Source organism: Facilibium subflavum, assembly GCF_003574485.1.
GTDB lineage: Bacteria > Pseudomonadota > Gammaproteobacteria > Francisellales > Francisellaceae > Facilibium > Facilibium subflavum.
The window spans coordinates 1-42,243 of sequence record NZ_QLIT01000007.1; the positions used below are offsets into that span (position 1 = coordinate 1).

29 protein-coding genes and 3 pseudogenes are annotated in these 42,243 nt (G+C 39.0%); 14 read left to right on the top strand and 18 right to left on the bottom strand.

Going from position 1 to position 42,243, the window contains the following annotated elements:
* The 6 genes and pseudogenes from DNK84_RS01005 to DNK84_RS01025 form a co-directional block, all read right to left on the bottom strand.
* Window positions 1–362 (bottom strand): annotated as a pseudogene (locus DNK84_RS01005) (IS982 family transposase); the annotation flags it as partial.
* A 426-nt stretch (window positions 363–788) separates the two neighbouring features.
* Window positions 789–2,204 (bottom strand): dihydrolipoyl dehydrogenase, encoded by a 1,416-nt coding sequence (gene lpdA / locus DNK84_RS01010; protein WP_119342716.1) that lies wholly within the window; start codon window positions 2,202–2,204, stop codon window positions 789–791.
* A gap of 75 nt (window positions 2,205–2,279) precedes the next feature.
* Window positions 2,280–3,686 carry a dihydrolipoyllysine-residue acetyltransferase gene (gene aceF / locus DNK84_RS01015; RefSeq protein WP_407920602.1) on the bottom strand — a complete coding sequence of 469 codons (1,407 nt, stop codon included), beginning with the start codon at window positions 3,684–3,686 and terminating at the stop codon, window positions 2,280–2,282.
* Window positions 3,686–3,899, bottom strand: a pseudogene (locus DNK84_RS14965) (biotin/lipoyl-containing protein); the annotation flags it as partial. The gene aceF and the pseudogene DNK84_RS14965, both read right to left, overlap by 1 nt.
* A 30-nt stretch (window positions 3,900–3,929) precedes the next feature.
* Entirely contained in the window at window positions 3,930–6,611 is a 2,682-nt protein-coding gene (aceE, locus tag DNK84_RS01020) for a pyruvate dehydrogenase (acetyl-transferring), homodimeric type (protein WP_119342718.1), read from the bottom strand.
* 177 nt (window positions 6,612–6,788) lie between these two features.
* The gene (locus DNK84_RS01025) at window positions 6,789–8,300 is read right to left on the bottom strand and encodes a DUF2235 domain-containing protein (RefSeq protein WP_119342719.1); all 1,512 of its coding nucleotides are present in this window, start codon (window positions 8,298–8,300) and stop codon (window positions 6,789–6,791) included.
* Window positions 8,301–8,554: 254 nt separating this feature from the next.
* Here DNK84_RS01025 and DNK84_RS01030 point away from each other — a divergent pair, with 254 nt between their 5' ends.
* Window positions 8,555–10,330, top strand: coding sequence for an autotransporter assembly complex protein TamA (locus DNK84_RS01030; protein WP_208123224.1), 1,776 nt, complete (start codon window positions 8,555–8,557; stop codon window positions 10,328–10,330).
* Complete coding sequence (locus DNK84_RS01035) at window positions 10,327–13,596, top strand: translocation/assembly module TamB domain-containing protein (protein WP_119342721.1); 3,270 nt, start codon at window positions 10,327–10,329, stop codon at window positions 13,594–13,596. The genes DNK84_RS01030 and DNK84_RS01035 overlap by 4 nt, the downstream gene beginning before the upstream one ends.
* A gap of 178 nt (window positions 13,597–13,774) precedes the next feature.
* On the opposite strand, the gene DNK84_RS01040 is transcribed toward DNK84_RS01035, so the two are convergent.
* The 4 genes from DNK84_RS01040 to DNK84_RS01055 form a co-directional block, all read right to left on the bottom strand.
* Window positions 13,775–14,011 carry a hypothetical protein gene (locus DNK84_RS01040; protein WP_119342722.1) on the bottom strand — a complete coding sequence of 79 codons (237 nt, stop codon included), beginning with the start codon at window positions 14,009–14,011 and terminating at the stop codon, window positions 13,775–13,777.
* Between the two features lie 258 nt (window positions 14,012–14,269).
* The gene (locus DNK84_RS01045) at window positions 14,270–14,563 is read right to left on the bottom strand and encodes a hypothetical protein (protein WP_119342723.1); all 294 of its coding nucleotides are present in this window, start codon (window positions 14,561–14,563) and stop codon (window positions 14,270–14,272) included.
* A 213-nt stretch (window positions 14,564–14,776) separates the two neighbouring features.
* Window positions 14,777–18,259, bottom strand: coding sequence for a DNA polymerase III subunit alpha (dnaE, locus tag DNK84_RS01050; protein ID WP_235826789.1), 3,483 nt, complete (start codon window positions 18,257–18,259; stop codon window positions 14,777–14,779).
* Between the two features lie 473 nt (window positions 18,260–18,732).
* Window positions 18,733–19,752, bottom strand: coding sequence for an aminoglycoside phosphotransferase family protein (locus DNK84_RS01055; RefSeq protein WP_119342724.1), 1,020 nt, complete (start codon window positions 19,750–19,752; stop codon window positions 18,733–18,735).
* 115 nt (window positions 19,753–19,867) lie between these two features.
* On the opposite strand from DNK84_RS01055, the gene DNK84_RS01060 reads away from it, so the two are divergent.
* The 9 genes from DNK84_RS01060 (at window position 19,868) to dusB (ending at window position 29,904) form a co-directional block, all read left to right on the top strand.
* Complete coding sequence (locus DNK84_RS01060; RefSeq protein ID WP_119342725.1) at window positions 19,868–22,486, top strand: LPS-assembly protein LptD; 2,619 nt, start codon at window positions 19,868–19,870, stop codon at window positions 22,484–22,486.
* 90 nt (window positions 22,487–22,576) lie between these two features.
* Complete coding sequence (locus DNK84_RS01065; RefSeq protein WP_162902139.1) at window positions 22,577–23,983, top strand: peptidylprolyl isomerase; 1,407 nt, start codon at window positions 22,577–22,579, stop codon at window positions 23,981–23,983.
* Window positions 23,980–24,768: a 16S rRNA (adenine(1518)-N(6)/adenine(1519)-N(6))-dimethyltransferase RsmA gene (gene rsmA, locus DNK84_RS01070; protein WP_235826790.1), complete on the top strand. Its 789-nt coding sequence runs from the start codon at window positions 23,980–23,982 to the stop codon at window positions 24,766–24,768. Before DNK84_RS01065 ends, rsmA begins: the two co-directional genes overlap by 4 nt.
* Before the next feature lies 1 nt (window position 24,769).
* Window positions 24,770–25,588, top strand: a complete 819-nt coding sequence (locus DNK84_RS01075) for a symmetrical bis(5'-nucleosyl)-tetraphosphatase (RefSeq protein ID WP_119342727.1) — start codon at window positions 24,770–24,772, stop codon at window positions 25,586–25,588.
* Between the two features lie 7 nt (window positions 25,589–25,595).
* Window positions 25,596–26,042 (top strand): type II 3-dehydroquinate dehydratase, encoded by a 447-nt coding sequence (gene aroQ / locus DNK84_RS01080; RefSeq protein WP_119342728.1) that lies wholly within the window; start codon window positions 25,596–25,598, stop codon window positions 26,040–26,042.
* Between the two features lie 133 nt (window positions 26,043–26,175).
* Window positions 26,176–26,646 (top strand): acetyl-CoA carboxylase biotin carboxyl carrier protein, encoded by a 471-nt coding sequence (gene accB, locus DNK84_RS01085; protein WP_119342729.1) that lies wholly within the window; start codon window positions 26,176–26,178, stop codon window positions 26,644–26,646.
* Between the two features lie 21 nt (window positions 26,647–26,667).
* Window positions 26,668–28,017, top strand: a complete 1,350-nt coding sequence (gene accC, locus DNK84_RS01090; protein ID WP_119342730.1) for an acetyl-CoA carboxylase biotin carboxylase subunit — start codon at window positions 26,668–26,670, stop codon at window positions 28,015–28,017.
* Between the two features lie 31 nt (window positions 28,018–28,048).
* Window positions 28,049–28,936: a 50S ribosomal protein L11 methyltransferase gene (gene prmA, locus DNK84_RS01095; protein ID WP_119342731.1), complete on the top strand. Its 888-nt coding sequence runs from the start codon at window positions 28,049–28,051 to the stop codon at window positions 28,934–28,936.
* Window positions 28,933–29,904 carry a tRNA dihydrouridine synthase DusB gene (dusB, locus tag DNK84_RS01100; RefSeq protein ID WP_119342732.1) on the top strand — a complete coding sequence of 324 codons (972 nt, stop codon included), beginning with the start codon at window positions 28,933–28,935 and terminating at the stop codon, window positions 29,902–29,904. The genes prmA and dusB overlap by 4 nt, the downstream gene beginning before the upstream one ends.
* Window positions 29,905–29,909: 5 nt before the next feature.
* On the opposite strand, the gene acs is transcribed toward dusB, so the two are convergent.
* The gene (gene acs / locus DNK84_RS01105; protein WP_119342733.1) at window positions 29,910–31,823 is read right to left on the bottom strand and encodes an acetate--CoA ligase; all 1,914 of its coding nucleotides are present in this window, start codon (window positions 31,821–31,823) and stop codon (window positions 29,910–29,912) included.
* Window positions 31,824–32,135: 312 nt separating this feature from the next.
* Between acs and DNK84_RS01110 the strand changes: the two genes are divergently transcribed.
* Window positions 32,136–33,227, top strand: coding sequence for a DSD1 family PLP-dependent enzyme (locus tag DNK84_RS01110; RefSeq protein WP_119342734.1), 1,092 nt, complete (start codon window positions 32,136–32,138; stop codon window positions 33,225–33,227).
* A 2-nt stretch (window positions 33,228–33,229) separates the two neighbouring features.
* On the opposite strand, the gene ftsZ is transcribed toward DNK84_RS01110, so the two are convergent.
* The 5 genes from ftsZ to tadA form a co-directional block, all read right to left on the bottom strand.
* Window positions 33,230–34,441 carry a cell division protein FtsZ gene (ftsZ, locus tag DNK84_RS01115; protein ID WP_119342735.1) on the bottom strand — a complete coding sequence of 404 codons (1,212 nt, stop codon included), beginning with the start codon at window positions 34,439–34,441 and terminating at the stop codon, window positions 33,230–33,232.
* 43 nt (window positions 34,442–34,484) lie between these two features.
* Window positions 34,485–35,720 (bottom strand): cell division protein FtsA, encoded by a 1,236-nt coding sequence (gene ftsA, locus DNK84_RS01120; RefSeq protein ID WP_119342736.1) that lies wholly within the window; start codon window positions 35,718–35,720, stop codon window positions 34,485–34,487.
* A gap of 177 nt (window positions 35,721–35,897) precedes the next feature.
* Window positions 35,898–36,545, bottom strand: coding sequence for a cell division protein FtsQ/DivIB (locus DNK84_RS01125; protein ID WP_162902140.1), 648 nt, complete (start codon window positions 36,543–36,545; stop codon window positions 35,898–35,900).
* A 56-nt stretch (window positions 36,546–36,601) separates the two neighbouring features.
* Complete coding sequence (locus DNK84_RS01130; RefSeq protein WP_208123225.1) at window positions 36,602–37,501, bottom strand: D-alanine--D-alanine ligase; 900 nt, start codon at window positions 37,499–37,501, stop codon at window positions 36,602–36,604.
* Window positions 37,502–37,560: 59 nt separating this feature from the next.
* Entirely contained in the window at window positions 37,561–38,028 is a 468-nt protein-coding gene (gene tadA / locus DNK84_RS01135) for a tRNA adenosine(34) deaminase TadA (protein ID WP_119342739.1), read from the bottom strand.
* A gap of 90 nt (window positions 38,029–38,118) precedes the next feature.
* Between tadA and ygfZ the strand changes: the two genes are divergently transcribed.
* Both ygfZ and DNK84_RS01145 read left to right on the top strand, forming a co-directional pair.
* Entirely contained in the window at window positions 38,119–38,946 is an 828-nt protein-coding gene (gene ygfZ, locus DNK84_RS01140; protein ID WP_119342740.1) for a CAF17-like 4Fe-4S cluster assembly/insertion protein YgfZ, read from the top strand.
* A 1-nt stretch (window position 38,947) separates the two neighbouring features.
* Entirely contained in the window at window positions 38,948–40,966 is a 2,019-nt protein-coding gene (locus DNK84_RS01145) for a UvrD-helicase domain-containing protein (RefSeq protein ID WP_119342741.1), read from the top strand.
* A gap of 132 nt (window positions 40,967–41,098) precedes the next feature.
* Here the strand turns inward: DNK84_RS01145 and DNK84_RS01150 are convergent, their stop codons facing one another.
* Together DNK84_RS01150 and DNK84_RS01155 are read right to left on the bottom strand one after the other, a co-directional pair.
* Window positions 41,099–41,614, bottom strand: a complete 516-nt coding sequence (locus DNK84_RS01150) for an FUSC family protein (protein ID WP_119342742.1) — start codon at window positions 41,612–41,614, stop codon at window positions 41,099–41,101.
* A 334-nt stretch (window positions 41,615–41,948) separates the two neighbouring features.
* Window positions 41,949–42,243, bottom strand: a pseudogene (locus tag DNK84_RS01155) (hypothetical protein); the annotation flags it as partial.

Genomic DNA, 42,243 nt, shown 5'->3' on the forward strand with positions numbered 1-42,243 from the left:
TATATGACAGACTTTAATGGGTGTGGAATCAATAAAATAAATACCTGTTTTTCACCTTGAAGAAGATGCATCATAAAACACAAGGGAACAAGCATAGACTTCTGTAGCTCAACAAAGCGGTTGTAGCTGACTGTGTTAGGGAAGCTGTCTTTCATATGTACACAAACATGATCCAGATAAAAATGCTTGAAATTGCGATAGTGACTTTGGTGGAATAATATCATAATTGTCATCACTTCGCTGTCGCTCATAGTTGTTTTACGGTAGCGCTTACGCTGCTGTGTTTCAATTAAGTTTTGTTGCCAGGCTGGCATAAATTCTTTGCAAAAATCATCGACAAAACAAAAGATAAGTTCTAGCATAATACTCCATGAGGTTGGTTTTTTTGTTTTCAGCTCCAGAAATACCTTTTGGAGAAAAAAATTTCAACCTCATCACAGTATATTTATGCATGCTTTTTAATCTTTTATATCGAACTCACGTTATGTTAAATTCATTATTCTAAAGCAATTTGTATGCTTTAGAACCAATAAGAATGGTAACTTATATTTTGATGCAATGAGGTCATTGAAAATCAGAACCTTGGTAACCGTTTCTTTTGATTCAACACGTATATTGATCAATGAGCAATCTTGTGTTTGCATGAAGAGTCTATAACGATAATTAAAAGGTAATATAATTATTCGATATGTAAAAGGTTAAAATTAACTTGAGAAACCATTAATTTTCATTTGGAAGCGGGAGTTGGATCTCACACAAACAGACAGAGCCGCTGTTTTATTTAGATTTTATTTCTTCTTCGGCGCGTAAATATCCGTAGCCGTACCTTCATAGACTTCTGTGGCTAATGCCAATGTTTCTGATAGCGTTGGGTGCGGATGAATGGTTAATGAGACATCTTCTGCATCACAACCCATTTCAATGGCAAGTGAGGCCTCTGCAATTAATTCACCTGCATTTGGCCCAACGATACCTGCACCGATAATAATATGGTTTTCATCATATAAAACCTTCGTCATGCCTTCATTGCGGCCAATACTCAATGAACGGCCACTTGCCGCCCATGGGAACACGCCTTTTTCATATTTAATGCCTTTTTCTTTGGCTTCCTTTTCAGTAACCCCTGTCCAAGCAACTTCAGGGTCTGTATAAGCAACTGCTGGTATACATTTTGGCTCAAAGTAATGTTTATGCCCTGCAATGACTTCAGCAGCGACACGCCCTTCTGGAACAGCCTTGTGTGCAAGCATTGGCTGGCCGATGACATCACCGATTGCAAAGATGTTATCAACATTGGTGCGAAGCTGTTTATCAACTGGGATAAAGCCTTTTTCATCAACTTTAACACCCGCCTTTTCTGCATCAATAAGCTTACCATTTGGTGCACGCCCTACAGCCAATAAAATACGATCAAATTTTTCTGGTTTGTCTGTTGCCTTATCACCTTCCATTGTCACATAAAGACCATCTTTTTTCGCCTCAACATTAGTTACCTTCGTTTTCAAGCGAATATCATAGCCTTTTTTGGCAACCATTTTCTCATATGGTTTCACGATATCTTTATCAGCAGCACCCATTAATTGATCCATAAACTCAACCACCGTAATCTCTGAGCCAAGCTCACTATAGACTTGCGCCATTTCAAGACCAATAATACCACCACCGATCACAAGCATTTTCTTAGGCACTTCTTTCATTTCTAAAGCACCGGTTGAATCGATAATTCTTGGGTCATCCGGAATAAATGGCAGCTTAATAGAGTGAGAGCCCACCGCAATAATTGCCTGTTCAAAACCAACTGTTTTAACACCATCTTTAGTTTCAACTGCAATTTCATTTTTTGAGGTGAACTTACCAAAGCCTTCAACGATTTCTACTTTACGTTGTTTGGCCATGCCTTTTAAGCCCATTGTTAATTGCTTAACAATTTTATCTTTATAATCCAAAATCTTTTCTTTGTCATAAGAAAAATTATCAAACGCAACCAGGCCATCTTTTTGCAAATGGCGCGCTTCATCAATGACTTTAGCCACATGCAAAAGTGCTTTAGATGGGATACAACCTACATTCAGGCAAACCCCACCAATGTTCTCATAACGCTCAATTAAAACAACTTTTTTACCCAAATCTGCAGCGCGAAATGCCGCACTGTATCCGCCAGGGCCACTACCTAGTACAACGACTTCAGTCTGAATGTCACTCACTTTTCTATCCTCTTTTTGCTTTGTGGCTGATCATAACATATCAGCACGCTGACTTGTATTTTTTTGCACAACAACTTACAGCAATATCTCGCGCAAGTCTGATAATATTGCACAATATTTAGTTAAAAATTGTGCCGCTAATGCGCCATCAATCACCCGATGATCTGTAGATAATGATAATGGTAACATCGTTCTTGGCACAAAATTTTGGCCATCCCACACAGGCTTGATTGCAGCTTTTGATACACCCATAATTGCCACTTCAGGCATATTAATAATTGGTGTAAATGCTGTGGTTCCCAAGATACCTAAACTTGAAATGGTAAAAGTTGCACCTTTCATATCATCCGGCTTTAATTTGCCTTCACGCGCTTTTTTCGCCAACGCCATTATCTCTTTAGAGATCTCTAAAATACCTTTTTTATCAGCATCTTTAACAACTGGAACCATAAGCCCTTTTGGTGTATCTGTTGCAAAACCGATATGGTAATACTTTTTCATCACCAAAGACTCACCATCTGTACTTAACGAGCTGTTAAAGCGCGGATACGCTTGAAGTGCCGTTGCTGCTGCCTTAATTAAGAAAGAAAGCGGGGTAATTTTAATGCCCATTTTCTCGGCTGCTGCTTTTTTTGCTTTCCTAAAATCTTCCAGATCCGTAATATCTGCATCATCATAAAACGTAACATGTGGAATTTTCACCCAGTTACGTGCAAGGTTTTTTGCACTTAATTTATTAATGCGTGATAACGCTTCAACTTCAATCTCACCAAATTTAGCAAAGTCAACTTGTGGATCAGGTAATAATTCCAAACCAGCACCTGAACTAACTTGCCCTGTTTGCACTTTTGTTACCGCGTTTTTAATATAGGCCTCACAATCTTCTTTGGTGATGCGCCCTTTTCTGCCTGTTGGTGTAACGCGTGACAAATCAACGCCAAGTATGCGCGCTAAACGACGAACTGCAGGAGAGGCAGGAGCTTTACTGTTATCGATTTCATCAGCAGCAATTTTTTGTGTTTGTGGCGCTTGTTGTGATTGTGTTTTTTCTACTGATGGCTTTTCATCCGTTGAGGCTTTTGTTGATGATTGATTTTGTGCTGATGACTTGGCATCTTTGGCTTCTAATACCAAAACCAAATCACCTTCTGATACTTTATCGCCGACATTAATCTTGATATCAACAACCTTTCCAGATGCAGGTGATGGGATTTCCATCGAGGCTTTGTCAGTCTCAAGCGTTGCCAATGAGTCTTCTTCTTTTATTTCATCTCCAACGCTGACGTTGACTTCAATCACATCAACCTCTTTATAATCACCAATATCCGGCACGGTAACATCGATTGTTGTACGACCAGATGCCTCATCTTGTTCTGATTCATCCTGCTTTGATTTATCTTGTAACGCATCTTTACCTGACTTTTCGCCTTCATCAGGCTGATCAGCCTTATTTTTTTGATCCGTTTCAACGCTTAAAATCACCGCGCCTTCAGAAACCTTATCACCCTCTTTAACCATAATTTCTTTGACAACACCAGCAAAAGGCGCTGGCACTTCCATTGAGGCTTTATCCGTTTCCAAGGTAATTAACGAATCCTCTTCTTGTATTTTATCGCCGACTTTAACGTTGACTTCAATTACATCAACATCCTTATAATCACCGATATCTGGAACTTTGACTTGTTCTAATGCCATTGTCTACTTTCCTCTTTTATGCTCGTTTGCTTAATGGTATGCAGGATCATTTTTATTTGCATCAATACCATACTTTTCCATTGCTTTTTCCACAACATCAAGGTTGATGGCGCCCTCTTTTAATAAGCCATTTAATGCAGCTATGGCAACATAATAACGATCCACCTCAAAAAAGCTTCTTAAATTTTCACGCGAATCAGATCGCCCATAACCATCTGTGCCAAGTGCCGTATAGTTTTGTGGCATAAACTCACGCAATTGCTCAGTATAAAGCTTAATATAATCGGTTGATGCAACCACAGGTCCATGATGCCCTTTTAAACATTTTTCAATATGGCTTTCTTGAGGTTTTTTGCCAGGGTTTAGCATGTTATAACGCGCCACTTTTCGCCCATCACGATAAAGCTCGTTGGCACTTGTCATACTCCAAATATCACAGGTAACACCGAAGTCTTTTTCTAACAACTCAGCCGCAGCCTCAACTTCACGTAAAATCGTGCCTGAGCCCATTAACTGAACATGTTTTTTAGTCGCGGGTTTTTTCGCTGATTTTAATAAATATAATCCTTTGATGATATCTTCTTTCACCCCTTCTGGCATCGCACCATGCGGATAATTTTCATTCATCAATGTAATATAATAAAAGACTTCCTCACCTTTAACATACATCCGATGCATGCCATCACCTAAAATAACAGCCAGCTCGTAAGCATAGGTTGGGTCATAAGAAATACAACTTGGAATAAGCCCAGCTTGAATATGACTATGGCCATCTTCGTGCTGAAGCCCTTCGCCATTTAGCGTCGTTCTACCTGCTGTGCCACCTAATAAAAATCCCTTTGCATGTGAGTCCCCCGCTGCCCAGGCCAAATCACCAATACGTTGAAAACCAAACATAGAATAATAAATATAAAACGGAATCATTGGTATACGATGCACACTGTAGGAGGTTGCCGCAGCAAGCCATGAACAAAAACCACCGGCCTCATTAATACCATCTTGAATAATCTGCCCATCGACAGACTCCTTATAATACATTACCTGTTTTTTATCTTCAGGTGTATACTGCTGGCCACGTGGATTATAAATCCCTAACTGACGAAACAACCCTTCCATACCAAAAGTACGTGATTCATCTACAGTTACAGGCACCAAGTGATCTTTAAGATCCTTTTGTCGTGTTAAATTAACAAACATACGCACAAAAGCAGTCGTTGTTGAGAACTCGCGATCACCGCTTGTTTCTAAAAACAACTTACCGAAATCTTTATAATCTGGAATTGGTAAAGCGTCATTATTTTCAAAACGCGCTGGCGCATATCCCCCTAAATCTTGGCGCTTTTTATGCAGATATTTATCCTCTTTGGATCCCTTTTCAAACTTTAGAAAGTCCATATTTTCAATCTGCGCATCTGATGCCGGCACATTAAAACGATCACGAATATAGGTTAAAGCCTTTGTATCTAATTTTTTGACATTGTGCGCAATATTTTTTGATTCTCCCCACTCACCAAGACCATAGCCTTTCACTGTCATTGGCAAAATAAGCGTGGGTTTACCTGTATCATTATTGGTTGCACGCTGATAAGCCGCATAGACTTTTACCGGATCGTGCCCACCACGCATTAAATTTTGTAAATCTTCATCGGTATAATCTGCCGCCATCGCCTCTAAATCAGGATCACCACCAAAAAGGATCTTACGCAAATCTTCACCACCATGCGCACTGGCAAATTGCATTTGTCCGTCATTAAGTGCTGCCAAACGTTTTTGTAGTTTGCCATTTTTATCCTGTGCAAATAAAGGCTCCCAGTTGCTTCCCCAAAGTACCTTAATTACATTCCAACCAGCACCTTCAAAGATTTGGGCAAATTCTTCTACAACCTTGCCATTACCATCAACCAAGCCATCAAGACGTTGAAGGTTGCAATTGATCACAAAGATTAAATTATCCAAGCCCTCACGTGCAGCACGATTAATCGCACCTAATGACTCTGGCTCATCCATTTCACCATCACCACAAAAAGCCCAGACTTTACGGTTAGCCGTATCAGCAAGTTTGCGCGCGTGCAAATATTTCATAAAACGCGCCTGATAAATGGCTTGTAATGGCCCAAGTCCCATGGAAACGGTTGGAAATTGCCAATAATCTGGCTGTAGATAAGGATGTGGATAGGAAGACAAACCTTTATCACCTTTAAATGCCTGTTGGCGGAAATTACTTAACTGCTCTTGGCTTAAACGTCCTTCCAAATAAGATCGTGCATAAATAACCGGTGTTGTGTGGCCTTGATAAAAAACCAAATCACCAGCCTGGTCTTTACTTGGTGCCTGAAAAAAATGGTTAAACCCTACTTCATATAAGGTCATGATTGATGCACCTGAACCAATATGACCACCTAATGTGCCATCTTTTTTATTGGCTTTAGCGACCATTACAGCGGCATTCCAACGGTTTAAATTCTCAATTTTTCTTTCGATTTCCAAATCACCTGGATATTCTGGCTGCTCACTGACTGAAATCGTGTTGGCAAAAGTGACTTGTTTTGGTGAACCATAGGCATTTGACAGCCCAATTTCACCGGCTTTATTTAATAGTTGATTCATTAAGAATACCGCGCGATCCTTGCCTTCACGCTCAATAACATCACCAAATGCTTCCAGCCACTCGTTGGTTTCTGTCACATCAATATCTTGAAGAAATTCAGACACAATTGCCTCCCATAAATTTTCACTGCCTCTGATACTTTGTACTGTTATAAAGCCATGCTTATTAAAACAATAACAACAAATAGAGGTATTTTAATTTGGCACAATTATAAACGCTCAAGCAACGAAAATATAGGAGTATTAGCACTTTTACGCTATATGCTTTTGATATGCATATCATCACCTTGCAAGCATTCGACCATTATAAAGCGTTTCTTTTGCATCCTTATCTGCAAGCACAGAAAGATCGGTATTGGTAAAAGTTAAAAGGTCATGATAAGCAATATGCTTATTTGAGATATAAAGCTCACACTTAATTATTTTTTTAAATTTGTTATATCTTGCACCACCATTGATCAAATTAAGTAAATTCCTCCCTGTCCTTGTTATAGGATTTCCCCCTCTTACTACCAATGCAACCGTAATAATCCTCATCAAGTAATGCCTACTAAACGCATAAGAGTCTATAATTTCTGGATCTTCCTGAGCATCAAAGCAAATATCTGCTTTTATCTGCTTTAGCCATTTTGATTTCCGATCAGTACGAAAAGGCGTTTTTGAATACCACCCTGTTGGCATAATATTATCAACCAGCGCAATAAGATCGCTATTTTTTACATTTTTAGCTATAGGAAAAGCACTTTGTCTTTGTATCCTATCCAAAATTTCAAGATCATGGACATAGTTTGCTCTATACTTTGAAGAGTAGTAGCTTCCTCCTGAATAACGCCATAACCTACTAATTGTTCTTGGTAAATAAGTGAGAGATTTACTGACTGGATCTGGCTCATAATATTCATCACGCTGCCTTGACAGCGCGAATAAGTATGGAGACTGATCAAAAACTTTTCTTGAAGCAATAATATTACAGACGTCTATGGCTGCTTGGCAGATTCTTTTTTCATGGCGCCTTTCCACATAAGCAATTTGTTTATGATCGCCATTGATAAAGTGCAGGTAACAGTTTACCTGATCGTCAATTAAAAGTGGCTTGCTTTGCAGATCTTTCCTGATATATTTCACTGGTAGCTGTGGAGAAAACTCAGCTCTTCTTTCAGTACATGCATAAAAAATATCGCATAACGCCACATTGGAATTAATTTTATAGGGCAAAATTCTATTACCTTGATATGCCTCAAGGTTAAATTTCTCAACACTCCCTACCGTCCCACCAGCAACAGGGTCAACAAGAGCAAGATAAGCAACAGAGATATTAGCACCAGCCATCCGTGCAGCAAGCGAAATTGCTGTAATTGCACCACGAGAATAACCTAGAATATAAAAAACAGTATCATTGTCTTCATCATTCAGAAATTGCACCAGCTGAAATGCACAGTGAATATTATACAGCCACCCATTCCCAAATAGTTGATTAATTGTATTTAATGACCAGATGTCTTCTGAAAATATTTTTTTATCCCCGCCCCCTGGTGTTTTATATGTATACCCTTCCCACTGACAGCTCTCTGCACCAGGCCCTGGAAAATATGCCTTAACATCACTCATGCCAGCAAGTTCATTTCTCTGCGCGGGCAATGCATTAATATTTAATAAATTCAAACCTAAGGGCTTTATATCTTCAGCCTGGCAGTGTATAAAAAGCTCTGCAATAATATCCCTGCCAATTTTTTGTTCTTGTTGCGAGTTAATATTGCTGCCGGTCCCATCAAAAAAAATATAACAACGCTTCATACCCTATATCCATTATATGGTTTAAAATCATCTACAAAGAGTGTCTCTATAGTACCACCAACAGGTTAACAAAAAAACAAAATTGTGAAAAAAAACAACAAAAAACACCCATTATTTGCCAATTAGAAAAATTATATTGGTCCCATTTTCTAGCCATATTCACTGTCAAATAAATAGCTGACAGTATATAATTTTCACTAAGAGCAATAAAAAATTCTGGCTTGTTTATAGTGCAATATTTTGCAATATCCCGCTTGAGCGTTATTGTACAGGTTCTGGTTGCATTTATGCTTACCCTGTCAATGGTATGGTGTGCTTATGCACAAACAAGTAAATCATCATTAATTATTCAGATAAATGGCATCAAAGACAAATCTCTGCAAAAAGAGCTTTCAAGCAACCTCACCATTTCACGCTTTAAAGATTACGCCAGTGAACATCCTAATCAAATCCCGATTCTCATGCAAAAAAGCAAAAGCGAGATAATCACCTTACTTCAGCCTTATGGTTATTATCAGCCTGATATTGATACAAAATTAACACAAGCGAACAACCAATGGCTTGTTACTTTTAATATTCAATTGAATCAACCGCTTAAAATCAATCAACTGCAAATTGAAATCAAAGGCGCTGGAAAGTCACTTAAATCATTCCAAGATCTTCTGGATAATTTTCCACTTAAACAAGGCAATGTTTTAACACAACAAGCTTATGAAAAAGCTAAGACAGCGCTAACAAATACAGCATTTGATGAAGGCTTTTTAGACGCGCAACTCATTGCGCATCAAATTCGCATTGACCTTAACAGCTATCATGCACAAGTGATTTTAACACTTGACACAGGATCTCGTTATCGCATTGGAAAAATCACAATCAATCAAAAACGATTTAATTATGATGAAAACCTTATCAACCGCTTGATCAGGCTAAATGAAAATGATCTTTTTACGCAACATAAAATCACTCAGGCAAATAAGCGACTACAGGACAGCGGCTATTTCAGCGGCGCACAGATTGTGCCGCAAATCTCAAAAAGAGACACGACAAATTACCTTGTTCCGGTCAATGTACAATTAACAGCAGGATACGCCCGAGTGTACAGCTTTGGTGTGGGTTACGGCTCTTTCACAGGCCCAAGGGTCAGCTTTGGCACATTATTTCGCCATGTAACAGACTCAGGCCAGCAGTTTTCCTTTAATACACAGGCTTCGCCCGCTAACACAAGCTTTAGTACTGTTTATACGATTCCAGGAAAAGACCCATTGCATGATAACTGGCAGATCAACGCACAACAGGATTATATTCAAACAGATACGTATAATGAAAGACAGACAAATTTTGGCTTTTCACGCACCCATAAATATGGGCATTGGCACTTATCTTTTGGCATCCAGCAATATTTCACGAACTACGATACCAGCGCTCAGCCAAATGATGAATATGGCAAATACTTTGTGCCAACCTTTTCACTACGATTTGATAATATGCGTGAATATGGCTTTTGGAAAGCAGGTTTGATGGTCAACAACATCTTCCAAACCGCGGTAAAAAGCTTATCTGATCAACATTTTGTAAGAAACGCAACCAGTGCAACATTGAGCATTCCTTTGATGAAAGAATACAATCGCATCGTGCTTGATGGCAACTTTGGTGCAATGGATGTAAGTAATATCCAAAGTATTGCGCCTAACTTTCGCTTTTATGCCGGTGGCATTGGAAATTTACTTGGATACCCCTACCTAAGCCAAGGGCCTGCTATTAATGGGAATATTACCGGCGGAAAATACCTGGCAACCGCGTTTGCAGGTGTTGAGCAACGCATCTATGGCAATTTCAGCATGATGCTTTATTACAATACGGGGAATGCATCAAATAAAATCGATTTTAGTGATGTTGAGATATTAAGAGCAGCTGGTATTGGATTAAGCTATAAAACGCCACTTGGCCCATTTATGCTTTTTCTCAGCAGAACCTTAAACCCAGGTGATGAGCATTGGCGCGCTGATATCAGCATAGGAATTACGTTATGAAGAAATGGTCTAAACGTATTGCTGTGATCATATCTTTTCTGTTACTGCTTATTGCAGCAATCCTAAGCTTTTTACTATTTACCACCCAAGGCTTAAAAATCAGTCAGCGCATTGCCAATGCCATATTACATCAACAAGGAGTTTACCTGTCAGGTGATATCTCTGGCACAATAACCAACCTGCATCTTCAAAAGCTTATCATTAAACAAGATGACGTTGATATTGAAATTGATGATATTACCATTGACTGGTCTTTAACGGATCTTTTACTCAATCAGCACCTTACGGTTAATACCTTAATCGCTCAAAATGCTCGCGTTAACGTAAAGCTTGACACGCAAAAGACCAACATGCCTTCTACTGAGCCTTTTGTGATGCCATTAAACCTTTATGCCAAAAACATACAGGTACAGAATATCAGCTATCTTATGGACAACAAGCCAATCATTAAAGCACAAAAAACACATATAACAAAGCTTACGATTATTGGCGATAAACTAACCCTTTATCAGACCTCACTTAACATTCCTCAATACCAAAGCAACCTTAACCTTAGCGGTTATATTCACTTAAATGACCCATTTAACACAAATCTTACTTTAAATCAGCTTAATGCAACCTATCAAAAATATTCACTTAAAAGCACACAAACACATATCTACGGAAGCTTTGCCAAACAGTTTTTCATTACAAGCCAAGGCAAAATAGTTGAAAACAAAACGACACACCTCTACCAGCTAAAAAGCACTTTTAACCCTGGTGAGATCAATACTGTATTAGAAATCCCTAAGACACTGAAGCTGACAACTGATTTTATCTTTCATGATAAGATCGACTGGCAAATGCAATTGCAATCACTGAAGCAAAATCTGCCTGCACATCTGAACATTGGTGGCACAATAAGCACAAAAGAAAATCACTTCACACTTACCACACATTTTTGCGATGCTTTGATGTATCAGCAAAAACTACACTGCCAGTTAATGCTCTCACAGCGTGATAATGGCATTGAGGTTGCACCTTTTATCGTTACCAACGAAAATAATAATGACAAAATAAGTGCAGACTTTTCGCTTAAAAACGGTATTTTATCTGCCAACTGGCAAGCGCATATTTTGGATTTAAAGCGCTATCTATCAACACTGCAAGGCAGTATTAAAACAAATGGCGCAATTAAAGTAGATCAAAAACAAGCGCAATCACTTAAGCTTGATTTTGATTTATCTGATATCCGTTATGGGCACAACTTATCACTTTCATCACTTACTTTATCTATAGATGAGAATAAGCTTGATCTTCAAGCACAAGCACCCAGTGCCGATATTGATCTGCAAAGTGATCTTAAGCGCTTATCTTTACAAGGCATTGTACTGCAACTGACCAAACTTCAGATTAAAGATAAGCTTTCCCATCAGCTTTGGCAACTAAAAGCCCCAACAGCGATTTCATTGACAAAAGAAAATGGCGTACAAGTAGATGATTTGCATTTAACAAATGCTATTGGGGATTATGTGGATCTAAATGCAAATGCCACATCAAACATCACACAGTTTCAAGCAAAAGCGCTTTTAACCCCTGGTCAATTCTTCCCAGAAGGCCCTTTGCGTGAAGGTGATCTAAAGCTTTTAATTGACGCAAACTTTAATCAAGCTGCAAACCAAACACCCATTGCAAGTCTAAATATACATGGCAGTGGTCAACTCATTCAGATAACACCGAATATCTTCACAAAACTCAATCTTACAAACCCAATACAACAGGCACTTGATATTTCTTCTTTATCATTTAAAGCCAGCTTAAAAGACAAAAAAGTCGATGCCAAATTAAAGGCAAGCTTCCCAGGAAACAAAGTGAATGCTAAGGCAGATATACAAAACGTTGAACTTGCAGATCTTACCAATGCTCGTATTAATGCATCAGTTAATGTACTTGCGAGCAATCTTGCCTGGCTTAGCAGCTTTTTCCCACAATTTCCAACGAAAATCACAAAAGGAGATATCACGGCAAATCTTCACTTTAGTAAAAAACTAATGCAACCCGAAATAAGCGGCAATATTTTATTAAAAAACGGTGAAATAACGTTGTTGCCGCTTAATAGTGAAATTAATCAGTTAAAAGCCTCTATCGATATCACACCGCCGCTTAAGATGAATATCAATGCATCTGGGGCGATTAAAAATCAGCCATTTAGCATCACCGGAACCAGTGAGCTTATCAATGGTCATGTAAATACAAAACTATTTATAAACGGCAAAAAACTCAACTTAATCAATACACCAGAGCGCTCACTTACCTTATCACCAGATCTTGTTTTCACTAAAAATGGCAGCATGTCGCTAAGTGGGAATTTGTTTATCGATGCACTGATGGTTAACCTTCAAGCATTAAAAAGCACTAATCTTCAGAATACGATTCAAAATGATGTTATCTATGTCAACAAGGCAAACCAGCCTCTTGAAGACAAGCAAGAAGCCAATCCTTTTGATCTTAATATTAAAGTGGATCTTGGGGATAATGCGCACTTATCAGGGCTTGGTATTCAAACACAAATCAAAGGTAGTATTAACATCACAAGCAAGCCCAACCAGCCTGTTTTAGGCGTTGGGATTATCATACCAAAAGATGGCGTTTTTAATGCTTATGGAAAAACTTTCACGCTTAGCAGTGACTCAAAGATTATGTTTAACAGCACACCCATTGGTAACCCACTGTTATCGATTACGGCTTACTATCACATTCCAAGCTCAGTGCAATTAACACAACAAGATGCACCCGATGAAATCGGTATTGAAATTACAGGCACGGCAAATAATCCCAATATTCGCCTTTTTTCCAAACCCATGTTAAAGCAATCCGACATTCTCTCATATATTTTATTTGGTCGAACGCTTGATGATGACAGCAGTTCACAAAACGCATCTGACGCCTTATCACAAGCTGCTTTACTCTTAGCAATCAATGAAGGCGGCAGTGGTATTATCGATGAATTAAAAGACAGACTTGCACTAACAGAGTTTTCTCTTGGCAGCCTAAATAGCACTCAAACGACTACGACCAATACAACAAGTCAACAAAATAACACGGCTGTATTTATTGGAAAGCAACTGACACCAAGACTTTATCTGAGCTATGGTGTCGGTGTATTTACAGGAGAGCAGCAAGGTATTGCTACTTTTGCCTTAACACCAAACTGGAAGCTTAAAGGTGATATTACAAGCTTTGATCGCGGTGCAGATATCTTATATCAAACACATTCAAGCGACTAAAGTCTATACCCATCGTAAATCATTTTGTACATTTCTTGCTGCACATTATTGTTGACCCTAATGCGATAAATTATGGGGTACCATTAAGGCCAACAATAATATGCGCTATATCGTTTTAGCGCAGAAATGATAAGGCCTAGCCTATAGATAATAAGGCCAATAGTATTCTACCTGATAATTAGTTTTCAGGCGCTAGATCTGAGTTATTTGCATACATTTCCATATGAAAAAAAGCGTTTATCTGCTCTTCATATAACTCAGGATCAGCCTGCGCTAAACGCCAATCAACCCCTTGATTTTCTGAGGGAAGGCTACCCACAAAATGGCCATCTCCTAAGTAACCATCAGCACCTGGTACTGGTATTTCACGGCTATTTGGGATGTCAATTGGCTGACTACGGTTTATTTTAGGCATCTTCTTTCTCCTAGTATTCATTTATCTTTAATGTAAATTTACCAGATGCTTAAATACATCCAGCACCATGTCATAAGACAGACAGAATATAACGAATATTTAGGCTAAAAGCGATACCGCAAGGTCACTTCGGACAAGCTGACTGTATTGAGAAAGTATTTTTGATCAAGTGGAAATAAAACAGATTTAGCAATAGAAACGCTCGAAGATAGCTTCACCGCCCCCTGGCTTTAACCATATAGACAATTTGCTTATGGTTTAGTGATAGACAACCCATTTACGGCTAAAGATATTGTATTTATTTACTTTTGATTCATGAATTTTGGCTAACACATCACATTGGCCTGCGGCGTGTTTGTAGTCTTTTTTTGCCAAAGAAATCCCATAACGTCGACACCAGCGCTTCACTGTCCAAACTTTATAGCCTGTCATATCTGATGCTTCAATATAAGAAATGCCCTTTTCATAAAAATCCTGTAAAACCTCATTGGCAGACTTGCCATATTTTTTAGCCATATTGATTTCAAAATTATCACTGTATTGATTTGGCATATACGCTCCTTTTCACAGTATGATTAAAAGCTAACATACCACTCATAAACCCTTTCACAACCTTTATTACTTTGTCTTTTGCGAGTGGTATATGTGCCACAAAGTGTATCATGCAGCACTTGCTTTAAATGGTAAAGATATTGTGGCACAGAAAGCACAGATCTACTAATAAATAAAATTAATTATATATATAACGAAAAGGTATACCGGTAATCAATGAATTAAAGAAAGATGAAAAGATTTTACAGGCTCATCATGACATAATGAAACAAGTTTGTATATCGAGCATGGCACAGTTTCACTTAATAGATCCACCTCATAGCCAGGCATCTCAAACTTAATCCTGATGGTTTTTTCATTATGATTTTTTTGCGTACAATCTGATAACAACCGATACACTGTTGAGGCTTTTTCCAATGGTAGTTTAAAACACAATCCTTTAATATGTGTGTCGATATATTGCTGGATTGCTTGAATCTCTAATGCGTTAATCCTCAACTGATCATTATAAGCATCAATACTTGCCTCACCTTCAACAATAATCGTCTCATCAACCTTTAAAAGTGGTTTAACACGATCAAATAACTCACTAAAAACAACCAGCTCTAAACGCTCATTGCCATCATCAATCTGAAGCACCCCCATTAAGTTACCTGATTTTGTTTTGCGCTGAGTGATTGATACCACAATCCCAGCAAGCACAATTGACTCCTTTCGTCGGGTGGGTGTAATTTGATTCAAAGGGGTTATATTTAGTTTTTTTAACCAAAAACGATCTTCATCAATCAAGTGCCCAGACAAAGATAAGCCCAAGACAGATTTTTCATAAATAAGTTTTTGCTTATTCGACCACTTCTGGATGCTTTCTAATGGCAATGGTGCCGGTTTATGCGCAACACTATCACCGAACCCAAATAAGTCCATCTGGCCACTGTTTTGCATTTTCTCAACCTGTTCAGCTGATTTCATTGCATCATCCAGCTGCGCGATCAGGCTTTCTCTTTCCTGATTAAACCCGTCCATTGCACCTGAGAAAACAAGTGCTTCACAAACACGCTTATTCACCTTACGTAAATCAACACGTGCACAAAAATCATAAAGGTCTTGAAACGCACCATTTTGCTGTCTTTCCAATAAAATCATATCAATTGCTGAATGCCCTACACCCTTAATGGCACCAAGCCCATAAACAATTTGTGCTTCTTTATTCACTGTAAAATCATATTGACTGGTGTTGATATCTGGCAACAGCAAGACAACGCCAATTTTTTTACACTCGTTAATAAAATTAACGACCTTATCGGTATTATCCATATCCGAAGATAAAACAGCCGCCATAAATGCTTCTGGGTAATGTGCCTTCAAATAGGCAGTTTGATATGATACCAAAGCATAAGCAGCCGAATGTGATTTATTAAAACCATACTTGGCAAACTCTTCCATTAAATCAAAAATTGAGCTTGCTAATTTCACATCAATGCCATTCTCAGAAGCACCTTTTTCAAAGCTCTCACGCTGTTTTGCCATCTCCTCAGGGATTTTCTTACCCATTGCACGGCGCAATAAATCAGCCTGCCCCAATGAATAATTTGCCAAAACCTGAGCAATTTGCATTACCTGTTCTTGATATAAAATTGTTCCATAAGTCTCCTTGAGTATCCCCTCAAGGCTTGGATGTGGAAAAACAACCTTTTGACGACCATGCTTACAATTAACAAAATCATCCACCATCCCTGAACCCAAAGGCCCTGGCCGATACAAGGCAACCAAAGCGATAATATCCTCAAAACAATCCGGTCTTAGCCGCTTTATCAGCTCCTTCATCCCTCTTGATTCCAGCTGGAAAACACCCGTTGTCTCGGCTTTTTGCAGTAATACAAATGTTTTTTGATCATCCATAGGAATCAAATCAATATCAAGTTCACTTTGGCCTTCTTGCATGCGCTGTTTGTTCACAATCTTAAGCGCATTATTAATAATGGTTAAATTCCTAAGACCCAAAAAGTCAAACTTGACCAGACCAACTTCCTCAACATCTTTTTTATCAAATTGTGTCACAAGCTGTGTTGAGCCTTCCTCACAATATACCGGGGAGAAATCTGTGACTTTAGAAGGTGAAATCACAACACCTGCGGCATGTTTACCAACGCTGCGCGTTAACCCCTCTAATTTCTTTGCTGTCTGCAAGATATCTGCAACGGTATCATCTTCTTTTGCAAACGCATAAAGCGGTGTGCCTTCACAAGTTGCATCATCAAGTTTAATGCCTAAGTCATTTGGAATCAGTTTGGCAATTTTATCAACAAACCCATACGGCTGACCTAACACACGCCCGACATCTCGTACGACTGCTTTAGCTGCCATAGAGCCATATGTGATAATTTGTGAGACACTTTGATCTCCATATTTTTGTGCCACATATTCAATTACCCGGTCGCGACCATCCATACAAAAATCAATATCAAAATCTGGCATGGAAACACGCTCTGGATTCAAGAATCTCTCAAAAAGCAATCCATAAGGAATCGGGTTAATATCGGTAATACCTAATGCATAGGCAACCAATGATCCAGCCCCTGAACCACGTCCAGGCCCCACAGGAATATCATGATCTTTAGACCACTGAATAAAGTCAGCAACAATCAAAAAATACCCAGGAAAACCCATTTGGCAAATCACATCAATTTCTTTTTGCAAACGGGCTTGATACGATTGCCTTATCTGTTGCTGTTCCTTATCTGATTTTCCCATAAGTAACAGATCAAATCGCTTATTTAACCCCTCATAAGACACTTTGGAAAAATAGGCCTCTTCAGTCATCCCATCAGGGATATCAAACTTCGGTAGAACAGCGTTACCAAGTGTGAAAGTCACATTACAGTTCTCAGCAATATACACACTATTATCAAGACTTTCCGGGATATCTGCAAATAACTGACACATTTCATCTGCTGAGCGTAGATACTGCTGTGCGGTATACTGACTTTTTCGTGTTTCATCTAAAAGCGTATAACCTTCATAAATACCAACGCGCACTTCATGGTCATCATAATCATCCGCATCAAGAAAACGCACGTTATTGGTAGCAACAAGGGGAATCTGTTCTGATGCTGCTAATTGTGATGCAAGCGTGATATATTCTTCTTCGTTATCCAGACCAATGCGTTGCAGTTCAATAAAGAAATTCCCCTGCCCACATAAATCAATATAGCTTTGCGCTATTTTTTTCGCTGTATTTATTTCACCAGATAAAAGCGCATGGCCAAGTTCACCTGCCAAAGCACCACTTAAAATAAAAACCTCACTTAAATCAACCTCTGTAAGCCAATCTTTAGGTAATGCAGGAATCCCATGCCAGCGTTTGGCTTCAAGATACCCTTTAGATATTAACTGAACAATTGACTGATACCCTTTGTTTGTTTTTGCAAGCAGTGTTAGCTGGTAGTGTTTCTCTTTAACATCGACCAAGAGATCACAGCCAAATATTGGTTTGACCCCTTGCGCAAGCGCTGATTTATAAAACTTAATTGCCGCAAACATATTACACATATCAGTCAAAGCAACCGCAGGAATCTCACGCTGATAACACGATTTTAGTAGTGGTTTTAGGCGCACGATACTATCCATCAGCGAGTATTCACTATGAACGCTTAAATGCGCAAAACGAATCGACATATTCTTTTCTTTACCCATCATTCTATAAGGCCATAGTTTAACACCAGCTCAAGTGAAATATAACCAGACATCATAAAATAATTGCTTTTACCTGCGTCATTCTATCTTGTACTATGAGATGAATAACTGGAGTTACGCATTTTCAGGGATTTATTGTGCAAGAAAACGCTTTACAAAAACAATGACACTTAAAATCAATAAGTTCCCACTAATCCTTGGGGTTATATGCAAACTTTGCCATCCGTGCTTGGCAAGCGTAGCCGTTACTAGAAGTGTGCATCAACGTCATCGTCGCTTGGCGGCGATCCACGTGGCAATCATAAGTAACTAAGACAGTAATGGCCAAAACCAAAAGCTATCTTTTAGGTTTTCTGTAATTGGATCAGCCTTTGCATACGGCCCCAACCATTATTGCTAAGGAACAAATCTTGCATGGACAGCCGCCAAGCGGCTGTGACGGATGAGGTGATATACAAAAATAGCAAAGTGCGTAACTATTGTGAATAAGGCAAATCAATAGATGCATACTTTGTTTTAAACTTTGGTTTCACCGCCAACCGCCAGCACATTGCAAACTCAGATAAGCTCTCATATGCTTCTAACACTTCATCAATATAGCGCATTACTTGAGGCAAATAGGCAAGATAACTTTGATTATGATTTTGCAAATACTGCCTTGTGAAAATACCCAGACACTTCATATGACGCTGAAGTCCCATCAAATCAAACCAGCGTTTAAAGTCTTCAAACTCAATATCATTAGCAATAATAGCCATTTTTTTAGCCTGATGGTATTGGGCTATTAAATGCTTTTGTATAACAGGCTTAGGCAGCTCAATGTAGCAGTCTTTTAAAATTGAAACCAAGTCATAAGTTAATGGCCCACTGACTGCATCCTGAAAATCAATTAAACCAAACTGCTGCCCCAGACACATAATATTCTTTGCATGAAAATCGCGATATACAAAAACAGATGGCTGGCTTACTGCATTGTTAACTAATAATTGTCTGCACCATTGATAGCCTGGAAGAATATCCTGAAGAATATTACCATCAATTCCGAGCCACTGGAAAAACCAGCTTTTCATTAAATCAATTTCACTTGCCAGTTTACTGGCTTGGTACTCAGGTACAAGTGAATGATCAATTTGCCAAAAACAGCTGATCAATGCCAGTACTTGATCATATATCTTAAAATCTTTTGACTGGCTAATATAATGAAACAATTGCTGGTCACCAAAATCATCCAGCAGTAAAAAACCTAGCTGCTGTTCATATGCATAACATTCAGGCGTGTTTAGCTGAAAAAAACGCAGCAATCGTGTCAGACGAAAAAAAATGTCAGGCTTTTCTTTTTTTGGCGGTGCATCCATCACAATATAGCTTTTATTATCAATATACACCCGATAATACTGTCGAAAACTTGCATCTTGCACCAGTGGCACCAGCTGGCCATTAAACCCTGGAAACTCGCTTTTTAACCAGGTAACAATTTGTAAAAATCTTGACTCCATAAACTTTTTCCTAGAATTATACCGCCAACACGATAGAATAGCAGTAGATCAATAGAGATTAAAGCAAAGCTTGCAAGCTTAAACGCATAACAAAACCGAAAAGCTACTGACTGACATGATAAAAAAACACTTTAACAAAAGACTGCTTCCTTTGGTAATCATCTGCTCAATTCCAGGAGTCAGCATTGGTAAAATCACAATAGAAAACCCCCTACAAAAATCATGGAAATGCACCATTAAGGATAATCAGTGGTCATGCTTTGAAATTGGTAATAAAACACAGGATCTATTTAAAAAGAACATTCTTCCGAAAGAAAAAACGCAAATCATTGCAGATGCCTTGAACTGGGTACCTACCGCCGACCCAGATAATATTTGTGGTGGGTATTACTATCAATACCCTATCATTCCAAACCCAAGTAAAGATCCTGTCATAAAAGCACAACAAGGTCAGTACTCCCAAAGTGGGACAATTATTGCCCAAGGTACGGTAGAAGTGAAAAAAGGCAATCAATATCTATCTGCAGATAAGGCGGTATTGCAAAAGACCGACAATTCACAGAAGGTAGATAAAATTGATTTATCTGGCAATGTTAATTTAAGCCAGCCAGGGCAGCTTGCCATAAGTAAAAAAGGGACGGCAAATATAAACAATAATACCGCCGTTTTTGATGACACCTACTATTTAATTCGTGTTCGTGAGAAGCCCGGTGGCGATATGACAAATGTGTTAGCTGCTTCTACAGAGCAGCAGAAAAATTTCACAGGATTTGCGCATGGTCATGCCGACCAGGTGATTCAAAAAAGTAAAACGAATTATGTTCTAAAAGATGCAACTTATGCAACTTCAAGTCCATATGATGATGATTGGCAAATATCGGCAACAACGTTAGATCTTGATAGACAATCAGGATTGGGAAGCGTTTATAATATGCTTTTTTATGTCAAAGGAATGCCAATTCTCTACTGGCCTTATCTTAATTTCCCGATCGATAACCGCCGTAAAACAGGCTTTTTGTACCCTATTATCGGCTATAACAGCAATTCTGGTTATTACCTTTCAACACCTTTTTACTGGAACATAGCGCCAAACTATGACTTCCTGCTGACGCCTACTGTTTATAATCACCGCGGTATTTTATTTGATGGAAATTTCCGTTTTTTAACACAAACACAACAAGGTAATATTGAAGCACAATACATGCCACATGACCGTCGAGACAATATGGAGCGAAAAGCGTTATCGATTCAGGATACCGGCACTTATGGCAGAAACTGGCAAAGCCTTTTAAATTACCAGTACATTGGCGATAAAGACTTTTATAATGACTTTGATAACAACGATATGGGGCTTTCTACCCAAACCCTACTTAATCGTGAGTTCCAAGTAAGTTATAACAACCCACACTGGAAGGCTGACACAACGCTTCAGGCTTATGATGTCATCGATGATACGATGTATTTAGCTAACAGACCTTACTGGATGATGCCACAAATAAACCTTAACGCCAATTATCCAAGCGTGCTGTCTCATATGAATTTTGCCTGGGCAAACCAGTATACTTATTTTTATAAACCAAGCCTTGATGGGGTATCACAAGTACAAGGCCAAAGGCTTTATAGCGCACCTGAAATAAGCTTTCCCATACAAAAAAGCTGGGGATTTTTCACGCCTTCCTTAACAATGACAGAAACCGCCTATGCCTTGCAAAACAGAAGTCAAACATCTGCAAGTAAGTTTAGTCAGAATGAATACCCAGAGCAAAATATCGTTCGCAGCTTGCCAATCATCAATGTGGATACAGGGCTATATTTTGACCGAAGCTTTAACTGGAACAATCATGCCTACACGCAAACCTTAGAACCACGGCTATTTTATACCTATATTCCTTATCAAAACCAAAGCAATATCCCACTGTTTGATACCTCGATGAGTAACTTCTCTTATGCCTCATTGTTCCAGACAAATATGTTTACAGGCTTTGATCGAATTAATAATGCCAATCAGCTATCCTATGCGCTGCAAACTTCTATTAATGATGCAAAAACAGGACAAAATATTTTAAGCACAGGTATTGGTCAAATCGCTTATTTTGCGGATAGAAAGGTTTCACTTTGCTCAGGTACCGATCAAAACTGCACAGGCAGCAGCAATCAAGTTCCTTTTTACGATGCTAATTTCTCTGATGTCGCAGGCTTTTTTAACTATCAGTTTCTGCCCCACTGGACACTGATGACTGATGCAACCTATAACCCAAATAATAATAATGTCGACTCACAAAGTTATCAGATTCAATATAAACCAGATAACATGCATATTTTTAATATTGGTTATCAGAATATCAAAAATAACTATGCATCACTGACACCAGCACAAATCCAGGCAGGTGATTTACCGGATAATCTATCCCAAATCACCTTTTCATCCTTATGGAAGCTGTCCCCGCACTGGTCAGTTGCAGGGCTTTGGAGTTATGCATTTAACACCAGACACACGATTAATATGTTTGCAGGAATCCAATATGATGCCTGCAGCTGGGCAATTCGCTTTTTGGCACAGCGCTATGTCGATTCTTCAAGTGATCCAAACAATCCATCTACGATCACAGGCCCACTTAACAATGCTTATATTATCCAGTTTGAACTCAAAGGCTTAGGTGGCAGTAGTGCAAGCTCTTTAGGCCAACGACTGGATATGATTAATGGTTACACGCCTGATTCCGGTTTTAATTAATCAACCAGTAAATCAACGCAATAAATTCTGTAAAATGGCATGCTGTACGTATATAATGCCTTATAGTTAAACAAATCAATGAGCTTATTCATGCGTTTTAAAAAAACTCTTGCTTTAGCATTATGTATGACCTCAAGTCTTGCTTTTGCAACGTTGAATTTTTCAGAAATCACTAATCAAAACCAAAACACACCACCATCACTGCTGCAAAAACCTCAAGCATCGGCAGCACAAAATACACAGCCACCAAAAGGCAAGCATCTGATCAATGAAATTGTTGCGGTTGTTAATGATCAGCCAATCACACTAGATCAACTTAATGCAGAAGTAATTAAAAGCAAAGCACAAATACAAATGCAGCCAAATGTATCAATGCCTGACACATTAACATTACAACGCCAGGTATTGCAGCAGTTAATTAACCAGACTATTGCGCTTCAAATGGCAAAACGCCAGGGAATTAGTGTTCCAGCTAGCGAAGTTAATGCAACTATTGATGAGATCCTTGCACAAAATGGGATTACTATGGATAGTCTAAAGCAAAAACTAAAGGCATCAGGACTTGATTTTGAAGACTACTTTAAAACCATGCAAGATCAACTGATGATTAATAAACTACAACAGCGTGCTATTGCAGGGAAAATCTATATTCCCCCAGCAGAAATAGATAAATATATCGCCAAGCACTTTACCAACAAAAACACTCAGTATCAGGTACAGAACATTCTATTGCCTTTGGGTAGCGATACTGACCAGAGCACTGAAAAAGCGGCCATTCAAAAAGCAAAAGACATTATTGATGAAATCAAATCAAACAAACTGACATTTAGTGAGGCGGCGCAAAAATACTCAAAAAGCACTAATGCTTCAAGTGGCGGCTTACTTGGCTGGAAGACACTTGATCAGTTACCAGGCATCTATGCCAAAGCCGTTGAAAACATGAAAAAGGGCCAGATTTCTGCGCCGTTTGTCGCCAATAATGGTGTGCAAATCGTCCGCCTTGTTGATATAAAAATACCAAAAAGCGCAAAGCACTTTGTTGAACAATATAAAGTCAGACAAATTGTGATTGATACAACACCTATTATTGATGATTCACAAGCAAAGGCAAAATTACTGCGTATTGTTAATGCGATTAAAAACGGACAATCATTTGCAAATTTGGCAAAGTCAAACTCAGACAATCACGACAATGCTGATCAAGGTGGCAGCATGGGATGGGTAAGTTTAGATGGCTTACCTGGCAAGCTTGCACAAGAAATTAAAAATATCCAGCAAAACACAGTCTCTCAACCATTTAAAGTCGGTAATAGCTGGCAGATTATTGAAGTCACCGGAAAACGCCAAAAAGACAATACCAAAGAATTTCAAAAAACCCAAGCGCTTAATGCACTTTTCCAAAACAACGCACAGCAAGCTGTGAAAACCTGGATGATGTCATTGCGTGATAATGCCTATGTTAAAATTCTTGACCCAAAACTGGAACTACCAAAGTGAGTAAAGTGCAACATAAAGCAAAAAAATCTTTAGGACAAAATTTTCTCAACGATCAAAACATTATTCACAATATTATTTCTAAAGCAAGGATAAAGCCCGATGACCAGGTAATTGAAATAGGCCCTGGTCTTGGTGCGCTAACACAACACATCCTGGCGATAACAAAACAACTCACTGTGATTGAGTTTGATCGTGATGTTATCCCGCTTTTACAAGAAAAATGCCAGGATAAAGGTGATTTACACATTATACATAAAGATGTACTTAAGGTTGATTTTAATACGCTTTATCAAGAAAAGAAAATCAAGTTGATTGGCAATCTTCCTTATAATATCTCCTCACCCATCTTATTTCACCTGATTGGTTTTAGTCACTTATTTAAAGACATGCACTTTATGCTACAAAAAGAAGTTGTTGATCGAATTGTTGCCAGCCCTGGTAATAAAAACTATGGCAGGCTTAGTATTATGCTGCAATACCATTTTGATTGCCAAGGACTTTTTGATGTGCCAGCAAGTGCTTTTACCCCTGCACCTAAAGTCACCTCAAGAATATTAAGGCTTATTCCTTATGACAAAAAACCCTATATTGCAAACGATTATGCCCTTTTCTCATCTATGGTGAAGCAAACCTTTCAACAGCGCAGGAAAACGCTAAGAAATACGCTTAAAAACATGATTAGCGACCCACAACAATTACAAAATGCACCTATTGACTTAAGCCGTCGCCCAGAAAGCTTAAGTGTGAGTGAGTTTGTTCAACTGACCAACTTCTTTGAGTCGTAATATGTCAACTTATGTAATCGGTGATGTTCAAGGCTGTTATGATGAGCTTATGATGCTGCTGGATAAAATTCATTTTCAAGTAGGACAAGATAAGCTTATTTTTGTAGGAGACCTTGTTAATCGAGGGCCAAAATCGCTTGAAACACTGCATTTCATTAGAAGCTTGGGCAAATCTGCCAAAATCGTGCTTGGCAACCATGATTTATATTGCATGGCTGTGATTTATGGTTATTTGCCCCTTAGAAAAAAAGATGCATTAACTGAGATATTAAATGCGCCAGATAAATTTGAGCTTGCTGACTGGCTACGCCAGCAACGTTTTTTATATCAGCATAAAAACCATATCATCACACACGCAGGCATTCCCCCAATCTGGTCAGTTAAAAAAGCGAAAAAACGTGCCAGAGAACTGGAATTTGTCTTGCAAACAGATGTCTGCTATAAACTCTTTTTATCCCACCTTTTTGGTAATGAGCCAAGCTTATGGAATAAAAACTTACAGGGCATTAGCCGCTGGCGCTGTATCGCAAATTATTTCACCCGTATGCGCATTTGTAATAAAAAAGGTAAAATAGATTTAGACTTTAAAGGTGGTCTAGATAATATCCCTGAAGGATGGGATGCCTGGTTTAATATTCCAAATCCAAAATTAAAAGAAAAATATACGCTAATCTTTGGCCACTGGGCTGCACTTAGAGGACAAACAAATAAATCACATATTATTGCAACGGACACTGGATGTGTTTGGGGACGACAATTAAGCGCTTACTGTATAGAATCAAAAACATTTCATCGCGTTCAGTCAACATCAAAGGAGTAAAAACACAATGGCAAGCATTCTTGTGGTTCACGGACCCAATTTAAACTTGTTGGGATTACGTGAAACTGACATATATGGCACTGCAACATTAGACAGCATTAATAAGAAGCTAGAATCAATGGCATACGAAAAGAAAATTGACTGTTTATTCTTTCAGTCTAACCATGAAGGACAGATCATCGATTATCTGCAGCAGCATAAAGATCACATCGATTTTATTATTATAAACCCTGCAGCCTACACCCATACCAGTATTGCTATTCGAGATGCACTTTTAGCAGTCTCTATCCCATTTATTGAAACACATCTATCAAACCCGAGTAAACGTGAGCATTTTCGCCAGACATCATATTTTTCAGATATAGCTTATGGTATAATTTCGGGGTTTGGCGCAAAGAGTTATGAGTTAGCAATGCTTGCAGGTATTGAGTATTGCCAGCATAACTGCGTATAAACAGAATAAAAACACAATGTCAATAAAACCAATTTTAATATAATAAAACACAACAAAACCGTGACATTTGGTTTTTTTTATAGTAAGAATTGCATGGAAATTAAAAACGAGAATATAAGGTTATAGTAACGCAATGGATATTCAACAAATTGAAAAACTAATCGCACTGATTGAAAAATCAAACGTTAATGAAATAGAAATTAAAGAAGGTGAAACATCTATTCGTATTACTGGCAATAAAGCTTATGCCAATGCGCCTGCAGCACAGCAAGTCTATCATACACCACCACAACAAGCCCCAGCACCTTCAGCGCCAGCCGATCAGGTACCAGTGCCTGCAGCACAACAAGAAGCAGAATCACTCCCGCAAGGCCATGAAGTCAAATCACCAATGGTAGGTACTTTCTATCAGTCCCCTTCACCGGGTGCTGCGGCTTTTGTTACAGAGGGTCAAGCCGTGAAAGCGGGTGATACACTTTGCATTATTGAAGCCATGAAAATCATGAACCAGATTGAGGCTGAAAAGTCAGGAACAATTTTAAAAATCCTTGCCGAAGATGGTACACCAGTTGAGTATGACCAGCCGCTTTTCATTATCGGTTAACATTCCAAAGGTGGTATCACAATGATAAAAAAAATACTTATTGCCAATCGAGGCGAAATTGGTTTACGCATTCTTCGCGCATGTCGAGAACTTGGCATTAGAACGGTTGCCGTACACTCCACTACTGACCGGGACTTGATGCACGTTAAACTTGCCGATGAAACCATTTGTATTGGTCCTGCTAATCCTGCACAAAGCTATTTAAATATCCCAGCTATCATTGCAGCAGCCGAAATTTCCGGCGCTGATGCGATTCATCCAGGTTATGGCTTTTTATCAGAAAATGCAGATTTTGCAGAATCGGTCGAATCCAGTGGCTTTATTTTTATTGGTCCACGTGCAGAAAGCATTCGTGTGATGGGGGACAAGGTCTCTGCAATCCAGCATATGAAAAAAGCAGGTGTGCCGTGTGTACCAGGATCAAATGGCCCGATTAGCAGTAATCCGGATAAAAATCTTGAAATGGCAGATAAAATTGGTTACCCAATTATGATCAAAGCCGCAGGTGGCGGTGGTGGCCGTGGCATGCGTGTAGTACGCAAACGCGAAGATCTGTTGCGTTTTATCGAGATGACACAATCTGAAGCAAAAATGGCCTTTAACAATGATATGGTGTATATGGAAAAATTCTTAGAGAACCCACGCCATATTGAGATCCAGGTCTTTGGTGATGGACAGGGTAATGCCATACACTTATATGAACGTGATTGCTCAACACAACGTCGTCACCAAAAAGTGATTGAAGAGGCACCGGGCATTGGTTTAACAAATCAGCAACGTGATGAAATTGGCAAACGCTGTGTCGATGCGTGTAAATTGATGAAATACCGTGGTGCTGGTACTTTTGAATTTCTTTATGAAAATGGCGAATTTTATTTTATTGAAATGAATACGCGTATTCAGGTTGAGCATCCGGTTACTGAGGCGATTACGAATCTTGATTTGATTAAAGAGCAGATTCGGATTGCGTCAGGTGGCACACTAAGCTACACACAGGATGATGTGAAGATCAATGGCCACGCGATTGAATGCAGGATTAATGCTGAGGATCCGGTTAAGATGTTACCTTGTCCTGGTAAGATCGAGATTTACCATGCACCAGGCGGCCCTGGCGTTCGAGTAGATTCTCACATTTATTCACAATACTTTATTCCACCTAACTATGATTCTATGATTGCCAAAGTCATCGTACATGCAAGATCACGTGAAATGGCGATTCAACGCATGCAAAGCGCCTTAGAGGAGATGATTATCGATGGAATTAAAACGAATATTCCTCTGCATCATCGTGTGCTTGCCGATAAGGAGTTTCAAAAAGGGCAAACCAATATCCACTATCTGGAAAAGCTGCTTGCTAAAGATAAACAGTAAACAAAAAAATAACAAAGAGCTTTAATATATTATGCTATGGCATGAAATCTCAGTCACCTGTAACCAGCAAAACCTTGAGGCGATAGAAGCGCTACTGCTTCAGCTTGGTGCTTGCTCTATCAGCTACCAAGATGCAAAAGATCAACCGATACTTGAGCCTCAACCAGGGGAAAACCCACTTTGGGATGAAATAGTATTAGTTGGTCTTTTTACTGAAGAGCATGAGCTCCAAGTGATTGGTAACCAGGTATTAAAAACATTTGATTACTTAAAAAATGATGCTATCAAACTAAAAAGCTTTGCAGATAAAGAATGGACTCGCCAATGGATGCAGGATTTTAAACCGATGACATTTGGCAAACGCCTGATCATATGCCCAAGCTGGCAGGAAAATAGCGTCACAACTTCAAACAAAACCAAGCTCTTACTTGACCCAGGGCTTGCCTTTGGCACAGGCACACACCCCACAACCGCACTTTGCTTAAACTGGCTGGATGAAAATATCACCACAAGCCAAAGTGTGATTGATTATGGCTGCGGATCAGGCATTCTAGCAATTGCTGCCAAGAAGCTTGGTGCACAGGAAGTTATCGCCATTGACAATGATCCTCAAGCCATTATGGCATCCAAAGACAACGCCATAAAAAATAACATCACCAATGGGTTTACAGCGTATCTTAGCAATGAAATACCGATACTGCCCCAGGTTGACATTGTCATTGCAAATATCCTGGCAGGTATTTTAATTGACTTATCCCACCAGATCACCGCATTGGTAAAACCAGGTGGGAAACTTGCTTTATCAGGTATCCTGCATGATCAGGTTGATGCAGTACTTACAGCCTATCGAAATGATTTTGATTTCGCTTCACCAATAATCAAAGAGGATTGGGCACTTCTTAGTGGCACTAAGAAATGATCCAAATTGGCCAATTCCAATCAGATAATATCCTATTTCTTGCCCCTATGGCTGGCGTTACCGATCTGCCATTTCGAAAGCTTTGCAAAAGTTTTGGTGCAGGCTGGGTAGTCTCGGAGATGGTGTGGTCACAAAAACATCTATATGAAACCACGAAAACACAGCGTAGAATCGACCACAGTGACGAAGCTTCCCCAAAAATTGTTCAAATCGCCGGCAGCGATCCACTGATGCTCGCAGAATCTGCACAATTAAATGTGCAAAAAGGCGCACAAATCATCGATATCAACATGGGATGTCCCGCTAAAAAAGTATGCAATAAATTAGCAGGCTCAGCCTTGATGCAGAATGAAAAGCTTGTAGAAAAAATCCTGCACTTAACTGTCAAGGCAGTCAATGTCCCTGTAACATTAAAGATTCGTACTGGTTGGGATAATGATCACAAAAATGCCTTAAGTATTGCAAAAATTGCTGAGGATTCAGGCATTCAACTGTTGACTATTCACGGGCGAACACGTCAGCAAAAGTATACCGGCCATGCTGAGTTTGATACAATCGCACACATCAAGCAAAACATCAACATCCCCGTTATAGCCAATGGCGATATCACAACGCCACAAAAGGCCAAAGAAGTGCTTGATTATACCAAGGCAGATGGCCTCATGATTGGTCGTGGCGCTCACGGTAATCCCTGGATCTTCAAACAGATTAATGATTTTTTAACAAAAGGTTCTTATCAGAAAACCCATTGCTTTACACAACAAAAATCCGCTATTATTTCGCACATCAAAGCCATGCATGCATTTTATGGTGATTATATGGGCATACGTTTTACTCGAAAACACATCGGCTGGTATTTTGAATATTTTAAAATACCAAAGCACTTCAGGCAGGAATTCAATAAAATTGATTGCCCACAAGAACAGCTTCAATATATCAGCCACTGCCCAACAAACACCTACCTATAAATGCTTTACTCTGCTGTTTGTTTTTTACGGTAATCTATCCTGTTTTGCAAAAGACTCTTAACACACTCAGGATCAGACAAAGTCGAGATATCACCAATTTGATCTTCTTCAAAGTGCGCAATTTTTCTTAAGATACGGCGCATAATCTTACCTGAGCGCGTTTTAGGCAATTCTGGCGCCCACTGAATGACCTTGATCGTTGCAATTGGGCCGTAAGTTTTTCTTACCCAGGCAATGATATCTTTCTTTAATGCTTCTGATGGTGTGGCTTTTTTCTCCAACGTAATATAAGCATAAATCACTTCACCTTTGATATTATCTGGAACACCAATCACAGCCGTTTCAGCAACCGCTTCATGTGAATCAAGAACGCTTTCAATTTCAGCCGTACCGATTCTATGCCCTGCTATGCTGATAATATCATCCAAGCGCCCTGATATCCAAATATCACCATCCTTATCACGATAAGCACCATCTCCAGGAAAATAATAACCAGGATAGACATTAAAATAGGTTTCCATATAGCGCTCATGATCCCCCCAAAGTGTTCGCATCATTCCAGGCCAGGGTTTTTTAATAACCAAAGCACCATAATCATGTGCAGATAGTGCTCCTTTTGTTTCCTCAGCTGTATTTTTATCTAAAATTTCTGCCTTAATACCTAAAAAAGGCGTCATCGCACAACCTGGTTTTTGCGGATGATTATAAGCTGGTGATATCATGATCCCACCAGTTTCCGTCTGCCACCACGTATCAACCACAGCGCATTTCTTTTGACCAACAACATCATGATACCAATGCCAAGCTTCTTTATTAATCGGCTCACCGACTGTGCCCAGAATTCTTAAAGAGTCACGTCTTGTCTGGCCAAGCACGGCATCATCGCCTTGTGCTTGCAAAGCACGGATTGCCGTTGGCGCTGTATAAAAGACGCTGACCTGGTATTTATCTACAATATCAAAAAATCGCGATGGCGAAGGATAACTTGGCACACCTTCAAAAATAATTGATGTTGTTGCATTAGATAAGGGACCATAAACGACATAGGAATGGCCAGTAATCCAGCCAACATCAGCTGTGCACCAGTATATATCATCTTTTTGAATATCAAAAATTTCTTTATGGGTTAATGAGGCATAAACCAGATAACCTCCTGTTGTATGTACAACGCCTTTAGGTTTGCCGGTAGAGCCTGAAGTATAAAGAATAAATAATGGATCTTCTGCATTCATTGGCTCAACAGGACAGTAATCATCAACCTCTTTTACCAGCTGTTGATATAAAACATCTTTATCTTCATTAAGGCTAACCTTATTTTTTGCATGCTCAATTACCAGTACTTTTTCGACACTTGGGCAATTTTTTACTGCTTGATCAACGTTATCCTTTAAAGGAACTACTTTACCACCTCGAAAACCACCATCTGCAGTAATAATAAACTTTGACCTGGCATCATTAACGCGATCCTGGATAGATACAGGAGAAAACCCACCAAAAATTAACGAATGTATTGCACCAATCCTCGCACAAGCAAGCATAGCAACAGGTGCGGCAACAATCATAGGCAAATAAATACAAACGACATCGCCTTTTTTAACGCCTATCTTTTTAAGGACATTCGCAAACTGATTGACTTCCTGATATAACGCTTGAAAGCTTACTTTTCTTTGACTGTGAGGGTCATCACCTTCCCAAATCAATGCTGTTTTATCTGCATGTTGTTTAAGATGTCGATCAACACAGTTATAACAGGCATTTAATTGTCCTTCTTCAAACCATTTCACATTACCAGATGTGAAATTACCACTGGTTACGCTCTGCCAAGGTTTAATCCATGCTATTCTTTTTGCCTCTTTCGCCCAAAAACTTTCTAAATCTTTTTCTACCGCTACTTTCCTATCCAACCAATCTTGTTGCATTCATATCTCCTCAACTTGTAATTCTTATACTCTATGATCAACACACTAATTAACTTTCACGTTCCCTGTTTAGACATCAAGCATAAGCAAAACACACGCTACATTGAACAATTCATTTGCCCTTTTATTAAGTTCAGCCTATCAAATTTTCAATAGGGAAACCAGCATCAAAATAGCATAAAAGTAAAAAATTTACCTACGTATATATACGTAGATAAACTTATTCCTTATCACCGGATAGAATGATTTCTCATCTATCATAAACTCTTATATAATTGAATGCCTTATATCACACTTTAATGAGCAACCTGTATGATTGGACGACATAAATTTCAACTCGACACGCCCTGTCTTGTCATTGATAAAGACAAGTTAATGCACAACCTTAAAACCATGCAACATTTTGCCAGCCAGTATGATAAAAATGTCAGACCACATGCAAAAACACATAAGTGTTCAAAACTTGCGGCACTTCAGCTTGAATCTGGGGCTTGCGGTATCTGTGTGACTAAAGTCAGCGAAGCACTTGAGTTAGCAAAAAATAATATTTGCGGTATTCTTATTACTTCACCGATTGTCACAGATTACAAGCTTTCACAATTACAAAAAGTAGTTGATTTAGCCCCTGATACCATGGTTGTCTGCGACCAGCTTAAAAATCTTGAACAGCTTAATGCGTTAGCCCAAATGACACGATCTAGAAATATTGACGTTATCATTGATATTGATGCCGGCATTGGCCGCACAGGCACTGACTTTGAATCTGCTTTTGATCTGGCTAGTTCTGCTTATAACATGCCTTTTATTACGCTTAAAGGTATTCAATGTTATGCTGGACACTTCCAACATATCACAGACAAAGATGAAAGAGCTAACGCCTCAAAGGCACTGTTGCAAAAGGCCGCATCGATTAAGCATCGTCTTGAAAAAATGCTTGGCATCTCACTGATTCAAACAGGCTCTGGTACTGGCACTTATGAAATTGATTGCCAGATCGATGGTGTAACTGAAATCCAACCTGGCTCTTATACTGTAATGGATAAGGAATATCTTGATATTGATTATACAAGCGCGCATTTTTTACCTGCAATGACGATGCTTAGTACGGTAATAAGTGCAAATCATCAAGAGCATGTAACCGTTGATGCGGGTCTTAAAGCATTATATAAAGATCCAACAAAACCAAAAATAATCAGCCATAATGAGCTTTATTATGATTGGGACTATTTTGGCGATGAGCACGGGAAGCTCACAGGTACAAACCTGCCACAAAACGGTGATGTCATTGAAATGATTGTGCCACATTGTGACCCAACAATTAATTTATTTGATCATTTTTACATCACCGAAAACGATATCGTTGTTGATATATGGCTAATAGATTTGCGTGGAAAAAGTCAGTAAAATTAATCTGCTTTACGACGTAAGAACGTTGGAATATCCAGGTATTCCTCTTCATTTTTAGATGACTGTGGTTTTGAATCATTCTCCTGGTTATTCCCTTCAGCTGGCGCTTGACGCTTTAGAATACTTGCTGTATTAACAACACCAGCATCTGCTGTTTTTTGCTGTTGCGTACCGCGTGAAAATGACACCGTTTGTCTAGCATAGTGATTTGAGCGATCTGCTGCAACCCCGCGACTGATAAGTGTTGTTTTATCATCCGTCGCCAAACCGGTTACAACAATGGTAACACGTAATTCATCTGACATATCAGGATCAATTACCGTTCCTACAACCACTGTTGCTTGATCTGATGTAAAGGCTTTGATCACATCACCAACTTCTTCAAATTCACCAATTGACATATCCATACCAGCGGTAATATTGACAAGAACACCCTTAGCACCTGCAAGATTTACATCTTCTAATAGCGGGCTTGCCACGGCTGCTTCTGCTGCTTCACGTGCACGATTCTCACCTGTCGCTGTCGCTGTTCCCATCATTGCAACACCCATCGCTGACATCACAGTTCTCACGTCAGCAAAGTCAACGTTAATAAGTCCTGGGCGTGTGATAAGCTCTGCAATGCCTTGAACCGCACCTTGAAGCACACCATTTGCTGCTTTGAAAGCATCTAATAAACTGATATTCTTGCCCAAAACGCTTAATAATTTTGCATTTGGAATCGTAATAAGCGAGTCAACGCTTTGTGATAATTCACTAATACCATATTCTGCCAGCTGCATTCTACGGCGGCCTTCAAATGGGAACGGTTTTGTTACAACCGCAACGGTTAAAATACCCATTTCTTTGGCAACTTCGGCAATAACAGGTGCTGCACCAGTACCGGTTCCGCCACCCATACCTGCGGTAATAAAGACCATGTCAGAGCCTTCTAGCGCTTGTTGAATTCGTGCTCTGTCTTCTTGTGCTGCACGCTTACCCACTTCAGGGTTTGCTCCCGCACCTAAACCTTTTGTTAATTCACCACCAATCTGAATAACACTTCGTGCACTTGAGTTTTTCAGCGCTTGAGAATCCGTATTTGCACAAATAAACTCAACGCCTTCAATACTTTGTTGTAACATGTGTTCAACGGCATTACCGCCACCACCACCAACACCAATTACTTTAATCACTGCATTATCAGTTAGTGATTCTGAAATATCAAACATCTATTACTCCTTTTACTTTATGATCTAAATACAATGCTTTTAATTAAAAATGCTTACCAAACCAACCTTTCATCTTTTGCCAGACACCTGACTCACCTTCTAATTCATCATAAATCGGCTGGTCTTCTTCCATCTGTGCTTGTGAATACATTAATAATCCAACACCAGTGGAGTGCACAGGATTGTGAAGTACATCCTGGACACCTGTAATATTTGCAGGGCCACCGATACGTACAGGAATACGAAATATCTCTTCAGCCAACGCCGCAAGCCCTTTTGTCTTAGCAGCGCCACCTGTTAATACTAAACCTGCAGAAATAGATTCCAATAAATTATTCTTTTCCAGCATTTCATAGATAAGACCAAACAACTCTTCTGTTCTTGCCTCGATCACACCGGCAAGCGTTTGCAGTGGCACACGCCTTGCTAAACGATCAGCAAGTCCTGGAATTTCAATGGCATCATCCGATTTGACAAGGTTTGCCATTGCACAACCGTATTGGATCTTTACACGCTCTGCCGTATCTGTTGCCACGCGCAATGCATGTGCTATATCACTGGTGATCTGGCTGCCGGCAATTGGAATAACAGATGTGTGTTTGATAGCACCTTCAACAAAAACAGCAATATCAGTGGTACCCGCGCCAATATCCACCAAGCAGACACCTAATTCTTTTTCATCATCAGTCAAAACTGCATAGCTTGATGCTAATTGCTCAAGAACAATATCCTGGACCTTGATTCCACAACGATTAACACACTTTTTAATATTTTGCACGGCACTGGATGAAGCCGTTACCATGTGGACTTTTGCTTCTAAACGCACACCTGACATACCAAGTGGCTCTTTAATACCATTGTGATTGTCAATCATAAAATCTTGATAGAGAATGTGTAAAATCTCTTGATCCGCCGGCATCGGCACTGCTTTGGCTGAATCAATAACACGTTCTAAATCAGTTGCAGAGACTTCTGAGTCCTCAATGGCAACAACACCATGAGAATCAAAGCTTTGAATATGACTGCCTGCAATACCGATATAGGCTTGTTTGATGCTAAACCCTGAGATGTCTTCAGCCTCTTGAACCGCCTTTTGAATCGCCTTAACAGTGGCATCAATATTGACGATAACACCTTTTTTCAGCCCCTTTGACGGCTGTGTACCCATACCGATAATGTTTAGTTCATCATTATCATTCACTTCAGCCACAAGCGCAACAACCTTCGATGTGCCGATATCAAGTGCACACAAGATATTTTTTTCCACTACATCAGACATGCTTTAAACGCCTATTTTATTTTTTGATACCTGATTGATTAACTTAGGCTAATCCCGCATTTTTATTACAGATATCATCATTTATTTCATTACTTTATAATGTAACATAAATCCAGCAAAACTGAATCTCGCTTATGGCTATTCTTAAATAAAAATATAAAAAATCAGTGTTTCTGATTACTTTGTTGACAATTGTACCGCAAAACCACGACGATACCGCATATCAATCTCACTAATCACTTTATGATCCGGCACGATGATTTCAGATAGATGAGATAATAATGTTTGTAGTTTTTGCATCATATTCTCACTGCCAAGCATTATCGTGATTTTATTTGATAAGACAACAGACCACTGGTTACCATGATAACGCAATTGCTCTATTTGTAATTGATGCTTACTTGTAATCTGATACAGTGCATCATACATCGTTTTCATCTGTTTTTTATTATATTCTTGACCATCAAACAAGGGTAACTCAACCTTTTCTCCTTTCTGTTGAAAGTATTTTGGCGTGATGATTTCATCATTATCAAGCAGGATCTGCTGGTGATTTTGCCAATAGGCAACAGGCGTATATTGCGCAAAGGTAATTGATAATTTATTTGGCCATGTTTTTGTCACACGCACGCTTTTAATACCAGGATAAGCTAAAAGCTTCTCTGACAAAGACTTAACATCCAACCCAAACCAGGTATCCTTTTGATAGGGCTTTACCATGTCAATAACGGCTTTTTGAGAAATAAACATCAATGGTTGTGTGCTTTGAACTTCAACCTTAGCTAATGTTGCGGCATTTGATTGTGTATAGTGGTATATCAGCACACTACAGCTGAGTATTACCGCAAGAAAAATTAAAATTTTGGTATAAAATCGCACAATCATAAAGATGTCTCTAAAATTTTAAGCACCAACGTTTCAAAATCCCAACCAATTTGTTTAGCCGCTTGCGGCACCAGGCTTAAATTTGTCATGCCAGGCACGGTATTGACCTCGATTAAAAAAAGCGCTCCAGTTGTGGATAATATAAAATCAACACGCCCCCAACCAGTACACTTTAAAGCGCTATAAGCCTTTAACGCTATTGTTTTTAACTTTTGCTCGGTTTCAGCACTGACCCCACTTGGACAATGATAGTTGGAACCTGAAATATATTTTGCATCATAATCATAAAATTCATTGGAAGGCTCAATCCAAATAGAAGGTAATACTTGATCTTGAACAATTGAAACCGTAAGCTCCTTGCCTTGAATCCACTCCTCAGCCATGACCAAACCATATTTTGATGCTAAATCATAAGCATCTGCCAGTTGCGCCTTTGAATCAACCCGTGTAATACCAACACTAGAGCCTTGTTCAACCGGTTTAATCGCCAAAGGAAAAGATAAGCCATCGATGTTTAAGTCTGTATCCAATAATTTATACTTTGGTGTTAACATGCCTTTTGACTGCCAAATATCCTTGGCCAATATTTTATCCATGGCTAATGCACAGCCTAACATGCCACTGCCTGTATAGGGGATATTCAACATATCCAAAAGTGATTGTACATGACCATTCTCGCCATCTTCACCATGAAACATAATGATACAGCGATCGATTTTCTGCTTCATCAAAGCCGCAACAAGCGCATCACCACTTGCATCAATCTCTATAACATCAATGCCTTTATTTTTCAAAGCCTGGCTGACAGCGCTACCCGAGCGCAATGAAACCTCTCTTTCAGCAGAATCTCCACCAAATAAAACAGCAACCTTACCAAATTTTTGTCTTATATCCACTTCACCACTCCACACCACTGTATCTTGCCTTTGTCTCATCTGCCAATATCTTAGAATGACTATTGTTTTTTTGCTAGCCTTCTTTGGCGAAAAAAGTCACGTAACAGCTTACTTGCCTTATCAGCTAAGATACCACCGGTGATATTAAGCCTATGATTTAAAAAGGATGCTTCATGAAGATGTGCTTGAGAGCAGACAACACCAGCCTTTGGCTCGTTTGTTGCATAATAAACATGCGATAATCTTGCATGTACCATCGCACCTAGGCACATCATACAAGGTTCAAGCGTGACATACAACTGACAATCAACTAACCGGTAATTACCCACGGTTTCCGCCGCTTGCCTTAAGGCCACAACCTCAGCATGTGCTGTTGGATCACAAGACATGATAACTTGGTTGAATCCACAACCAATAACCTGATTATCTCTAACAACGACTGCACCAATTGGCACCTCATTGTTGGCTTGTGCTTTTTCTGCCTCACAAAGCGCTTGCTTCATGAAAAATTCGTGCTGGTTATCCATAATATGCTATACGTTTATGTTTTGCTATATCATTGCAGGAATTTCCATTAACACAATCAAATAGCATTTACATTTTTTCAAAAATAGGCTATGTTTGCGCCAATAATAACACAATTAGTAAGTGTCACAATGGCTTATTTTATTTATGATAACATGCAAGCAATTGATGTTTATGGTCATGACTGCACACATTTTCTTCAAGGTCAACTTACCAATGACTTGACAGTGCTTAGCGCTGAAATACCTTTACAATTAAATGCACTTTGCAATTTAAAAGGACGTGTTATCAGCCTTTTCTTTGTGCGTTTTATTGCCAAGAACAGATTTATCATCATGCTGCCACAAAACCTTGCTGATCGTATATTAAATGAGCTTCAAAAATATGCAGTCTTTTCAAAAATAAGCTTTGAGCCCGTTAAAGATTACCACTTGGTATTTAGTAATACAAAGCCAAGGCAAGACAAGCACAACTGGCTATTTCAGCATGCCATCTTGCATCGTAATGAAATAAACTCACATATTCAATCCACCTTGACCTGGCAAGATGTGCAAAAGGAAAATATTTGCCAACAATTGTCCTGGGTTGATAGCTATAACAGCGAAAAATTCTTACCGGCTGAGCTTAATTTAGATCAGTTTAAAGTCATCGCCTATGACAAAGGTTGTTTTAAAGGCCAGGAAGTTATTGCCAGAATGAAATACCGTGGCACACTTAAAAAAGAACTCATCAGCCTTAAGGTTGAAGGTATGGCTGAGATGCAGGATAAATTATTTGATCCTGATCATAAGGTGATTGCTGATATTGTTAATATGGTTATTGTGGATAACAAGGCCTATATTCTGGCGGTTTTCAACCAATCTAATATCGAAAAAGGCATTATACTGGCAGATGACCTAAAAACGCAGATTATTGCCTGATATGCATCAATTAAACCCACAACAAAAAGAAGCGGCCTGTTATATTGATGGGCCTTTACTCGTTTTAGCAGGTGCTGGCAGTGGAAAAACCAGTGTCATCACTGAAAAGATTGCTTATCTTATCCAAAATTGCGGTTATAAGGCTGGCAATATTTTAGCGGTTACCTTCACAAACAAAGCCGCCAAAGAGATGAAATCACGTGTTGTTTCACGGCTAAAAAATGAGAATACGCGCGGTTTGCAAATCTCCACATTCCACACACTTGGCTTAAATATTATCAAAAAGCATCATCTCGAGGTTGGATTTAAGAAAAATTTCACGCTTTTTGATGATCAAGACACGTTAACGCTAATACATGAAATTGCCTATAGTGCTTTTCAAGCAACAAAGCAGGTTGCCGGTGAAATTAAACATCAGATTTCTTTATGGAAAAATGGGTTACTGGCGCCGGAAAATATAGTGCTTGATTCACAAAGCACACAACAAAAGCAGGCGCATGAGGTCTATATACAATACCAAAAATACCTTAAAGCCTACAATGCCGTTGATTTTGATGATCTGATTTTTATTCCTGTACAATTGCTGCAAAATAATCAAAACGTCGCTGAGACTTGGCAGAGAAAGTTTCATTATGTCTTAATCGATGAATATCAGGATACGAATGAAAGCCAGTATAAACTCATGCAATTACTGGTAAAAACACGCCAGCAATTTACCGTAGTTGGCGATGATGATCAGTCCATTTATGCCTGGCGAGGCGCTAAACCCGAGAATTTATCAGCACTGAAGGAAGACTACCCACATTTAAAAGTGGTTAAGCTTGAACAAAACTACCGTTCAAGTGGGCGAATCTTACATGCAGCAAACACACTTATTGATCACAACCCACATTTATTCAACAAGAAACTATGGTCAGCACATCAATATGGTGACCCTATTCGTGTGATTCTTTGTAAAAATGAAGATGATGAAGCACAACGTATTGCCAGTGAGATCCTGACACACAAACTACATAAGCAAACGCAATTCCATGATTATGCAGTACTGGTTCGTGGCAACCATCAAACCTATTTATTAGAGCGCTATTTCCAACTGTACAAAATTCCCTATGCATTAAGTGGCAGCGCATCTTTTTTTGCAAAAATGGAAATTAAAGATGCCTTAGCCTATTTTAAATTATTGATTAATCCAGATGATGATTGTGCTTTTTTGCGTGTAATTAACACACCAAGACGTGAGATTGGGCCCAACACATTACAAGGGCTTGGTGAATATGCTGGCAAACGCCATTTAGCCTTATTCCATGCCATTGACGAAGTTGGACTACAAACCCATTTAAAACCAGCAGCGATTGAAAAACTCAAGCAATTTAAGCAGTTTATTACCAATTATCAGCAACAGGTAAACACAACACAAGAAGCCTTGTCTTCTGTGCTATACCAGCTACTGCAGGATATTCATTACCGTGATTGGCTTGTTGATAACACAAGCTCATTGCAACAAGCCGAAAAACGTTTTGAAAACGTTACCGATTTAATTGGTTTTATTTGTGATAAATCAACGCCAGATGATACTGAATTTAGTTTTGCTGAGACGATTAACCGGCTACTTTTATTGGATATTATTGACAGACAACAGTCACAAACACAAAATGATCAGGTTCAGATATTAACCGTGCATGCCTCAAAGGGGCTTGAGTATCCACATGTTTATATTATGGGTGTTGAGGAAGGCTTATTGCCACATCAGCAAAGCATTGACGATGGCATGGTTGAAGAAGAAAGGCGTCTTGCTTACGTTGCCATTACCCGCGCTAAATATTCATTAACCTTAACCTTAACAAAGGCAAGGAAAAAATTTGGCGAGACCATGAGCAGCACACCCAGCAGATTTATCGATGAACTGCCCCAGGATGATATCAGCTGGATTGGCAGACAAGCCTCAACACAAACTGAACGCCAGGATAAAGCAAAGAGTAATATTGCCGCTTTACGGGATAAATTTAAGCAATCAAACTAAAGGAATATTCCAAAACCTTAAAACAATAACCTAGTAAATAGTTACTTGATAGGGCATACAGACAATAACAAATGAAAAGATCAATCTTAACATCAAGTTGAATGTTGTTACACAAAGCAGATTACAAGGCTTTTAAACTAACTGATCATCTTTTCTGATTTTAAGCCATGAACTGACTATGATAACAAGTACAGCTAATGCAACACCAATAATAGTATCCGCTGCTCTCATTAATGAGTTAATTTGAGGGATAACATCACTATTTAGCATACCAAAACCAGCCATGCCTGCAGCTGTTACACTCGCAGTAACAATACCTCTTTGATATTTCACAAACCCTGTTACAAGAATACTAATGCTTACCGAGAGAAAAATAGATGTGTAGTGATAACCAATCAAGTAACAGACAATGGCGCTGATTACACATCCAATCATAGAGCCTATAATGGTTTCCTTTGCAATGGAAATAGCATTTTTTGCCAACCATTGTAAAACAACAAGCCCACTTAACATGCACCATAAGCTATCCAGTTGTGTTTGCCCATCCCTTAAGAGGATGCTTACAAAGAATCCTGCACCAAAGCATATTAATGCAACAATGCCAGACTCAATCGCATTATAAACTAGCATAATGTTTTTATTTTGCATACAGTGTTAACCCCCAAACCAAAATAATCATGGCAATTTACCTTTAAACACAGAATATTGCCTGACTGAATTTGTCCTCTTTATAATAAAAAATGGTGCGTAATAAAATTTATTACGCACCATTTTTTAATGACTCCCCCAGCCAAATCACTTTAAACACAAATAATTGTTTTTGTATTATGATAATAATCGATTTTGAAAGCTTAAATGTTACTAAAGTGTATTTATTTGTAAAATAAAGCATCCAACACTAAAACGCTTAAATGATTATACCATTCGTAAACTATTTTATACCTATCAAAACTGATTCAGATAAAATATAGATTTCATCACACTACAGGACACCTGTAAATAATTTTTGATATTTCTGCTTCCTTCGCCTACAAAACACCATTAAGATTGATTGCAAGATTTTGCTACTATCAATAGCTAATTTCATCAGCGCACAGCTAATAAAGTCCAGGCCAACTCTTACCATTGAATGCTGTGGAAAACCATGCTTTTTCAACTTTTGCGGCTTATGCTTTAAAATAAGCTCTCCCTGTCTATATGCCCAAATAAACGCAATGCTTAATACAAAAAGCAGGTTACTTAGCCTGTCTGGATGCGTCATGTGCGTCTGCTCCCAG

Bases quoted from the DNA above. Each gene is read 5' to 3' on its own strand.
- DNK84_RS01025 (WP_119342719.1), bottom strand. From the start codon at position 8,300: ATGAAGCGTTGTTATATTTTTTTTGATGGGACCGGCAGCAATATTAAC.
- DNK84_RS01035 (WP_119342721.1), top strand. From the start codon at position 10,327: ATGAAGAAATGGTCTAAACGTATTGCTGTGATCATATCTTTTCTGTTA.
- DNK84_RS01040 (WP_119342722.1), bottom strand. From the start codon at position 14,011: ATGCCTAAAATAAACCGTAGTCAGCCAATTGACATCCCAAATAGCCGT.
- DNK84_RS01045 (WP_119342723.1), bottom strand. From the start codon at position 14,563: ATGCCAAATCAATACAGTGATAATTTTGAAATCAATATGGCTAAAAAA.
- dnaE (WP_235826789.1), bottom strand. From the start codon at position 18,259: ATGATGGGTAAAGAAAAGAATATGTCGATTCGTTTTGCGCATTTAAGC.
- DNK84_RS01055 (WP_119342724.1), bottom strand. From the start codon at position 19,752: ATGGAGTCAAGATTTTTACAAATTGTTACCTGGTTAAAAAGCGAGTTT.
- DNK84_RS01060 (WP_119342725.1), top strand. From the start codon at position 19,868: ATGATAAAAAAACACTTTAACAAAAGACTGCTTCCTTTGGTAATCATC.
- DNK84_RS01065 (WP_162902139.1), top strand. From the start codon at position 22,577: ATGCGTTTTAAAAAAACTCTTGCTTTAGCATTATGTATGACCTCAAGT.
- DNK84_RS01075 (WP_119342727.1), top strand. From the start codon at position 24,770: ATGTCAACTTATGTAATCGGTGATGTTCAAGGCTGTTATGATGAGCTT.
- aroQ (WP_119342728.1), top strand. From the start codon at position 25,596: ATGGCAAGCATTCTTGTGGTTCACGGACCCAATTTAAACTTGTTGGGA.
- accB (WP_119342729.1), top strand. From the start codon at position 26,176: ATGGATATTCAACAAATTGAAAAACTAATCGCACTGATTGAAAAATCA.
- accC (WP_119342730.1), top strand. From the start codon at position 26,668: ATGATAAAAAAAATACTTATTGCCAATCGAGGCGAAATTGGTTTACGC.
- prmA (WP_119342731.1), top strand. From the start codon at position 28,049: ATGCTATGGCATGAAATCTCAGTCACCTGTAACCAGCAAAACCTTGAG.
- dusB (WP_119342732.1), top strand. From the start codon at position 28,933: ATGATCCAAATTGGCCAATTCCAATCAGATAATATCCTATTTCTTGCC.
- acs (WP_119342733.1), bottom strand. From the start codon at position 31,823: ATGCAACAAGATTGGTTGGATAGGAAAGTAGCGGTAGAAAAAGATTTA.
- DNK84_RS01110 (WP_119342734.1), top strand. From the start codon at position 32,136: ATGATTGGACGACATAAATTTCAACTCGACACGCCCTGTCTTGTCATT.
- ftsZ (WP_119342735.1), bottom strand. From the start codon at position 34,441: ATGTTTGATATTTCAGAATCACTAACTGATAATGCAGTGATTAAAGTA.
- ftsA (WP_119342736.1), bottom strand. From the start codon at position 35,720: ATGTCTGATGTAGTGGAAAAAAATATCTTGTGTGCACTTGATATCGGC.
- tadA (WP_119342739.1), bottom strand. From the start codon at position 38,028: ATGGATAACCAGCACGAATTTTTCATGAAGCAAGCGCTTTGTGAGGCA.
- ygfZ (WP_119342740.1), top strand. From the start codon at position 38,119: ATGTTTGCGCCAATAATAACACAATTAGTAAGTGTCACAATGGCTTAT.
- DNK84_RS01145 (WP_119342741.1), top strand. From the start codon at position 38,948: ATGCATCAATTAAACCCACAACAAAAAGAAGCGGCCTGTTATATTGAT.
- DNK84_RS01150 (WP_119342742.1), bottom strand. From the start codon at position 41,614: ATGCAAAATAAAAACATTATGCTAGTTTATAATGCGATTGAGTCTGGC.